General features: G+C 31.0%; 59 protein-coding genes, 1 tRNA gene and 1 pseudogene (1 of these 61 only partly in view). 34 read left to right on the forward strand and 27 right to left on the reverse strand.

What is annotated here, in order from left to right; genetic code table 11:
- The 4 genes in view from WHD54_RS06830 to WHD54_RS06845 are tightly spaced (at most 52 nt apart) and all read right to left on the reverse strand, a layout consistent with a single transcriptional unit that may run on beyond the window.
- Window positions 1-238: the beginning of a UDP-2,3-diacylglucosamine diphosphatase gene (locus WHD54_RS06830; RefSeq protein WP_088324155.1), read on the reverse strand. The gene continues 527 nt to the left of window position 1, outside the view; the window shows 238 of its 765 coding nt (coding positions 1-238); its start codon is at window positions 236-238; its stop codon lies off the left edge, out of view.
- A 15-nt stretch (window positions 239-253) separates the two neighbouring features.
- Window positions 254-1,825, reverse strand: a complete 1,572-nt coding sequence (locus WHD54_RS06835; protein WP_088324154.1) for a S41 family peptidase — start codon at window positions 1,823-1,825, stop codon at window positions 254-256.
- Window positions 1,818-2,243, reverse strand: coding sequence for a deoxycytidylate deaminase (locus tag WHD54_RS06840; protein ID WP_088324153.1), 426 nt, complete (start codon window positions 2,241-2,243; stop codon window positions 1,818-1,820). Before WHD54_RS06840 ends, WHD54_RS06835 begins: the two co-directional genes overlap by 8 nt.
- 52 nt (window positions 2,244-2,295) lie before the next feature.
- Window positions 2,296-2,880, reverse strand: coding sequence for a HupE/UreJ family protein (locus tag WHD54_RS06845; protein WP_088324152.1), 585 nt, complete (start codon window positions 2,878-2,880; stop codon window positions 2,296-2,298).
- A 176-nt stretch (window positions 2,881-3,056) separates the two neighbouring features.
- Between WHD54_RS06845 and WHD54_RS06850 the strand changes: the two genes are divergently transcribed.
- Window positions 3,057-4,361: a sugar MFS transporter gene (locus WHD54_RS06850; RefSeq protein ID WP_088324151.1), complete on the forward strand. Its 1,305-nt coding sequence runs from the start codon at window positions 3,057-3,059 to the stop codon at window positions 4,359-4,361.
- Window positions 4,362-4,535: 174 nt separating this feature from the next.
- A pseudogene (locus tag WHD54_RS06855) lies at window positions 4,536-4,988 on the forward strand (SDR family NAD(P)-dependent oxidoreductase); the annotation flags it as partial.
- A 30-nt stretch (window positions 4,989-5,018) separates the two neighbouring features.
- Here WHD54_RS06855 and WHD54_RS06860 read toward each other — a convergent pair.
- Window positions 5,019-6,056 (reverse strand): LacI family DNA-binding transcriptional regulator, encoded by a 1,038-nt coding sequence (locus WHD54_RS06860; RefSeq protein WP_088324150.1) that lies wholly within the window; start codon window positions 6,054-6,056, stop codon window positions 5,019-5,021.
- Window positions 6,057-6,212: 156 nt separating this feature from the next.
- Here WHD54_RS06860 and WHD54_RS06865 point away from each other — a divergent pair, with 156 nt between their 5' ends.
- The 3 genes from WHD54_RS06865 (at window position 6,213) to WHD54_RS06875 (ending at window position 8,886) form a co-directional block, all read left to right on the forward strand.
- On the forward strand, window positions 6,213-7,259 hold the full coding sequence (locus WHD54_RS06865; protein WP_088324149.1) for a sugar kinase: 1,047 nt from the start codon (window positions 6,213-6,215) through the stop codon (window positions 7,257-7,259).
- Window positions 7,260-7,318: 59 nt separating this feature from the next.
- Window positions 7,319-7,984, forward strand: a complete 666-nt coding sequence (locus tag WHD54_RS06870; RefSeq protein WP_088324148.1) for a bifunctional 4-hydroxy-2-oxoglutarate aldolase/2-dehydro-3-deoxy-phosphogluconate aldolase — start codon at window positions 7,319-7,321, stop codon at window positions 7,982-7,984.
- A 92-nt stretch (window positions 7,985-8,076) separates the two neighbouring features.
- A complete protein-coding gene (locus WHD54_RS06875; RefSeq protein WP_088324147.1) occupies window positions 8,077-8,886 on the forward strand; it encodes a DMT family transporter in 810 nt (269 codons plus the stop codon).
- 158 nt (window positions 8,887-9,044) lie between these two features.
- On the opposite strand, the gene WHD54_RS06880 is transcribed toward WHD54_RS06875, so the two are convergent.
- From WHD54_RS06880 to WHD54_RS06905, 6 genes are all read right to left on the reverse strand, one after another.
- Window positions 9,045-9,221, reverse strand: coding sequence for a hypothetical protein (locus WHD54_RS06880; protein WP_198943157.1), 177 nt, complete (start codon window positions 9,219-9,221; stop codon window positions 9,045-9,047).
- 24 nt (window positions 9,222-9,245) lie between these two features.
- Window positions 9,246-11,177, reverse strand: a complete 1,932-nt coding sequence (locus WHD54_RS06885; protein ID WP_088324146.1) for a T9SS type A sorting domain-containing protein — start codon at window positions 11,175-11,177, stop codon at window positions 9,246-9,248.
- Window positions 11,178-11,228: 51 nt separating this feature from the next.
- Window positions 11,229-12,077: an IS3 family transposase gene (locus WHD54_RS06890; protein ID WP_340767760.1), complete on the reverse strand. Its 849-nt coding sequence runs from the start codon at window positions 12,075-12,077 to the stop codon at window positions 11,229-11,231.
- The gene (locus WHD54_RS06895) at window positions 12,023-12,481 is read right to left on the reverse strand and encodes a helix-turn-helix domain-containing protein (RefSeq protein ID WP_340766635.1); all 459 of its coding nucleotides are present in this window, start codon (window positions 12,479-12,481) and stop codon (window positions 12,023-12,025) included. Before WHD54_RS06895 ends, WHD54_RS06890 begins: the two co-directional genes overlap by 55 nt.
- Window positions 12,482-12,522: 41 nt before the next feature.
- Window positions 12,523-13,185 carry a hypothetical protein gene (locus WHD54_RS06900; RefSeq protein ID WP_088324641.1) on the reverse strand — a complete coding sequence of 221 codons (663 nt, stop codon included), beginning with the start codon at window positions 13,183-13,185 and terminating at the stop codon, window positions 12,523-12,525.
- An 836-nt stretch (window positions 13,186-14,021) separates the two neighbouring features.
- A tRNA-Leu gene (locus WHD54_RS06905) sits at window positions 14,022-14,103 on the reverse strand.
- A gap of 128 nt (window positions 14,104-14,231) precedes the next feature.
- On the opposite strand from WHD54_RS06905, the gene WHD54_RS06910 reads away from it, so the two are divergent.
- From WHD54_RS06910 to pth, 3 genes are all read left to right on the forward strand, one after another.
- Complete coding sequence (locus WHD54_RS06910; RefSeq protein WP_088324640.1) at window positions 14,232-15,173, forward strand: ribose-phosphate pyrophosphokinase; 942 nt, start codon at window positions 14,232-14,234, stop codon at window positions 15,171-15,173.
- A gap of 63 nt (window positions 15,174-15,236) precedes the next feature.
- Window positions 15,237-15,842: a 50S ribosomal protein L25/general stress protein Ctc gene (locus WHD54_RS06915; RefSeq protein WP_088324639.1), complete on the forward strand. Its 606-nt coding sequence runs from the start codon at window positions 15,237-15,239 to the stop codon at window positions 15,840-15,842.
- A 146-nt stretch (window positions 15,843-15,988) separates the two neighbouring features.
- A complete protein-coding gene (gene pth, locus WHD54_RS06920) occupies window positions 15,989-16,555 on the forward strand; it encodes an aminoacyl-tRNA hydrolase (RefSeq protein ID WP_088324638.1) in 567 nt (188 codons plus the stop codon).
- An 82-nt stretch (window positions 16,556-16,637) separates the two neighbouring features.
- On the opposite strand, the gene WHD54_RS06925 is transcribed toward pth, so the two are convergent.
- The 7 genes from WHD54_RS06925 to WHD54_RS06955 all read right to left on the reverse strand — a co-directional run bounded on the left by WHD54_RS06925 (window position 16,638) and on the right by WHD54_RS06955 (window position 22,709).
- Entirely contained in the window at window positions 16,638-17,087 is a 450-nt protein-coding gene (locus WHD54_RS06925; protein WP_088324653.1) for a 6-pyruvoyl trahydropterin synthase family protein, read from the reverse strand.
- Between the two features lie 161 nt (window positions 17,088-17,248).
- The gene (locus WHD54_RS06930; RefSeq protein ID WP_088324637.1) at window positions 17,249-18,748 is read right to left on the reverse strand and encodes a GH3 auxin-responsive promoter family protein; all 1,500 of its coding nucleotides are present in this window, start codon (window positions 18,746-18,748) and stop codon (window positions 17,249-17,251) included.
- Complete coding sequence (locus WHD54_RS06935) at window positions 18,748-19,614, reverse strand: M23 family metallopeptidase (RefSeq protein WP_088324636.1); 867 nt, start codon at window positions 19,612-19,614, stop codon at window positions 18,748-18,750. The genes WHD54_RS06930 and WHD54_RS06935 overlap by 1 nt, the downstream gene beginning before the upstream one ends.
- Before the next feature lie 47 nt (window positions 19,615-19,661).
- Entirely contained in the window at window positions 19,662-20,246 is a 585-nt protein-coding gene (gene nadD, locus WHD54_RS06940; protein WP_088324635.1) for a nicotinate (nicotinamide) nucleotide adenylyltransferase, read from the reverse strand.
- Window positions 20,247-20,294: 48 nt separating this feature from the next.
- Entirely contained in the window at window positions 20,295-20,882 is a 588-nt protein-coding gene (gene gmk, locus WHD54_RS06945; protein WP_088324634.1) for a guanylate kinase, read from the reverse strand.
- A gap of 6 nt (window positions 20,883-20,888) precedes the next feature.
- The gene (locus WHD54_RS06950) at window positions 20,889-21,743 is read right to left on the reverse strand and encodes a YicC family protein (RefSeq protein ID WP_088324652.1); all 855 of its coding nucleotides are present in this window, start codon (window positions 21,741-21,743) and stop codon (window positions 20,889-20,891) included.
- A gap of 78 nt (window positions 21,744-21,821) precedes the next feature.
- Window positions 21,822-22,709, reverse strand: coding sequence for a DMT family transporter (locus WHD54_RS06955; protein WP_088324633.1), 888 nt, complete (start codon window positions 22,707-22,709; stop codon window positions 21,822-21,824).
- Between the two features lie 300 nt (window positions 22,710-23,009).
- Here WHD54_RS06955 and WHD54_RS06960 point away from each other — a divergent pair, with 300 nt between their 5' ends.
- From WHD54_RS06960 to upp, 4 genes are all read left to right on the forward strand, one after another.
- Window positions 23,010-24,623 carry a hypothetical protein gene (locus WHD54_RS06960; protein ID WP_143744276.1) on the forward strand — a complete coding sequence of 538 codons (1,614 nt, stop codon included), beginning with the start codon at window positions 23,010-23,012 and terminating at the stop codon, window positions 24,621-24,623.
- Between the two features lie 4 nt (window positions 24,624-24,627).
- Complete coding sequence (locus WHD54_RS06965) at window positions 24,628-25,167, forward strand: hypothetical protein (protein ID WP_088324631.1); 540 nt, start codon at window positions 24,628-24,630, stop codon at window positions 25,165-25,167.
- A 24-nt stretch (window positions 25,168-25,191) separates the two neighbouring features.
- Window positions 25,192-25,605 (forward strand): hypothetical protein, encoded by a 414-nt coding sequence (locus WHD54_RS06970; protein ID WP_088324630.1) that lies wholly within the window; start codon window positions 25,192-25,194, stop codon window positions 25,603-25,605.
- Between the two features lie 227 nt (window positions 25,606-25,832).
- On the forward strand, window positions 25,833-26,486 hold the full coding sequence (upp, locus tag WHD54_RS06975) for a uracil phosphoribosyltransferase (protein WP_088324629.1): 654 nt from the start codon (window positions 25,833-25,835) through the stop codon (window positions 26,484-26,486).
- Here upp and WHD54_RS06980 read toward each other — a convergent pair.
- The gene (locus WHD54_RS06980; protein WP_143744275.1) at window positions 26,481-27,119 is read right to left on the reverse strand and encodes a hypothetical protein; all 639 of its coding nucleotides are present in this window, start codon (window positions 27,117-27,119) and stop codon (window positions 26,481-26,483) included. The two genes, upp and WHD54_RS06980, sit on opposite strands and share 6 nt — an antisense overlap.
- 329 nt (window positions 27,120-27,448) lie before the next feature.
- Here WHD54_RS06980 and WHD54_RS06985 point away from each other — a divergent pair, with 329 nt between their 5' ends.
- The 3 genes from WHD54_RS06985 (at window position 27,449) to WHD54_RS06995 (ending at window position 28,780) form a co-directional block, all read left to right on the forward strand.
- On the forward strand, window positions 27,449-27,670 hold the full coding sequence (locus WHD54_RS06985; RefSeq protein ID WP_088324627.1) for a DUF6341 family protein: 222 nt from the start codon (window positions 27,449-27,451) through the stop codon (window positions 27,668-27,670).
- Between the two features lie 9 nt (window positions 27,671-27,679).
- The gene (gene trmB, locus WHD54_RS06990) at window positions 27,680-28,351 is read left to right on the forward strand and encodes a tRNA (guanosine(46)-N7)-methyltransferase TrmB (RefSeq protein WP_088324626.1); all 672 of its coding nucleotides are present in this window, start codon (window positions 27,680-27,682) and stop codon (window positions 28,349-28,351) included.
- A gap of 93 nt (window positions 28,352-28,444) precedes the next feature.
- On the forward strand, window positions 28,445-28,780 hold the full coding sequence (locus WHD54_RS06995; protein ID WP_088324625.1) for an MGMT family protein: 336 nt from the start codon (window positions 28,445-28,447) through the stop codon (window positions 28,778-28,780).
- A 139-nt stretch (window positions 28,781-28,919) separates the two neighbouring features.
- Here WHD54_RS06995 and WHD54_RS07000 read toward each other — a convergent pair whose 3' ends face one another.
- Window positions 28,920-29,378 (reverse strand): hypothetical protein, encoded by a 459-nt coding sequence (locus tag WHD54_RS07000; protein WP_088324624.1) that lies wholly within the window; start codon window positions 29,376-29,378, stop codon window positions 28,920-28,922.
- 288 nt (window positions 29,379-29,666) lie between these two features.
- On the opposite strand from WHD54_RS07000, the gene WHD54_RS07005 reads away from it, so the two are divergent.
- The 15 genes from WHD54_RS07005 (at window position 29,667) to WHD54_RS07075 (ending at window position 46,088) form a co-directional block, all read left to right on the forward strand.
- Complete coding sequence (locus tag WHD54_RS07005) at window positions 29,667-30,806, forward strand: Mrp/NBP35 family ATP-binding protein (protein ID WP_088324623.1); 1,140 nt, start codon at window positions 29,667-29,669, stop codon at window positions 30,804-30,806.
- A gap of 3 nt (window positions 30,807-30,809) precedes the next feature.
- Complete coding sequence (locus WHD54_RS07010) at window positions 30,810-31,046, forward strand: NifU family protein (protein WP_088324622.1); 237 nt, start codon at window positions 30,810-30,812, stop codon at window positions 31,044-31,046.
- A gap of 163 nt (window positions 31,047-31,209) precedes the next feature.
- Complete coding sequence (locus WHD54_RS07015; RefSeq protein ID WP_088324621.1) at window positions 31,210-32,265, forward strand: NAD(P)/FAD-dependent oxidoreductase; 1,056 nt, start codon at window positions 31,210-31,212, stop codon at window positions 32,263-32,265.
- 122 nt (window positions 32,266-32,387) lie between these two features.
- The gene (locus WHD54_RS07020) at window positions 32,388-32,669 is read left to right on the forward strand and encodes a hypothetical protein (protein WP_233131015.1); all 282 of its coding nucleotides are present in this window, start codon (window positions 32,388-32,390) and stop codon (window positions 32,667-32,669) included.
- A gap of 94 nt (window positions 32,670-32,763) precedes the next feature.
- Window positions 32,764-33,270 (forward strand): ferritin, encoded by a 507-nt coding sequence (locus WHD54_RS07025; protein WP_088324619.1) that lies wholly within the window; start codon window positions 32,764-32,766, stop codon window positions 33,268-33,270.
- Window positions 33,271-33,533: 263 nt separating this feature from the next.
- Window positions 33,534-34,691, forward strand: coding sequence for a homogentisate 1,2-dioxygenase (locus tag WHD54_RS07030; protein WP_088324618.1), 1,158 nt, complete (start codon window positions 33,534-33,536; stop codon window positions 34,689-34,691).
- A 166-nt stretch (window positions 34,692-34,857) separates the two neighbouring features.
- The gene (gene hppD / locus WHD54_RS07035) at window positions 34,858-36,021 is read left to right on the forward strand and encodes a 4-hydroxyphenylpyruvate dioxygenase (RefSeq protein WP_088324617.1); all 1,164 of its coding nucleotides are present in this window, start codon (window positions 34,858-34,860) and stop codon (window positions 36,019-36,021) included.
- Window positions 36,022-36,129: 108 nt separating this feature from the next.
- Entirely contained in the window at window positions 36,130-37,047 is a 918-nt protein-coding gene (locus WHD54_RS07040) for a tryptophan 2,3-dioxygenase family protein (protein WP_088324616.1), read from the forward strand.
- 133 nt (window positions 37,048-37,180) lie between these two features.
- Window positions 37,181-37,951: a DUF3108 domain-containing protein gene (locus WHD54_RS07045; protein WP_088324615.1), complete on the forward strand. Its 771-nt coding sequence runs from the start codon at window positions 37,181-37,183 to the stop codon at window positions 37,949-37,951.
- Between the two features lie 89 nt (window positions 37,952-38,040).
- Window positions 38,041-39,321 (forward strand): peptidoglycan DD-metalloendopeptidase family protein, encoded by a 1,281-nt coding sequence (locus tag WHD54_RS07050; RefSeq protein ID WP_088324614.1) that lies wholly within the window; start codon window positions 38,041-38,043, stop codon window positions 39,319-39,321.
- Window position 39,322: 1 nt separating this feature from the next.
- Window positions 39,323-40,888: a glucose-6-phosphate isomerase gene (gene pgi, locus WHD54_RS07055; protein WP_088324613.1), complete on the forward strand. Its 1,566-nt coding sequence runs from the start codon at window positions 39,323-39,325 to the stop codon at window positions 40,886-40,888.
- 221 nt (window positions 40,889-41,109) lie between these two features.
- Window positions 41,110-43,809, forward strand: coding sequence for a TonB-dependent receptor (locus tag WHD54_RS07060; RefSeq protein WP_088324612.1), 2,700 nt, complete (start codon window positions 41,110-41,112; stop codon window positions 43,807-43,809).
- A gap of 136 nt (window positions 43,810-43,945) precedes the next feature.
- Window positions 43,946-44,368: a hypothetical protein gene (locus tag WHD54_RS07065; protein ID WP_088324611.1), complete on the forward strand. Its 423-nt coding sequence runs from the start codon at window positions 43,946-43,948 to the stop codon at window positions 44,366-44,368.
- 1 nt (window position 44,369) lies between these two features.
- Window positions 44,370-45,098: a lysophospholipid acyltransferase family protein gene (locus tag WHD54_RS07070; protein ID WP_088324610.1), complete on the forward strand. Its 729-nt coding sequence runs from the start codon at window positions 44,370-44,372 to the stop codon at window positions 45,096-45,098.
- A 9-nt stretch (window positions 45,099-45,107) separates the two neighbouring features.
- The gene (locus WHD54_RS07075) at window positions 45,108-46,088 is read left to right on the forward strand and encodes an acyl-ACP desaturase (protein WP_088324609.1); all 981 of its coding nucleotides are present in this window, start codon (window positions 45,108-45,110) and stop codon (window positions 46,086-46,088) included.
- Window positions 46,089-46,332: 244 nt separating this feature from the next.
- Here the strand turns inward: WHD54_RS07075 and WHD54_RS07080 are convergent, their stop codons facing one another.
- Together WHD54_RS07080 and WHD54_RS07085 are read right to left on the reverse strand one after the other, a co-directional pair.
- Entirely contained in the window at window positions 46,333-47,862 is a 1,530-nt protein-coding gene (locus WHD54_RS07080) for an Rne/Rng family ribonuclease (protein WP_088324608.1), read from the reverse strand.
- 311 nt (window positions 47,863-48,173) lie between these two features.
- Window positions 48,174-48,467 (reverse strand): HU family DNA-binding protein, encoded by a 294-nt coding sequence (locus WHD54_RS07085; protein WP_088324607.1) that lies wholly within the window; start codon window positions 48,465-48,467, stop codon window positions 48,174-48,176.
- A gap of 141 nt (window positions 48,468-48,608) precedes the next feature.
- Here WHD54_RS07085 and mutY point away from each other — a divergent pair, with 141 nt between their 5' ends.
- Genes mutY through gldD form a run of 4 tightly spaced genes read left to right on the forward strand, consistent with a single transcriptional unit; the run spans window position 48,609 to window position 51,982 of the window.
- A complete protein-coding gene (mutY, locus tag WHD54_RS07090; protein WP_088324606.1) occupies window positions 48,609-49,655 on the forward strand; it encodes an A/G-specific adenine glycosylase in 1,047 nt (348 codons plus the stop codon).
- Window positions 49,656-49,693: 38 nt separating this feature from the next.
- On the forward strand, window positions 49,694-50,059 hold the full coding sequence (locus WHD54_RS07095; protein WP_088324651.1) for a single-stranded DNA-binding protein: 366 nt from the start codon (window positions 49,694-49,696) through the stop codon (window positions 50,057-50,059).
- 41 nt (window positions 50,060-50,100) lie between these two features.
- Entirely contained in the window at window positions 50,101-51,429 is a 1,329-nt protein-coding gene (gldE, locus tag WHD54_RS07100) for a gliding motility-associated protein GldE (RefSeq protein WP_088324605.1), read from the forward strand.
- Entirely contained in the window at window positions 51,422-51,982 is a 561-nt protein-coding gene (gene gldD, locus WHD54_RS07105) for a gliding motility lipoprotein GldD (protein ID WP_088324604.1), read from the forward strand. Before gldE ends, gldD begins: the two co-directional genes overlap by 8 nt.
- Window positions 51,983-51,999: 17 nt before the next feature.
- Here the strand turns inward: gldD and WHD54_RS07110 are convergent, their stop codons facing one another.
- Genes WHD54_RS07110 through WHD54_RS07130 form a run of 5 tightly spaced genes read right to left on the reverse strand, consistent with a single transcriptional unit; the run spans window position 52,000 to window position 57,603 of the window.
- On the reverse strand, window positions 52,000-53,769 hold the full coding sequence (locus WHD54_RS07110) for a MutS-related protein (RefSeq protein ID WP_088324603.1): 1,770 nt from the start codon (window positions 53,767-53,769) through the stop codon (window positions 52,000-52,002).
- A 4-nt stretch (window positions 53,770-53,773) separates the two neighbouring features.
- Window positions 53,774-54,859 carry a HesA/MoeB/ThiF family protein gene (locus WHD54_RS07115; protein ID WP_088324602.1) on the reverse strand — a complete coding sequence of 362 codons (1,086 nt, stop codon included), beginning with the start codon at window positions 54,857-54,859 and terminating at the stop codon, window positions 53,774-53,776.
- A gap of 29 nt (window positions 54,860-54,888) precedes the next feature.
- Window positions 54,889-55,452, reverse strand: coding sequence for an MOSC domain-containing protein (locus WHD54_RS07120; RefSeq protein WP_088324601.1), 564 nt, complete (start codon window positions 55,450-55,452; stop codon window positions 54,889-54,891).
- A gap of 18 nt (window positions 55,453-55,470) precedes the next feature.
- The gene (locus WHD54_RS07125) at window positions 55,471-56,238 is read right to left on the reverse strand and encodes an enoyl-CoA hydratase/isomerase family protein (protein ID WP_088324600.1); all 768 of its coding nucleotides are present in this window, start codon (window positions 56,236-56,238) and stop codon (window positions 55,471-55,473) included.
- A 9-nt stretch (window positions 56,239-56,247) separates the two neighbouring features.
- Window positions 56,248-57,603: an MATE family efflux transporter gene (locus tag WHD54_RS07130; protein ID WP_088324599.1), complete on the reverse strand. Its 1,356-nt coding sequence runs from the start codon at window positions 57,601-57,603 to the stop codon at window positions 56,248-56,250.
- Window positions 57,604-57,671: the final 68 nt, after the last annotated feature.

Raw genomic sequence — 57,671 nt, forward strand, 5'->3', positions numbered from 1 at the left:
TTTCTGCTAATTTACCTAGAGTTCTTACAAACCCTTTCGGAACAACTTTTTTATACTCGAACCAAAAGTCAAACAAATCTCCTAATAAAAATATGGCTTCTGCTTGGTCTTTAATTTCATCTAACCAAGCAACAAACCTTTTTTCTCTTGGCAAACTTTCTTTAGCAGAAGGAGCGCCTAAGTGTTGGTCTGAGGCAAAAAAAACTTTTTTATTTTCGGAGGTCGTTATAGAAATCATTTATACAAAGAAACGTTATTCCTTTTTAGTTTCCAACTCTAATACTTTTAATAGCATTTTATCTTCTATGTGTGTGGTTCTGTAGAAGCCAACATCTCCAAAAAGAATGTTTGCAACTGCAGTTTTTAAGTATTTCTGAATACTTTGTTTTGTTTTATTAGCAAAAGGATTTTTATTTTTTAGCGTTTTTAGGTATTTTTTATAGACTTTTTCGTCTTTATCAAAATTATCTAAAAAAGCATTGATAGTCCATTTTTCTAATTTTTTTCGGTTATTATCTACATATTCAAAAGCAAAATCATTAAGAGTGTTAAAGTAAAAACGATGCATATAGTCTGTTGTATCGATAGGTACAAAAACGTCTGGTACAATACCGCCACCGCCATAAACAATTTTTCCCTTCGGAGTTTTAAACTTCAAAGAATCTACAATTTTTATACTGTCTTTGTTTAGTAATTCTCCGTTTTCAAACCTTTCTTCGAATTCTCTAAAATAATTTTTATTAGTTTGCTTTTTGTAGGGTTTTTGTATAGATCGTCCTGTTGGGGTATAGTACCTCGCAGTAGTTAACCTTACAGCAGAGCCGTCTCCTAAATCCATTTCTACCTGTACTAGTCCTTTACCGAAAGAGCGTCTTCCTATAATAGTACCTTTGTCATTATCTTGTAGTGCTCCTGCAACAATTTCAGAGGCAGAAGCAGATTCTTCGTCAATTAAAACATATAAGCCACCGTTTTCAAAAACGCCTTTTTTTGTGGCAAAAGATTTATTTACTATTCCTTTATTATTTTTTGTAAATACAATTAGTTTTTTATCCTCTAAAAACTCATCAACAATACTATTGGCAATATCTATAAAACCACCACCGTTTCCACGAAGATCTAAAACTAAATTTGTCATACCGTTTTTTAAAAGGTCATTCAAAGAAGATTTAAATTCTGTGTACGTATTTCGTGCAAATCTATTTAATTTTATATAGCCAAGCGAGTCGTTTATCATGTATGCTACATCTACACTTTTTATATTTACATTACCACGAGTTACCGTAACATTAAAAAGAGAATCGTTACTTTTTCTGTAAATTTGTAGGTTTACTTTGGTATTCGGAGCACCTTTTAAATATTTAGGAATACTATTACTAAATAAATTTTTACCGAATAAAGTGTCTTTATTCGCCATTAAAATTCTATCTCCGGCTTTAATACCAACTTTAATACTAGGGCCATTTTTTATGGGTTGTATTACGGTAATTGTGTCTGATATTAACCTAAACTGTACTCCAATCCCTACAAACTTACCTTGCATGTTTTCTTGAATAGCTTGCAGATTTTCTTTTGGAATGTAAACAGAATGTGGGTCTAATTCGCCTAACATTTCTCTTATTGCACCATCTAAAAGGTTGTCTGTACTAACATTGTCTACATAATCATTTTCAATAAAATTGATGAGTCTTTTTATTTTTTGCTCTTGCGACGATTTTTTAGAAAAAGAAAGTAAACTTTTACTATTTCCGTTAAGAGATAAGCCAATAACAACTCCGAAAACAACAGCGATAGATAGGTAAAAAGGGGTGTTTTTTTTATTCATAAGGCAAGTAAGATATTTGTACTCCAGCTTTTTCTAAAAAAGCAATTCCCGAGGTGTCTCGGTAAGAATTGGCATAAACAACTCTTTTTATACCTGCTTGGTGAATGAGTTTGCTGCATTGTGTGCAGGGCGATAAAGTAATATAAAGAGTAGCTCCTTTTGCAGACTGTGTAGAGCTAGCTACTTTTAAAATAGCATTTGCTTCTGCATGTAAAACTTCCCATTTAGTAATACCGTTTTCATCTTCGCAACAATTATCGAAACCAGTTGGAGTACCATTAAAACCATCTGAAATTATCATTCTGTCTTTCACTATAAGCGCCCCTACTTGTTTGCGTTTACAGTGCGATAATTTTCCCCATTCGTAAGCCATTTTTAAATAGGCTTTATCATATTTTAATTGTTTTTCTGCTGTCATAAGCTCGAAAGTAGCAAGTTTTTAAATACTTAAAATTTAAAAGTTATAGATACTAAACCCAAAACACACGGTCTAGCATCATTTGAATGGCAAAACCGATTACAATAGAAGAGCAAACTAATATCCAATCTCTGCGCGTAACCTTAAAAAAGTTTTGTAATAAAGTACCAATTATTAAAATTCCTACAACAATTATTATTTGTGCGGCTTCAATACCTAGCGCAAACTCTAATAAAGGAAAAATTTTGTCTTCTTCTTTACCAACCATCATTTTAAAATAGTTAGAAAAACCAAGACCGTGAACAAGGCCAAAAAAGAGGGCAAAAATAAGGTTGGTATTTTCCTTTCCTAAAGAAGATTTTTTTGCTGTTATTACATTAATTACCCCAGTTATAAAAATAGTTAAAGGTATTAGAAACTCTATTAAGTTACTGTTTACTTTTAAGATTCCAAAAGCAGATAAAGCCAATGTAACAGAATGCCCGACTGTAAAAAGAGTAACCAACCAAAGGACTTTTTTCCATTGATTAAAACTAAAAACAACAGCCAGTACAATTAAAAATAAAATGTGGTCATAGGCGCTAAAATCTAATACGTGATTCAAGCCCATTTTAAAATATAGTATAAATTCTTCCATTTTTTTTCGTTGATTTTCAAAGATATTAAAAAGATTAAAAGTTTACTACCTTTTTCGACCATGAATTTTTAGAAAACGTTAATGGTTAATTTCTAGGCATATTTAAATTAAATTTTTTGTTAAAGAGGTCTGTGTTTTTTTTGTAATTTTAGAAATTCAACTTTAAAAAAACAAAAATGCAGTTAAGTAAAAATAGCGTTGCCATTCTAATTATAGCCGGTTTATTTTTTATTTTTGGTTTTGTAACTTGGATAAACGGAGCATTAATTCCGTTTATGAAAACGATTAACGAGTTAACAGAGTCTCAGTCTTATTTAGTAGCATCTGCTTCCTATATTTCTTTTGTTGTAATGGCTTTACCAGCTTCTGCCATTTTACAAAAAATAGGCTATAAGAAAGGGATGTCTTTAGGTTTATTTATTATGGCAATTGGCGCGTTAATTTTTATATCAGCAGCTTCTGCAAGGACTTATTGGGTATTTTTAGCTGGTATTTTTATACAAGGCTTAGGCATGACTATTTTACAAACTGCTTCTAACCCTTATATAACTATTTTAGGCCCTATAGAAAGTGGTGCAAAGCGAATTGCCATTATGGGAATAGCAAATAAAATGGCAGGCGCCTTAGGGTCTTTAATTTTTGGGGCTTTATTATTGTCTGGCATCGATGAAACCAAACAAAAATTAGCTACTGCATCAATATCAGAAAAAAATGTTCTTTTAGATACCATGGCAAATAGTGTTTACATACCTTACATTGTAATGGCAATAGTATTATTTTTATTGGCATATTTTATTCGAAAAGCTCCTTTGCCAGAGGTAGAGGCAACAACAGTCGAAGAGCAAGAAAAAGGACAAACAGTAAAAACAAGTATTTTTCAATTTTCAAATTTATGGTTGGGTGTTTTGGCACTTTTTGTTTATGTTGGTGCAGAGGTTATAGCGGGAGATACTATTATTTCTTATGGTATTTCTCTAGGATTTACAGGAGAGGAAGCAAAATATTTTACTACTTACACACTTTTGGCAATGGTGTTTACTTATGCGTTGGGTGTTTTTTTAATTCCTAAATATGTTCGTCAAAAAACAGCTTTAATTGCAAGTGCCATATTAGGCATTCTGTTAAGCGTTTGTATTATAAATACTACGGGTTTTATTTCAGTTGTTTTTGTGGCTGCCTTGGGAGTTGCAAACGCTTTGGTTTGGCCAGCAGTTTGGCCATTAACATTAGATGGATTGGGTAAATTTACCAAAAAAGCTTCTGCACTATTAGTAATGGCTATTTCTGGCGGAGCTATAATTCCTCCTTTATATGGTAGAATGGTAGATACGAATACACAAAAATTAATAGCAAATGGTGTTTCAGATACTACTGCTTTATCAACCGCAGCAAATAATAGTTATTATATTTTAATACCTTGTTATGTTATTATTTTATTTTTTGCAGTCTATGGCCATAAGATAAAAAGTTGGCGAGTGTAGGTAACTTACTATCAGTTTTTTTGTGAAATTAAATAAAAACCAATGTTAAATGTTTCACTAGGAGGTATTTTATTGTACACTTTTAGGTTAAAATAATGTAATCGGTATTATTGTAAGTTACTTTCTATTAAAATATTATTTTTTTGACTATTTTTATTAAAAACTTATAAACTTACAGCATTTTACAGAGGTGTAATGGCTTTAAATTTAGACTCTACTTTTTTTGTTTCTAGGGCAGCGATACCTTACTTAAAGAAAAGTGACTATGCTTCAATTATTAACTATACATCAAATGCGGGATGGAATGCAGGTGGCCCAGGTGCAGGAATTTATGGAACTTCTAAAGCAGGAGTTCATGCAATTACAAGAGCATTGGCAAAAGATTTAGCCGAGTATGGTATTCGAGTAAATGCTGTTTCTCCAGGAACTATAGATACGCCGTTTCATGCTCAAATTAAATCTACTAAACCAGAAGTATTTGCTTCTTGGGCAAATAATATTATGCTTGGAAGATTAGGGCAGCCTAAAGATGTTGCAGGAGTTGTTTCTTTTTTAGCAAGTGAAGATGCAGCTTTTTTAACTGCAGAAACTATACAAGTAGGTGGCGGACAAGCATTAGGAATATAAAAAGTGAATACAAATAAAGAAAGAGCCTCTCTACATAGTAAGAGAGGTTTTTTTATTGGATGAAGCTCTAATGATAAGTGTAGCCTCTAAAATTTGTTTGTTCAAATCTTGCTGAACAATTTTCTTTTTGGCATGTCTTAAAAATGTTTCGGCAGCCAATTTTCCAATAGTTTCACTATGCTGATTAATACTCGAAATTCTTGGAGTAACCATATCTGTAAAAGGTTCGTTTCCAAAGCCAACTAATGCGATATCTTCTGGTACCTTTATATTCTTTTCCTTCAATATTTGTAAAGCACCCAAAGCAGCATAATCACCAGCAACATAAACAGCGTCTGGTTTATCTTTTAATCTTAAAAGTTGTAACATTTTTTTTCTACCGTCTTCTATAGTTAAACCGCTTTCTGTAAGAAGTTCCGAATCTAAAGGTAAATTGTATTTTTTAAGAGCATCTATATATCCACGTATTCTGTTATTATAAATTCTTGTATGCTTAAACCCACCTATATGGGCAATTCTTTTACAGCCTTCACTTACAAGATGAGACACTATTAACATGCTGCTGTTGTAATCGTCTATCCCAATATAATCTACATTTAAATTATTTTCACCTCTATCAAAAAGAATTAAGGGTATGCCTTTCGATTTAATTTTTTCAAAATACGATAAATCTGTAGTTTCATTTGCCATTGAAGCTATAATACCATCAACTTGAGTAAATAAAAGAGTATCTATATTAGCACACTCTTTCTGATATGATTCGTTAGAATGAGTAATAATTATTTGGTACCCTTTTTTATTTAAAACTTCTTCAATTTTCTGAATTATAGAAGAAAAAAAATGACTATTTGTACGGGGTACAATTACGCCTACTAATTTGGATTTTCCACTTCGCAAAGCACTAGCTAGATGGTTTGGTTGGTAATTTAGGTTTTCTGCAACTTGTTTTACTGCTTTTTTTGTTTTATCGCTAATTCTAGAGTCGTTATGAAGTGCTTTAGAAACAGCAGCTGCAGAAATGTTTAAAACGTTGGCAATATCTTTTATGGTAGTTTTCTTTTTATTCATAAATAAATTTATTATGTTTGCTTAAACGTTTAAACAAATGTAGTGTGTTTGTTTTTAGAATCAAAATTTTAATCAACTATTAAGATTTTGATTTTATTTTCAAAAACTGCTTAAACGTTTAACCAAATAAAGTTTAATATTTAAAAAAAAGCAACAATGGGTAAAGTAGTAACATTCGGAGAAATCATGTTAAGATTAGCTCCTCAAGGATTTTTAAGATTTTCACAAGCAAATAATTTTGATGTAATTTATGGTGGGGGAGAGTCTAATGTGGCCGTTTCACTAGCAAATTACGGAGTATCAGTAGACTTTGTAACGCGTTTACCAAAAAATGACATTGGAGAGTGCGCCATGATGGAAATGAGAAAACGTGGCGTTAATGTAGATAAGATAGTTTGGGGTGGAGATCGATTAGGAATTTATTTCTTAGAAACCGGTGCGGTATCTCGTGGTTCTAAGGTAGTTTATGATAGAGCACATTCTGCAATTGCTGAAATAGCGTCTGGTATGATAGATTGGGACAGCGTTTTTGAGGGTGTAGAATGGTTTCATTGGACTGGTATTACCCCAGCAATTTCTCAAGGAGCAGCAGATGTTTGTTTAGAGGCTCTAAAAGTAGCTAGTAAGAAAGGAATTACTATATCTACAGATTTAAATTACAGAGCAAAATTATGGAAATATTGTGATGCAGCTCATAGAGAAAAAATAATGACAGAGCTTACATCTTACTGCGATATTGTATTAGGTAATGAAGAAGATGCAGAGATGCATTTTGGAATAAAACCAGCAGGAATATCAGTACAAACAGAGGGGCATAATGTAAAAGCAGAAGCTTTTTTATCTGTTTGTGAACAGATGATGAAAAAATTTCCTCGTGCTAAAAAAGTAATTACAACTTTAAGAGGATCTATATCTGCTTCTCATAATACATGGGCTGGTGTTTTATATGATGGTAAACAATTGCTTCAAACTCGTCAATACCAAATTACAGATATTGTAGATAGAGTCGGTGGAGGAGATTCGTTTATGGGAGGTTTAATTTATGGATTGTTAAAGTACCCAGACAATGATCAGAATGCTTTAGATTTTGCCGTAGCTGCATCTGCATTAAAGCATACTATTAAAGGAGACGCCAATTTAGTAACCGTAGCAGAGGTTGAAAAATTAATGGGTGGAGATGCTTCTGGAAGAGTTGCGAGATAGCAACTATTTTATATTGAAGTAAGCGAACTACATATAATAATTAGTAAAAAAATAAAAAAATGGCACAGTATTCAAGATTAGAAGTTGCGCAAGTAATGAAAGATTCCGGAATGGTACCTTTGTTTTACCACAGTGATTTAGAAGTGAGTAAAAAGGTACTAACATCATGTTATAAAGGAGGAGCAAGATTGCTTGAATTTACAGCAAGAGGAGATTTTGCGCACGAAGTATTTAGAGAACTCGTTAAATATGTTACTAAAGAACTACCTGGTATGATTATGGGCGTTGGTTCTGTAACAGATGCAGCGGCAGCATCTAGGTTTATGGCTTTAGGAGCTAATTTTATTGTAACTCCTGTTTTAAGAGAAGATATAGCAATTGTTTGTAATCGAAGAAAAGTATTATGGTCTCCTGGTTGTGGTACTTTAACAGAAATTGCTCGAGCAGAAGAATTGGGATGTGAAATTGTAAAATTATTTCCTGGAGATATTTACGGCCCTCAATTTGTTAAAGGTATAAAAGGACCTCAACCATGGACAAGCATTATGCCAACAGGAGGAGTTTCTCCCACAAAAGAAAATTTAGAAGGATGGTTTAAGGCAGGTGTAACTTGTGTGGGTATGGGTTCTAAATTAATGGCAAAAGACAGTCATGGAAACTTTGACTACCAAAAAATTGAAGAAGCCACTAAAAATGCATTGGCAATTATTAAATCTTTAAGATAACAAGTATCTTTATAAAAAAAATAAGCCCTTCAATTGTTTTTTGGAGGGCTTATTGTTTTAGATAATATGAAAAGTAATTCTGCAATTTTTATATGATATTAAGTGTTTTAGCATTTGCTATTATGAATGCAATTGTTAAATATCTGAGTACTTTTAATGTATATCAAATTGTTTTTTTTAGAACTATTGGTACACTATGCTTTACCATTCCTATAGTTATTAAAAATAAAATTCCTTTTTTCGGAACTCATAAAAAACTCTTGCTATTAAGAGGTTTAATAGGAGTAATTTCTTTAACTTGTTTTTTTGAATCTTTACATTATTTAGCTGTTGGTACTGCTGTTTCTTTGCGTTACACTGCTCCAATTTTTGCAGCATTTTTTGCTTTTATTTTTTTAAAAGAAAAAATTAAACCAGTGCAATGGCTCCTTTTTATATTGGCATTTATAGGGGTATTAATTATTAAGGGTTTTGGTAAAAATGTAAACTCTATAGGTTTAGTTTTAGTGTTAACTTCTGCATTTTTTATGGGTTTAATTTTTGTTGTAATTCGTAAAATCGGTTTAAAAGAACATCCGTTGGTAATTATCAATTATTTTATGATTATGGCTTTTGTTTTTGGAGGATTTATGTGTTTAGGTAATTGGAACGCACCCAATGGTATTGAGTGGTTATTATTGTTAAGTTTAGGTGTTTTTGGTTATATAGGTCAGTTGTATATGACAAAGGCATTTCAAGTTGGTAAAACTGCTACTGTAGCCCCTTTAAAGTATTTAGAAGTTATTTTTACTCTTTTAATAGGAGTATTTTGGTTTCAAGATATATACACAATCTTTACATTACTTGGTATACTTCTAATACTACTTAGTTTATTTTATAATATTTATGCAAGCAAAAAATAGTTTGAAATTATTAGTAAAAATTTGGTAACCTTATGTTACATTAACTATTTTAAAAAATCGTGAAACGATACTATTAGTAGTATAATCTAGAAAATATAAAAAAACCTCAATAAACTTGTGTTTATTGAGGTTTTTTGTGTAATATATTTATTAAAACGCTAAAAACCAACACCAGGGTCTGCCGGACTTTGTGCTTGAGCTTTCTGAGGGTTTAAAATCATATAAGTACCAAGTGCTGTTAAAGCGGCGTATTTACCGTAATTACCAATTTTTTTGATAGCGTCTTTTCTTGAAATTGTTTCTTTATGGTTTGTTTTATTTTCGTTTGATTTCATGAGTATGTTTTTAATATCTTACAATTATTCAATTATTATTTTCTTGTTCCAAGATCCATTTTCGGTGGTAATTTTTACCAAGTAAATACCCTTAGCAACTTTTGGTAGTGAAATTTCTTTAGTACCATTTGCAATGAAGTTTGTATTTACAAGTTGTTTACCAAGAATATTAAATAATTTGAAATTTGTGTTGGTTTTTTCTAAGCCAGCCACTCTTAAAGTAGTATTATCTGCTTTATAAATAGAAATAGTATTTAATAGGCTATTGTTTTTTGTACTTAAAGATTTTTGTGAGGTATGTAAAAAGAATCTTCCAGTACCATTTAATTTTTCTTTAGAACTAGTTTTATAGCTAGAGTTATTTACGTTTATTTCTGTAAACGTATTTAACAATCTATCTTCTATAAAAAGCTTAGTGCCACTTGGTAAATTTGCCGAATTTGCCGAAATAGTAATTTCTTTATTCGCGTCAGAAACGATTCCAATAGGTATTTCGTATGCGTTTATTTCATCTAAAGGTAAAGATTGAATAGATAATTTTTTATGTTTGTTTTCTTCAGCTAAATCTGTGTAAATTGCCAGTGAGTATTCTTTACCACCAAAAAGAGATGCATCATATCCATTGTCAAAACTTTTTGTTGTTCCGGCTATAAAATATAATTTAGTTTGGTGTACCATATTTTCTTGAGATACATTTATAGTAACCAATGCTTTATTATTTTCAGTTTTAAGAAAACTATCGGATTGATGACTTTGATTAGAAGTATTAAATTCAATCTTATTAGAGGCTGCTGTACCAGAACTAACAAAAAAGCCCTGGCCAGGAGCAATTTCAAAACTAGCATCTGTACCCATCATTTTTTGTACATATCCTCCCATATTTGAGCCATTTTTATTTTCATCCCAAATCCAAATTGTATTTTCAGAAAGCCTATTAGTAGCGCTATTGTCTGAGAAAAAATCTCCTAAATTAATATATGCAGTAAAAGGATTTCCAATAAAATTAAAGCTATTAGCTCCATTTACTGAAATTGGAGTTTCTACTTTTCCAGATGTATAAGTCCCGGTAAAACTTAATTCACTTCCACTAGCATTGATATCTAATTTTACAATTAGCCCAGTACCACTATCTATAGCATCTGTACTAGTTGTTGTAAAATAGGTCCAGTCTGTACCGTCATTTTTATAGATACCTACACCAATTCTTCCACTCACAGAACCGCTAGCAAAAGAGTTATTTGCTTGTAAAGTTGTTAGGTTTTCGCCAGAAACAGGTGGTGATACAGCGTACCAGGCAGATGTTAAATTATTATCTTTAGTTAATGTTCTTTTGTAGGTAATATTACCTGTAACTGTGCCTGTTGCAATTAAAGAACCACCATTTTCTATCATTAATGTTTTGCCTGTTAGAGTAATGTTTTCTGCTTTAGCACCTGTATTAGTGTTTATAATTGGATCTAATCCGTTTGATATAGTTGTAACCTCACCTTCTACAGGAACAAAACCTAAGCTCCAATTGGTGTTGGTTGCCCAATCATTGGTAATACCCAACCATTCGTTTGGTTCTGTTGGATTTGTAACGCCATAATTTATTTCTGTATTTAACTGGAAGTTTTTAAAATATTCTCTATTTATTTTAGAACTAGTACCAGTAAGTTGCCAGTTAGGAAACGATCCACTTCCTTTTGAGGCAGCAATCCAATCATTAGTGCTATGTCCTGTTTTTGTTCCTTGTCTGAAGAAAAAACTAAGATCTGAAGTACTGTCATGGTTTACAATTGTTGCACTTGTAGTGGTTTTAAATTCTGCAGAATTGTCAACAACATTATTTGCGTTATCTGTAGTACTATAAAGTTGTGCAAAGATTGTTTGCCCGTAGCCAAACTCCCCTTGGTCGGAGCTGTTGGTATGTATTATACTGATATAGGTTGACTTTTTTTTTACACGTTCAAACAATTTTTTTCAGCCTTTAAAGAGGTAAAAAAATAATTTGAACTAATTAAGTTATTAGATCTTTATTTCAGGTAAATTTACATTATTTTTTCGATATGATTTGTATTTGATATTAGGGTTGAGATGCACTTCTGCCGGATTTCTTAACGCTAGACTATAATGCAACCTTAAATTGTTGTAGATGTGTACAGCTTGTTTAGTCATTTTTTGGGCTAAATGGGTGTTTTTAATGGTTTGTTTTAACCCATATTCATATTTAAGAGTTCTATTGATACGTTCGGCAACTGCATTTTCATACGGATCGTATTGCTCAGTCATACTCATTGTGATTCCGTTACTTTCAGCAAAATCAGTGTATTTAGGATTACAGTACTGAAAACCTCTATCGGAATGATGTACAAGCTTTTTATTGGGATATTTTCTATTTTTAATAGCCATAGCAAGCGCGTCCTTACAAAGCGATGTTTTCATATGATTGTCGATTTTATAGCCCATAATTTGCTTAGAATAAGCATCTGTAACTAAGGCTAAATAGTTGTGCCCGTTTTCGGTTTTAATGTATGTGATATCGCTTACCCAAAGTTGTTCAGGACGATTAGGAACGTGGTCTTTCACTAGGTTTTTATATTTCTTATACATATGGTTAGAGTTTGTTGTGGTGATGTAATTTTTGCGTTTAGGAATCAGTAAGTTATTGCTTCTTAGAAATCGATAGAACTTGTCTCTTCCCATTTTAATATCCGCATTAATGAAGTCTTTTTTGAGGGCATGGTATAGTTTTACACCACCAGTTTTAGATCCTACAGATTTGCGATAATCCTTAACCATTTTGATTAGCTTTTGTTGGTCTATTTGTTGTTTTTGTTGTGTTTTGAGTCTTTTGTAGAAAGCTTGTTTACTAATCCCAAAACACTCATAGAACCACTTTCTTTTAAACGGTTTTTCTTTTTTTGTTCTATCTCTTTTGCTAATGTTTTGGGCAATGACTTTTTTGACATATCGACTCCTGTAATGAGTTCCATATCTGCAATAATATCTTGCTGAAAGTCCTTTACAAACTCTAGTTCTTCAATTTTTTCCTTAAGTTTTTTAATTTGATCGTTTTTGCTCATACCTATGTTTTGTTGCACTAAGGTACTATATTTTCTCAACCAATAAGTAATTGTTGTTCTAGGAATATCATATTTTTTAGAAGCAGCACTTCTAGATAATTGTCCGTTTAAGATTTGGTCAACGACTAAAAGTTTGGTTTCTAGAGTTGCTTTTTGGTAGCTTTTTTTTAGCCAGTGTTCATTTTTTGTTTTCATAAGTGACTGTAATTAATGGTTTAATTTTTAGTCAACCTATTTCAGGAAAGTACCGTATCAAAATCGTCATCATCTAAATAAGACACAGAGTCATACAAAACCCAATTTTGTGTAATATGATCTCCTGTAGCGTCTATAATACCGTCTTGCGGACTGGTATCTATATTTCTTGCATCAGGATTTGCGTCGGAAGTAATTAACATATATGTTGCACTTGGGTCTAAAAAGTTACCATCGTAACCAATATCTGGTGTTTTTGTACTAGTGTTAGACGAGCTGGATCCGGTGACATCATTACCAGTTAGTTCTATGGTAATAACAGTAGCATCTGTTGAGATAAAAGTACTGTAAGGATTGTTGGTTTTTACATTGGTATTTTCATCGGTGTAATTACAAACCACAGCAACTATACCATTTGTTCCAAAAGTTCTGTTACCATCGCCTAATTGTAGAGCTTCGTCTACTTTACCCATATTCGTTTTTCCTGACTCCCCATCTCCTTCAATAGAAATAAGGTATAAATTTGAAGGGATTATAGCACCTTTCGGACCTCTAATTTCTATATATTCATTGGTTAAATCATCACCACTTGGGTTTACTATAAGTTTGTTGATGTAGTACCCTTTCCCTGTGGGAATATTGTCGAATGTTTGTGCTAGGGTTGTGCATGAAATTAATAATAATACAAGTAAAAGTTTCTTCATAATAAAGTGTTTTTGGGGATAGATTTTTTTTTTATTTAAACTCTAAACATAAAATTTGTTGGATGTTTAAAGTTACTCGTTTTAGAGAATAAAAATGTACAGAATAGGGGTAATAAAAGTTCGTTATTTAGGGGTTAGGCCTTTTTTATCATCGAATTTTCTTTAAAGTTTGGTTAAGTACTTTTATTTTATTGAAACTTCATTTGATATATCTTTAGATATATTTTTAATGTATTTATCACATTTTCTTCGAAATTCTAATGTTTTTTAATAGTTTGTTTACCTAATTTTTTTTAATTTAAGATAAAACATTATAGGTGTACAAAAATTAAGAAGTAAACTGATTGAACAATTTAATTCATTCATAAAAAATCTTGTTGCTTTTAATAGTTTTTTTGATTTTAAGTATGTTGTAGATTCTACTTTTTTTAATTTCTAAAGAACATAGATTTGAAATAAAGGGAAAGCCTTTATTTTGAGACCTTACATAAGAATGATTTCCACATATTATTATCTACAAAAGATATTAAAGCTTAGTTATCGTATAATCTGTATCTAATATTTCTTAAGATCCTATTTGAAAAAAAGAATATTTTCAAATTACTTTAACGCATTAAGAAAGATGAGAAGCAAAAAATATTATATCGTTAAGTGTTGCATTTCTAAAAAGAGAATTATTGGGTTCGATTTTCCCTAAAAAAATTTTGAATTTGAAAAATAAAAAGTTCGAACCGCAGGTATCAATCCGATATTACTTGAAATTTCCAGTATAAATAAGGGTTTTAGAGGAAATAAAAAACGGGATACATCAAAAAATGATGATGTATCCCGTTTAGTACTCAAGGTGGGAATCGAACCCACACTCCCGAAAGAACTGGATTTTGAATCCAGCGCGTCTACCAATTCCGCCACTTGAGCAAGTCTTTTTAAGAACCCTGCAAATGTATTAAAATATTTTATTTTAAACTCATAAAATAAATTCCAAACTAAATAAATAATTTCTACTTTTGTTAGCTCACAACAACAACACAAAAATAATTTACTAAATGCCTACAAATCAATTAGCCCCAAAACTTTTTGCCTGCAGACAAAGCACTGTTTTAGCAGAAAAAATTGCCAAAGAATACAATACAACTTTAGGAAAAGTTAAGACAACTTATTTTAGCGACGGCGAGTTTCAACCTGCTTTTGAAGAGTCAGTTCGTGGAAGACGTGTTTTTATAATTGGTTCTACGTTTCCGAATGCAGACAATTTAATGGAAATGCTGTTAATGTTAGACGCTGCAAAAAGAGCTTCTGCAAGACACATAACCGCTGTTATGCCATACTTTGGTTGGGCAAGACAAGATAGAAAAGACCAACCAAGAGTAGCTATTGGAGCCAAACTTGTAGCCAACTTACTACAATCTGCTGGCGCAACAAGAATAATGACAATGGATTTGCATGCAGATCAAATACAAGGCTTTTTCGAAAAACCAGTAGATCACTTATTTGCCTCCACAATTTTTATGCCTTACATAAAAAGCCTAAACTTAAAAAATTTAACAATAGCTTCTCCAGATATGGGTGGCTCCAAAAGAGCGTATGCTTATTCTAAACACCTACATTCGGATGTAGTTATATGTTACAAACAACGAAAAAAAGCCAATGTTATTTCTCATATGGAGCTTATTGGAGATGTAAAAGGCAAGAATGTAATTTTGGTAGATGACATGATAGATACCGGAGGAACTTTAGCTCATGCTGCTAACTTAATGATGGAAAGAGGAGCAGAAAGTGTACGTGCTATTTGTACGCACCCAATTCTTTCTGGCGGAGCATATGATAAAATAGAAAACTCGGGGTTAACAGAACTAATAGTTTCAGATACAATTCCTTTAAAAAAGGAGACATCTAAAATAAAAGTTGTATCTTGCGCGCCATTATTTGCGGATGTTATGCATAAAGTACAAGATAACACCTCAATTAGTGGACAATTTTTAATGTAACCGTTCATTAAAAACGCTTTTAAAATTAGCGTTTATGAACACAATTAATTTAAACAAAAAGTAATGAAATCAATTACAATTAAAGGATCAAAAAGAGAAAGCGTGGGCAAAGTAGCTACTAAAGCCTTACGTAATGCTGGAATGGTTCCTTGCGTTATTTACGGAGGAGAACAACCAATACACTTTTCAGCACCAGAATTAGCATTTAAGAAGTTGGTATACACTCCAAACGTATATACTGCAACAATTGATGTTGATGGACAGAAAGTACACACAATTTTACAAGACATTCAGTTTCACCCAGTATCTGATAAAATTTTACACGTAGATTTTTACCAGTTATTCGAAGACAAAGAAATTACAATGAACATTCCTGTAAAATTAACAGGTACTTCACCAGGGGTATTAAATGGAGGTTCTTTACGTTTTACAAACCGTAAATTAAGAGTAAAAGCATTACCAGCTAACTTACCAGATTATATTTCTGCAGATATTTCTAAATTAAAAATAGGAAGCAAATTAGTAGTAACCTCTTTATTTAATGAGTCTTACACAATTATGCACCCAGATAACACTGTAGTTGTTCAAGTTAGAACTTCTCGTAACGCAACAGTTACAGAAGATGAAGATGATGAAGAAGAAACTACAGAAGCTGCTGCAGCGGAATAGATAGTGCATACTTCAAAATAAATAAAAACGCGTTACACTACTGTAACGCGTTTTTCTATTTAAAAATTATTTCTTCTTACTTTTGATGATGAAATATATAAAGAATTTTATTCAGTTGAACTCTTTTGAGCTCTAAATAAAAAGAAATGAAAAAATTACTAATTGTTGGTTTAGGAAATATCGGTGCAGAATACACCAATACACGTCATAATATTGGGTTTAAAATTTTAGATGAATTGGCTAATGAGCATTCTACTACATTTACTACAGATAAATTAGGAGACGTGGCTACTTTTAGAAATAAAGGAAAAATGTTTGTGTTATTAAAGCCGAGTACTTACATGAATTTAAGTGGTAAGGCAGTAAAATATTGGATGGATAAAGAAAAAATTGCCCTAGAAAATATTTTAATAGTTACCGATGATGTAAATATCGATTTTGGAGTTATCAGAATTAAGGCAAAAGGTTCTGCTGGCGGTCATAATGGGTTAAAAGACATTCAAGAAAAGTTACACACGCAACAATATGCCCGTTTTAGATTTGGTGTTGGCGGAAATTATTCTAGAGGAAAACAAGTAGACTATGTTCTGGGAGAATGGAACAAAGAAGAAAATAGTGCATTTATAGAGCGTTTGCCTACTGCTGCTAAAGCCATTGTTTCTTTTGGAGTTGCAGGTTTGGCAAATACTATGAACACTTTTAATGGTAAGTAAAAGGTGATAAATAATTAATACAAAAAGGCAAAATATACACGTATATTTTGCCTTTTTTTAAACTCTTTTAGATACCATAAACCTAATTTTCACTAGCATACCACTCTGCAAAGCTAGAGTCTGTTTCTTGAAGTTTTATGCTATGAAGTTTTATGTTTTCTGGAAGCCTGTTTTTTATTTTATTAGCAAAATCAATAACCATCATTTCACTTGTAGGTTGGTAATCTACTAATAAAACATGATGCTCTCTAGCCATCAATTCTTTGGCTAACTCTATATGAGGTGTATTTTTATTAAACACAGTAGCATGATCAAAAACATCTACAATTTCTTCATTAACAATTTTTTTTAAATCGCCAAAATCTATTACCATACCGTATTTTACATGGTTGGTATCTGCAATAGGTTTACCAGAAACGGTTACAGAAAGTTTGTAAGAGTGCCCGTGTACATTTTTACATTTTCCGTCGTACCCATATAAAGCATGGCCTGTTTCGAAGTTGAATTTTTTTGTAATTCTAATTGTGCTCATATTTTTTTTATTCATGCGATAAAATAGTGCTTTTTAGTACATTAAAAAACACTGATTAATTTTTAACGACGCTTGTTTCTAAATTTGTTATAATAATATACAATTACCAAAGCTATTGCTAGTAGTATAAATAAATAATCTCCTCCCATACTATATTTCTTTTATTCTTTAACTATAAAGTTTTCTAATACTGACGCTATCTTTCTATTGTCCGACAATTGCGGAATTTTATTTTGTCCGCCAAATTTACCAATAGATTTCATATATTCATGAAATCCACCTTTTTTTACCTTACGAATTATTAGAGGTCTTAATATTTTTCCTTCTATTAAGTCGAAATAATAAATATTTTGTGCTTGCATGGCAGCGTCTACTTTTGTGGCAAATTCTGTTAAGTTTTCGGGTGCTGTTTCAAACTCTATAAACCACTCATGATAAGGAAGTCCTGTTTTGGGGTTTACTTCGGGAGCCACTGTAAATTCGCTAATATTTATTGAGGTTCCTTTTATAGCGTCGTTTAATGCTTTTTCTACTTCTTTACCAATTACATGTTCGCCAAAGGCAGATATAAAGTGTTTTATTCTACCAGTAACTTTAATTCGGTATGGTTTTGTAGACGTAAACTCTACGGTATCGCCAATATTATATCCCCAAAGACCAGCAGTTGTATTTAAAATAATTACGTAGTTAACGCCAATTTTTACGTCTTTTAGTGATATTCTTGTTGGGTTTTCTTCAAAAAATTCATCAGCAGGAATAAATTCATAAAAAATACCAGAATTTAACTGTAGCAACATTCCCTTTTCTTTTTGTGAATCTTGGTATGCAATAAAGCCCTCTGATGCCGGATATAATTCTATGTAATCTATTTTTTTACCAATTAAACTTTCAAATTTATTTTTATAAGGCTCAAAGTTTACGCCCCCATAAATAAAGAAGTTAAAGTTCGGAAATAGTTCGGCGATAGGTTTTCCTGTTTTTTCAATTAACTTTTCGAAGTACATTTGTACCCAAGAAGGAATACCGCTTATTACAGACATGTTTTCATTTACTGTTTCCTCGACAATAGCATTTACCTTGGTGTCCCAATCTTCTATACAGTTTGTTTCCCAGCTAGGTAAGCGGTTTTTCATTAGGTAGTTAGGTACATAATGTGCTGCAATTCCGCTTAATCTACCTAATTTTACTCCGTTTTTATCTTCTAGAACTGGGCTTCCTTGTAAAAATATCATTTTTCCGTTTACAAAGCTAGCGTCGTTTTTTTCTACAATATAAAAAAGCAAGGCATCTTTGGCAGCTTTTATATGCGTTGGCATAGATTCTTTAGTAATAGGAATGTATTTAGCCCCTGAAGTTGTGCCAGATGTTTTTGCAAAATAAAGCGGTTTTCCTGGCCACAAAACATCTTTTTCTCCTGCAACCACTCTGTCTACATAATTGCGTAAACCCTCGTAATCAGAAATATTTACTTGTTTTTTAAAATCTTCATAATTTTTGATTGTATTAAAATTATGGTCTTTTCCAAAAGCAGTTTTACTTCCTTTAGCAATTAAATTTTTAAATACTTTTTCTTGTGTTGCATGGGGTTTTTTTGCCCATTTGTACACTTTTTTTGTTACAAATTTGGCAAAAGGAATGGCAAAAAAAGATTTGATACTCATTATTTAAAATCTATAAAGTTTGTAGGGTTTACAGCATAACCGCCGTTCCATAGTTCGAAATGTAAGTGAGGGCCAGTAGTAAGCTCTCCAGTAGAGCCTACACTAGCAATTACTTCGCCAGACTTTACTAAGTCTCCTTGTTGTTTTAATAGGTTTCCGTTATGCTTGTAAACAGAAATAAAGTTATTGGTATGTTTTAGTAGGATAGTGTAGCCAGTTTCTGCACTCCAACCAGCAAAAATTACGGTACCATCGGCAACTGCTTTTATTGGGGTACCAGTTTTGGCTACTATATCTACTGCAAAATGTTTGGCACTAGAGTCGAAATCTTGAGAAATAGTTCCCGATAATGGCGAAAAAAACACCACTTTTAGATTGTTTAAATTACTATTTGTAATGGCAAATCTGTTTTCTCTTTCTACCTTTTCTCTAAAAATAGAATCTTCTCTAGAAGCATCTAATTCGCTTTCATCTATAGTAAGTTGTTGTGCCTCGAGCTGTAACGAGTCTATGTTTTCTGAGGTAATTTCTCCCGTTAAAACAGGTTTTAGTGCTTTGGTGTAGTTTTCGAGTATTGCCAATTTTATTTTTAAAGAATCGGCTTCGAAAGTAAGCTTTACCGCGTCTGCTTTTAGTTTTGATGAGGCATAGCCAGGTATGTATTCTTTAATGGGTGTAAATGCAATTAAAATAGTGGTTGCGATGATTAAAATAATTGAAAAAGCACCCCCAAAAACCACCACATTTAAGCGAGAAAGCTTTAAAGAAAAGCGTTCTTCAAAAGTGTTTTCGTTTAAAACAACTAACCGATATTTATCGGTTAATTTTTGTTTTAAGTTACTTTTTTTTGGATTTTTAGTCGCCACAAAATTTTAATTTAAGATTACAAATATACAACGAAATAATACGCTTTCTATTTTCTATAAAAGTTCATTTCATCAATATAATTCCAAACTTCTTTGGTTACTAAGGGCTTTATATTTTTACCACTTTGTATGCTTTTTCTTATTAGCGTAGATGAAATTTCTATGATTGGTGCCTCTATTTTGTGAATTTTTTTATGGTTGTTAAAGCGTGAAGCTGTTTTACCATCTGCAATTCTTGGGTATACATAAATTTCGTGATTTTCTAAAATTACTTCATAGTTTTTCCATTTATGAAAACTCTTAAGGTTATCTTCTCCCATGATTAAACAAAACTCATGATTTTTGTAAACATCACTTATATGAGCCAATGTATGCACTGTGTAATTTGGTTGTGGCAGCTTAAACTCTATGTCTGATGGTTGTAACTTTTCGTATCCTTCTGTTGCTAGGTAAACAAGTTCTAGTCTGTGATGATTTTCTAGTAGAGAGCTCTTTTTTTTAAACGGATTGTGTGGTGTTACAAGCATCCATATTTCGTCTAAATCTGAGTTTTCTACCATATGGTTAGCAATAATTAAGTGCCCAATATGAATGGGATTGAAAGTGCCAAAAAACAACCCTATTTTACTCATTTTTTATACTTTAGTAATTATATAATACAACACGTATTATTTTTGTGTTTATTTTTCTTTTAATCCTATAAAATTACCCACCAATTCTTCTGCTTCTTGTAAAGCATCTTCTAAAATATAGTTTTTTATAATTTTGTCGAACTGAGGTGCCGTTGCTAGCTCTACCGAAGCTTTTGCAATACGCATATTTATTTTTTCTTCACTTTCTGTTTTTCGCTTTTTCAAACGTATTTTTAGCTCATCTACACTTGGTGGTTTCACAAAAACAGACAATGTTTCTTCCGGAAATTTCTTTTTTATTCTGAGTCCGCCAGCTACATCAATATCAAAAATTACATGTTTTTTTTGAGCCCAAATACGTGCTACTTCACTTTTTAAAGTACCGTAGAAATTATCTCTGTATACTTCTTCCCACTCTAAAAATTCATCACTTTTAATTTTGTTTTTAAAGGTTTTTAAATCTATAAAATAGTAGTCGACACCGTCTTTTTCTTCGCCTCTTGGAGCTCTAGAAGTGGCTGAAATAGAAAATTCTAAATTAAATTTTTTGTTGTTTAGTAAGTGTCTAACAATAGTGGTTTTTCCGGAGCCAGAGGGCGCAGAAAACACAAATAATTTTCCTTTAAAGTCTGACATAAATATCTATAAAACGTTAAGAATTTGCTCTTTTATTTGTTCAAGTTCATTTTTCATTTGAATAACGGCCTTTTGCATTGGTGCAAAATTTGCTTTAGAACCTGTGGTGTTAATTTCTCTACCTATTTCTTGTACTATAAAACCTAGCTTTTTACCATTAGAATCTTTAGAGGCTAAAGTTTCTAGAAAATAGTCTAAATGGTTAGCCAATCGCACTTTTTCTTCATTTATATCTAGCTTTTCTAGGTAATAAATTAATTCTTGTTCAAACCTATTTTGATCTGTTTCTACCTTTAAATCGTCAATAGCTTTTTTTAAACGAATTTTTACATTTTCTATCCTATCTCCGTCCAATGCTTTTACCTCTTCTAAATACGTTTTTATATTTGCTATTCTTTCTTTAAAATCAATTTCTAAAGAAGCGGCTTCATCTATTCTATATTGCACTATTTCTTCAATAGCAATATCTATGTTTTTATTGATGATGTTCCACTCATTTTCATCCAATTCTTCACGAACAGTTTTAAGTGCATCTGGCATTCTTACTGCCATTTTTAGTAATTCAACGTCATCTGAACTACCTGTTTGAACCACATTTCTAAGTTGCTGCATATATTCTTTTACAGCTAAATGATTGATGCTTGCCGAAGTTTCATCGGCAGTCATTTCTACAAAAATTGAAAAATCTACTTTGCCACGCACCAAAGCACTAGCTAACTTTTTACGAACTGCTAATTCTTTTTCTTTATAATAAGAGGGTATGCGAACGTTTAAATCGAGATTTTTACTATTTAAAGATTTAATTTCTATGGTAACTTTTTTGGTTGGTAATTGTAAAATTGCTTTACCATAACCAGTCATAGATTGAATCATAAAAAATGCGTGTTTGTTTTATTGAGTAGCAAAGATAGTTTTTATTTGTAATAGTTGTAAACTACATTATTTTTTTACTTGTTTGGTAACTAAATATACACCAAAAAAAATGAGAATTGTTGCGCTAATTTTTACTAAGTTTAATGAGTCGCTACCAACAATTAATGCATAAATAGAGGCTATAACAGGCTGTAAATATATAAAAACACTTACGGTTGTTGGTTTTAGTTTAGACAAACCGTACAAATTAAAAAGATAGGTTATACAAGTAGTAAAAACCACCACAAAACCTATATTCCAGTAAATGCTTACAGGTATTGTTTGCCAGTTTATTTCTGTAAATTCCTGGTAGCCAACTGGTAATACAAAAAGCAAACCAAACAAGTAAAACCATTTAATAAAAACTATTGGATGGTATTTATGAATTAAATTTTTTGCCAATACTAAATATAGTGCATAGGATGCAGCATTTACAAAAACTAAAAAATTGCCCAATGTACTATTTGTACCGGTTTCTGTAGAGTTGCTGCCATAAGTTATGAGTAAAAGGGTACCTAAAAGACCAATAAAAACTCCTGAAATTCTTTGTTTTCCGATAGATTTACGAATTAATATGCTCGAAAAAATAAGCACTAAAATTGGCGACGTAACCATCATTACAGAGGCGCTGATTGGTGTGGTATAACTTAATCCTTTAAAAAAAGTGAGCATATTTAATCCTACTCCGAAAAAAGCAGCAAGTAAAATTCTTTTATAATCTTCTTTGGCTACTTTTTTTGCTTTTATAAACATTCCTAAGCACCAAAATATTGCAGTAGCTCCAAGCACTCTAATAAGTATAAACCCATAAGGTTTTACGTAGTTTGGCATTACATCTTTTGCAATGGTATAGGTAACACCGTAAATGAGTGTGGCAATTGATACGGCAATGATTGCCAACGTTCTTTGGTTCATATTTTAAGTGTAAATAAGAAATTGCAAAGTTGCTAATAATTATGGGTATAGCCATAAAAAAAGAGCTCCAATATATTATTATTGAAACTCGTTGTTTTTTGGTTGATTAATTTATGGTAGCAATATATGCATTTTTTTATTTTTTAAAAAAAAGAAAAAAAGATTGTGAGTTTTCAAAATTTAAATACTTTTGTAAAAAAAATCTTAAAAAATTGAAAATATGAGAAAAATTTGTAAAATTGTTTATTGTTTATTGTACTAGTTTCATGTAATCTCCAAGAATATGAAACTAGCATTAATTTGGAAAATAATTTACAAAATAAAATTAGCTATGATATTGAAAATAATAATTTAATTATTAATAGTTCAAAGAGTTTAAAAAACCTTTATGACAACTTAAAATCAGGAGAAAAATTTGAATTAGAGTTAATAAAAAGTTTTTATAATAAAGGTTTCTTTCCAATGGAATTAGTAAGTATTGCAACTAAAGAAGAAATTGAGTACTATAAGAAAAAGAAAATCGAAAACTTTTTATTGTACAAAAGCAAAAAAAATAGTAATTTAAATGAAAATATTATAAATAACGATAATTTTGCTACTATTTTAAGTGAAGATGGAGAGGTACAAGTTGGCGATTCTATTTATAAATACACAAGTAAAGGCTTATTAATTGCACATATTAAAAAGAGAGCTTTATTTGAAACTTATACTAAAAAGAGTTCAAATAATCTATTTAAATCTAATTCTGATGTTTTTTTATATACACCAGATAGAAATAATTTATTAGATTTTAATGTAGAACAAGCAGATGAATGCGATCTAAATGCAACTATCTCAAGTGAGTTAATATTGCCTTCAGAATTCTATGGATGTGGTGGAGGTGGTTCAGTTTCTGGTGGAACAAGTACAGTGGGTGGTGGTATAAGAATACCAGACACATCAAATTATAGTGAATGTGTAAATAGTAAATCTGGTTGGATAGATAATATATTTGGAAGATCTTATGTTTGTGAATATTTTTTTAATGATGATAAAAAATTAAGAACTATTTTTGAGGCAGCAGATTATTATTTCTTCCAAGATGTATATGCACAAGCTAAATTTAAAAACAATACATGGTTTGGCTGGTTTTCTGATAGAAGTGCTGATGAAGTTTATTTATTGAATAAAAAAGTTATATTAAATACTAAAACTGAAAAAAGAGGTTTTGATTTTGCTATAGATTGGGAAGATACTGTTAAAGTTTTTAATAAAATTTATACGTTCTTTTTGTCAAAACCAGACAATACTATAACTTATGTTTCTAACGAGTATGATTTTAATACCAATACTGTAACTACGCATTTGCCAAATCCAGATAATTTATTAAATTTAGCTTCAAACAGCTTAAACTTAATAACACCTCAAATAGTCCAAAAGACACCTTTAATTGATATAGATTTTAATTTAAAAAATTTTTTTGGCACAAAGGTTAATAAGGCTGTTACAATAAATGTACTCTCTTTAAAATACAATCTAAGCAACACTGATATAATAAAGCTAGCTCATGAAACTTTAGCAGGTAAAAAGATTAAGTTAGATAAAGGTGAGACAGGTGCAATTATTATAGTATATGTAAATCCTAAAACTATGGAAGCTAAACCAGTTGCTTTTAGTTTATTTGGTGAAAAAACTACTGTAAGTAAACTTGCAGTTGCTGCAAGAGATTTTGACGTACCTCAAAATTTTAAAATAGATGACTTTTCAGTTGTATTTAAGTCAAAACACTACAGTGTTACAAACTCTACAAAAAATAGTATAGGTGTTAAGTTTAAATTTAGAATAGATGTTGTAAACTCTGTAGATATAGAAATAGAATCAGGTGCATATTATAAAGGTGTTTGGGGTGGTTCAAAATTTAAAGTTCAATATTAAGATTATGAAAAAAATAACATATTTACTTATATTTACTACTATAAATATATTTAGTCAACAAGAAGAATTACAAAATCAATTTAAATTAGAATATAATTTATTAGGTGTAGGTGCCTCTTATGAATTGCCAATAAGCGAAAATTGGTTATTAGATGTAGGAGTTGGTGTTGGTGGTGGTGTTGATGCTGATAATGGTTATGTTTGGCAATTCAATTCTAATTTAGCTTTTTATTTTAAAGGCGAAATGAAATATTATTACAACAGGGAAAAAAGAGTTAAAAAAAATAAAAATAATATAAATAATGCTGGTAACTATTTTGCTTTACAAACAAAATATTTTACAAGAAGATTTTCTCCAAGCGAAGATTTTATTCCCTTACAGAATTCCTTATTAACAGAAGTGCACTGGGGTTTACAGCGTTCGTTGGGTGGTTATTGGTTGTTTAATTTTCATGTTGGTTTGGGTGTCCTTAGAAATTTAGAGAATAATACAGGTATTATGTCACCTTCAATTGGTTTGAAATTTTCTTACAAACTATTTTAAAAAATAAATTATGAAACAAATAGCATGTACACTCTTCGCAACAATTTTATTTTATTTTTTTCTTTTTCGCAAGAACCAAAAAAGCATAGTGTAGAAAACTCTATGTATGGTGTACAAACTGGTTTATTAGGTGTTTGGGGGTATAACGAAACAAAACCAAATAATGAGTTTGCTTTAAGAACAGAAATTGGTTTAGATGGTGAATACTCTTACAGCGATTTTGATTCCCCAAAATCTCAATATTATTTTATACCATCAATATCTTTAGAGCCACGTTGGTATTATAATTTTAAGAAAAGAGCAAAAAAAGGGAAATCTATAAAAAGAAATAGTGCTAATTTTTTAAGTTTAAAAACTACTTACAATCCTGATTGGTTTATAATTTCAAATACAGACAATGCAGATTTTGCAAACGTTTTTAGAACTATATCTTCTTGAGTTATTCGTAGAGATTTAGGTACTAATTTTTATTTTGATTTAAGAATAGGTTTTGGGTATGGTTTTGCTTCTAATGATTCAAATTTTTCAGGTGGTTTTTTATCCGATTTATCTGTTAGATTTGGGTACAATTTTTAAAGAATACTTTTTAATAATTTCTAAAGCTTAGTTTTATTTTTTAAAACTAAGCTTTCTTTTTTTGTAAGTTTGAAAAAATTCTTAACAAAATGACAATTCATCACCTTTCAGAAAATAATTCTATTTTACACAAATTTATAGCAGAAATTAGAGATGTACATATTCAAAAAGATGCGTTAAGATTTCGAAGAAATATAGAAAGAATTGGAGAAGTTTTAGGCTATGAATTAAGTAAGAGTTTGCACTATTCTAATACAACAATTGCCACACCTTTAGGCGTAAAAAACAGTCAAAAACTTAGTAATAATGTTGTTTTGTGTGCTGTTTTAAGAGCGGGTTTACCTTTACATCAAGGATTGCTAAATTATTTTGATGATGCAGAAAATGCTTTTATTTCTGCATACAGACATTACCCAAATAATACCAAAGATTTTGAAATTAAAGTAGATTATTTTGCAGCTCCTTCTATAGAGAATAAAACACTTTTATTAGCAGACCCTATGTTGGCAACAGGCCAAAGTTTAGTAGCTGTTTATGAGGCTATAAAAAAACAAGGCAACCCAAAAGAATTGCATATAGTTGCAGTAATTGGGTCTAGTGAAGGAATTAATTTTATAAAACAACATTTTCCAGAAAACACTCATTTATGGATAGCTGCTATAGATAAAAAGTTAGACGACAATGGCTATATAGTGCCAGGTTTAGGAGACGCTGGCGATTTAGCCTTTGGAGGTAAATTATAACAAAGTAAAAAATACAGCTCCCAATAGTAGCAATAATAAAAATATATTTTTAACAATTTTATATTTAATTACTGCTATGCCATTCGCAATTATAATACTTATAGGAAACAATAAAAACAATAATTCCGAACCATTTTTTACAGGAATAAGTAAAGCGTAGATAAAAGCGATGCAAAAGTTTGTAAGCAGTAAAATCCAGTTTTTTCGAAAAGAATTATTTACTAAAAATACCTTAGGAGATTTTAAAAAAAGAGAAATTATAGTCGTTGTTAAAAGAAATGATAATATCCCAAAAAGTCCGTTTTCAGAAAATAAATAGAAATTTTCAAAAGAGTTAAAGTAAAAAAGGTTGTTAAAAATATAAGGTTTGTCAATAAATAAAGTGTAAGTAAATAAAAGGAACAAAGGAACAATAAAGCCAATAATAGGAGTTAAAATAGTATTAAGTATAATTTGATGATTTAAAAATACTGCCATATATATAAGCGCTCCTAAAATGGCTGTAAAAGGTTCAATAACAAATAAAATTCCAAGCCAAAAACCACTATCAAAAAGCTTTTGAAGTATATTTTTTGTCGATTTTAAACTATATATTCTCCTGCAAAATAATAGATATATTATAAAAATTGCCATTGCTTTAAAGGTTAAAATCACCATTAAAAAGCAACTTATAATAAGAGTAAAAATGTAGTATCCATAAAAGTTATCTGCTGTTAACTTATTTTTAGATACTATAAAATTAAATAAGAAAAAAATGACTAAAAAAAGACACAGATACGTTGCAAATTTAAAAAAAGCTGTAAACTCGAAACCGTTAGAAAACAATAATGTGTAGGAAACCGTTGTAAATAGAACGAAAAATAAGCTTAAAAGAATAATGAAATTGATTGGTTTAGATTTGCTTAAAAAATTGGCTAGCATTGTTTCTTTTATTATTTTTGCACTGTAAAGATAAATAAGTTATGATATTAAGCAATATTTTTGAGTGGATTGGTCGTTTATTTACAGACCTTTTATTTCTTCCTTTTAATTGGTTACGTCTTACCGTTGCTACTGCAGATTTAGGCTGGTGGATTTCTAACGCACCAAATTGGGGTTTTTTAGCTATTCTATTAGTTTTATTTGCTTATTGGATGAAGGAGTCTTTCAAGTTTAAAAATGAAGGAACAGAAGACAGAGCATAAACAGACACTTTGGGAAGTAAAAATAAATTAAAACGTTTTCATGAAAATGAAACGTTCAAAAATGTCATTCAGCCGACTAGAGAAGAGGTAGTTACTAACTTTTCTTACAAAGGCAAATGGCATTCTTTTTTTAAGAACAACAATCCTATTGTTGTAGAGTTAGGCTGTGGTAAGGGTGAATATACAATTGCTCTAGCAAGAAAAAATCCTACTATAAATTATATAGGCATCGATATTAAAGGTGCTCGTTTTTGGCGTGGTGCAAAAACTGCTTTAGAAGAAAATTTACCAAATGTAGCTTTTGTTAGAACTCAAATTGAGCTTGTAGATTTTATTTTTGCAGAAAATGAGGTTTCTGAAATCTGGATTACTTTTCCCGATCCTCAAATAAAATACAAGCGCACAAAGCATAGAATGACTAATAGTTCTTTTTTAAAGAAATATCATCAAATTTTATCTGAAACAGGAGTGGTAAATTTAAAAACTGATAGCGAATTTATGCATGGTTATACTCTCGGTTTATTACACGGAGAAGGGCACGAAGTTATAAATGCCAACCACAATGTGTATAAGAACGAAGGTTCGCCTAAAGAGGTTACCGAAACACAAACTTTTTACGAAAATCAGTATTTAGCTGTAGATAAACCTATTACTTATATTCAATTTCGATTGAAGTATTAATCTTTTCCATTTACTGTCATTATATAAAGAAGTCATTTTTTAAGATTATTAAGAAATCTTTGATTTAAAATTAAAACGTACTATCTTTAAACAGTGAAAGAAACCGACAATTTTTTCGAAAAAGTATATGATGTAGCTCGTTTAATACCTTTTGGTAGAGTTACTAGTTATGGCGCAATTGCAACCTATTTAGGAGCCGCTAGGTCTGCGCGAATGGTTGGTTGGGCTATGAATAATTCACATCATCAAAAGAAACCCGTACCTGCTCATAGAGTTGTAAACAGAAAAGGGTTACTTACTGGGAAGCATCATTTTGAGGGAACAAATTTAATGCAACAATTGTTGGAGAATGAGGGAGTAGTTGTGGTTGATAATCAAATTCAAAATTTTGAGGCATTATTTTGGAATCCTTTAAATGAATTATATTAATTTGAGTAGTTATTTTTTACTTACTTTCAAAATCAACCTATTTAAGTAAAGTATTCTTCACAAATTTAAAAGCAACGTATTCGCATAAAAAAAAGTCCAATAAATTAATATTGGACTTTTTAGATACTTATTCCTAACTTTATTTTACGATATGATCGTCATCAATTTTCTCGAACTTTCCAGTCCAAGATTTACCGTCTAATATAGACTTGTAATAAAACCTGTTTCCTTTAATTCTTGTGATTTTAGTATTTAACTTTAAACCACGTTCAAAAGGTAGGTTTCTTTTTTTAATTTCTAAAATAGTAAGGGAGTACTCATGCTCTGAGTTCCACTCTATCTTAGCTTTTATAAACTCATTGTTCGGATGATACTCTGTGTAAATACCGTCTTTAATAGAGACAGTTATTTCATCTGAACCTAACTTATAGCTATAAGTACCCTCTTCTAAACAAGTTTTAAAACTTGGCTTGGGTGTTGCTTTTCTGTAAGTTCTTTTTGAGTTTGCATCTACGTTTGCCAATCTTTGACTGTAGAAATTTACGGATGTTGCTAAAAATAGCACGGTAGCGAAAATCGCTGTGTTAAAATTTTTCATAATTGGGGAATTAGTTATTTGATACAAAAGTATACACTATCGACAAATCATTTTTGTAAAAAATCGTAATTTATTATAAAAAAAATTAATTTTAACATAAATTTTTATTCTTTTTTGTTTGAAGAGCCCTTTATGGCATATTATTTATAATTATAGTGAAATAGATAAACAAAATCTATACTCTTTATTTTATAAATTCTAAGCCTTATCTTTGTAGTTAATTATTAACTAGTTATTATTTATAAAAAGTGTATTAAAAATATACTTTTAAAAGACACTTTATAGAGCATGAGTTTTACAAAAAAAGATATATATACTGCATTAGAAACTATTACTGCTCCGGGCGAAGGAAAGAGTTTAATAGAAAATAAGAATGTAACTAATGTAGTAGTTTTTGGAGACGAGGTAGAGGTAGATGTTGCTATTCAAAATCCTACTTTGCAAGCAAAGAAAAAAATTGAGTCAGAAATTTCTAAAGCTATAAAAGCTCAAATAAACACCGCTTTAACCGTAAAAGTAAACGTAACAGTTGTTAAGCCAGCGCAAAAAGAGAATCCGAACCAAATTCGAGGTAAAGAAATTCCGAATATTAAAAATATTATTGCCATTGCTTCTGGTAAAGGTGGAGTTGGAAAATCTACAATAACAGCAAACACTGCTATTACATTAGCAAAAATGGGCTTTCGAGTAGGTGTTTTAGATGCAGATATTTACGGACCTTCACAGCATATTATGTTTGATGTAGAAAAAGCAAAACCTTTGTCTGTAAATGTTGAGGGTCGTTCTAAGATGAAGCCTGTAGAAAATTACGGAGTAAAATTATTGTCTTTAGGTTTTTTTACCAATCCAGATCAAGCCGTAATTTGGAGAGGCCCAATGGCTTCAAAAGCATTAAATCAGCTTATTTTTGATGCAGATTGGGGCGAGTTAGACTTTTTACTGTTAGATTTACCACCAGGTACAGGAGATGTTCATTTGTCTATAGTACAAGCATTGCCAATAAGTGGTGCAGTAGTAATTAGTACACCACAAAATATTGCTTTAGCAGATGCTAAAAAAGGAGTAGCAATGTTTCAACAAGAAAATATTAAGGTACCTGTTTTAGGCATTGTAGAAAATATGGCATTTTTTACTCCAGAAGAATTGCCTAACAATAAATATTATATATTTGGAAAAGATGGTGCTAAGAATTTAGCATCAGATATTCATACCAAATTTTTAGGTGAAGTACCATTGGTACAAAGTATTAGAGAGTCTGGTGATGTTGGTCATCCAGTAGCTTTGCAAAACGGAACAGTTTTAGAAGCTGCTTTTCAAGATATAACAAAAGAAATGCTTTCTGAATTGTTAAAGCGAAATGAAAATTTACCACCCACAGAAGTAGTTAGAATTACAACTATGAGCGGTTGTAGTGCAGTTAAAAAATAAATTATGACAGCAGAAGAAACAATAAATAATGTAGAAAAAGCACTAGAAGAAATTCGTCCATTTTTAATGAGTGATGGCGGAAACATCAGGCTTTTATCCGTAGAAAATTCTGTAGTAAAAGTGCAACTAGAGGGAGCTTGTACAGGATGTTCTGTAAACCAAATGACTTTAAAGAATGGTGTAGAAGCAACAATAAAAAAGTATGCACCACAAATTACAGAAGTAATAAATGTAGCATAAACTGATAAAAATCAGCTTTATATGCATGTAAACACACTATTTTTGATGGTATTCTAGAAAGAAAATATGCTTTGTAGAGCCACGAATAACAAATCTTAAGACCTCACAATTTTATCTCTAATCGAAAGAAATAATTTTGTGAGGTCTACATAAATAAGTAAAAATGATTACCACAGATATTTTAATTATTGGTGCTGGACCCACAGGATTATTTACCGTTTTTGAAGCTGGTTTATTAAAACTTCGCTGTCATTTAATAGATGCTCTACCACAGCCGGGTGGTCAGTGTTCGGAAATTTATCCTAAAAAACCAATTTATGATATACCCGCATATCCAGAAATTTTAGCAGGCGATTTAACCGATAAATTAATGGAGCAAATAAAACAGTTCGAGCCTGGTTTTACGCTAGGCGAGCGTGCAGAAACTATAGAAAAACAAGCTGATGAAACATTTATTGTAACTACCAATAAAGGTACAAAACATCATGCAAAAATAGTTGCTATAGCTGGCGGATTGGGTTCTTTTGAGCCAAGAAAGCCACCCATACCAAATATTGCCAATTTCGAAGATAACGGCGTCGAGTACATTATTAGAGACCCAGAATTTTATCGAAATAAAAAAGTAGTTATTTCTGGTGGTGGAGATTCGGCATTAGATTGGTCTATATTTCTTACAGACGTTGCTTCTTCTGTTACTTTAATACACAGAAGAAACGAATTTAGAGGTGCTTTAGACTCTGTTGAAAAAGTACAAGAATTAAAAAATGAAGGCAAAATTAATTTAATTACTCCTGCAGAAGTTAAAGGAATTATAGGTATAGATAAAGTTACTGGGGTTTCGGTTGTGCACAACGGAAGTGAAGAATTTACTATAGAAACCGATCATTTTATCCCTTTATTCGGCCTTTCTCCAAAACTCGGCCCCATAGCAAATTGGGGTTTAGAAATAGAAAAAAATGCTATAAAAGTAAATAATGCACTAGACTATCAAACCAATATTCCAGGTATTTACGCCATTGGTGATGTAAATACGTATCCTGGGAAATTAAAATTAATTTTATGTGGTTTTCATGAAGCAACTTTAATGTGTCAAAGTGCATATCAACGTATTTTTCCTGATAAAAAATATGTAATGAAGTACACTACTGTTGGAGGTGTAGATGGTTTTGATGGCACTAGAAAAGAGGCCCCAAAAGCAGTTGTTAAAAAAATTGAATAATTTAAAACCCCTTTTTTAAAAGGGGTTTTTTGTTTATTTGAGTGCTTAAAAAAAACTATTTATCAGTTTTATACATATTATTTTTATTTATTCTTAATAATCATTATTTTTGTGGCATGGAAATGATGTCAACTATTACTTTTAATATTCAAATTACAAAACATACGTTTTGTAATTATCAATTAAAAATAGGAGAAAAACTAATAACACTCTCTTTTCCTCAATTATTGCAACTTAGAAACAAGGTACATACACTTACAGTTCCCCAAAATTTAGAAGCAATAATAGCTCAAGATAATTTTGTACTATTATTTATTGCAGATAAAAAACATTTGGTTTTTTTAGACATTCCTACATTAATAGATTTAAAAGAAGAATTACTATTTTGTTTTTCAGACTTTTAAACAGCGTTTGTTTTATTTAGACTACTTTTAAATTTTTTTATCCCTTCAAATTCCTCCTTTTTTTCGAGTATCTTTGTTAAAAATACCTACAATCATGAAAACAGCCATTAGAAGACAAATGACAATTCATACAGAAGTTATGGATTTGTTAAATGAACAAATAGCATTAGAAATGCATGCATCTGCAGCTTATTTAGCAATGGCATCTTGGTGCGACCAAAGAGAGTTGGTAAATAGCAAAGCATTTTTTTACAAACAAGCAGAGGAAGAAAGAGGGCACGCAATGAAAATTTTCGAGTTTATAAATGAAGCTGGTGGTGCAGCAATATCACCTGCAGTACCTGTTGTAAATAATGAATTTGAGAGCTTAAGAGCTATTTTTGAAACCTCTTTAGACCAAGAAATACACGTAACACAATCTATTTATAAGTGCTTTAAGAAAGCAAGAAGTGTAGATGATTTTGCTTCAGAAGTATTTTTACAATGGTTTGTATCGGAGCAAGTAGAAGAAGAAGATACTGTAAGAAGCATTTTAGATATTTTCGATTTAATGGGAGACATGCCATTAAAAATGATAGACGAACGTTTACCAACAGCGTAAAAAATAATTTAAAATATTAAAACCCGAAACTAAAAAGTTTCGGGTTTTTGTTTATTTGCAATATTCTAAAACTCTTTTAGTATATTTGTGTAAATAGCGAAATCGATTGAAATGTATTTAGAACTTCTTATTTTTTTAAAATTCTTAATTAAAAGAAATCCTGAGTGATTTTTTAGTCCAAATACACATTTTTATAAAACGATAATTAGCTTTTTTTAGCAAGGTTTCTTATCAATTGTCAATCTAAAAAATTACTATTACTTATGCCTTTTTATCATAAACTCGGAGAAATTCCTCCTAAAAGACACACCCAATTTCGTAAAAAAGATGGTAGCTTGTACTACGAGCAACTCTTTGGTACTATTGGTTTTGATGGGATGTCTACCAATTCATATCACGAATACAGGCCAACTATGGTTAAAAATATTGGAAAGCAGTATTCTGTAAAACCAAAAATTGCAAAGGCAAATAATATTCAATCTTACCGCTTTCGCGGATTTCAAGTACCACCAGAAAATGACTATTTAAACAGTAGAAAAATTGTACTAACAAATACAGACTGTAATATTATTTTAGCGGCACCTAAAAATGCTACAAAAGATTATTTTTATAAAAATACCGATGCCGATGAAGTAATTTTCATTCACAAAGGATCTGGAAAGTTAAGAACTCATCTTGGAAATATAGATTTTAAATATGGAGATTATTTGGTAATTCCTAGAGGAATTATTTATAAATTAGATTTTGATGATGAAAACAATCGTCTGTTTATTATAGAATCATACTCTCCGGTATACACACCAAAAAGATATCGAAATTATTTTGGCCAACTTTTAGAGCATGCTCCTTTTTGTGAAAGAGATATTCGAAGACCTTACGAACTAGAAACTTACAAAGAGCTCGGAGATTTTTTAATAAAAGTTAAAAAACAAGGCGAAATTATAGAAATGACGTATGCTTCTCATCCTTTTGATGTAGTTGGTTATGATGGTTATAATTATCCGTATGCATTTTCTATACACGATTTTGAGCCAATAACTGGTCGTATACATCAACCACCACCAGTACATCAAACATTTGAAACCAACGCTTTTGTAATTTGTAGTTTTGTACCAAGACTTTACGATTATCACCCGAACTCTATACCAGCACCATATAATCATAGTAATATAGATTCTGATGAGGTTTTGTATTATGTAGATGGAGATTTTATGAGTAGAAATGATATCGACCAAGGTCATATTTCTTTGCATCCGGCAGGCATACCTCACGGCCCTCATCCTGGCGCTACAGAACGCAGTATTGGTCATACAGCAACCGAAGAGCTAGCAGTAATGGTAGATACTTTTAAGCCTTTGCAAGTTACGGAGGAAGCAATGAAAATTGCCGACCAAGAATATTACAAATCTTGGTTAGAATAATATAATTACCATCCACAGAAAAAAAATCCTACTATTGTAGGAAGGTACATTATACAATAATAAATTATACAGATACAATGAGGAAACCATTTTTTAATAGAGCGATTCGAGTTTACTAACAATAATCTCTTTATTAGATGTTTCTCTTTTTAAAATACAAATACTCATGAGTAAAAAAGAAATAAAATCAGTAAACTACGGTTTAGAAAAAATATTTGAAGGAGCACAAGACTTTTTACCTCTTTTAGGTACCGATTATGTAGAGTTTTATGTTGGGAATGCAAAGCAAGCTGCACATTTTTACAAAACAGCCTTTGGCTTTCAATCTCATGCCTATAAAGGTTTAGAAACAGGCTCAAAAGACTCGGTAAGTTATGTGTTAACACAAGACAAAATTAAGCTGATGTTAACTACGCCACTAAATAGCAAGTCTCCAATAAACAACCATATAGTAAAACATGGCGATGGCGTAAAAATTATAGCATTATGGGTAGAAGATGCAAAAAAAGCATATGAAGAAACCACTTCTAGAGGTGCAAAACCTTACATGAAACCTACTGTAGAAAAAGATGAGTTTGGAGAAGTTGTAAGAGCTGGAATTTATACATACGGCGAAACGGTTCATTTATTTGTGGAACGTAAAAATTATAATGGTACATTTTTACCTGGTTTTAGAAAATGGGAGTCAGACTATAATCCGCCATCAGCAGGGCTAAAATATATAGATCATATGGTAGGTAATGTGGGTTGGAATCAAATGAATGTTTGGGTAAAATGGTACGAAGATGTAATGGGTTTTGAGAACTTTTTATCTTTTGATGACAAACAAATTCATACAGAATATTCTGCTTTAATGAGTAAGGTAATGTCTAATGGAAATGGTAGAATTAAGTTTCCTATTAACGAACCTGCAAAGGCAGCAAAACGTTCTCAAATAGAAGAGTATCTAGATTTTTACGAGGGTGCTGGTGTGCAACATATAGCTGTAGCTACAGACGATATTTTAAAAACAGTAACACAATTAAAGGCAAATGGAGTAGAATTTTTATCGACTCCACCCGACGAATATTACAAGGCCGTTCCCGGAAGGCTAGAAGAATTTAGCCACGAATTAAAAGAAGATATTGAAAAATTAAAAAGACTAGGCATAATGATAGATGCCGATGAAGAGGGCTATTTGTTACAAATTTTTACCAAACCCGTAGAAGATAGACCCACACTGTTTTTTGAAATTATTCAAAGAATGGGAGCAAGAGGTTTTGGCGCAGGTAACTTTAAAGCCTTGTTTGAATCTATAGAAAGAGAACAAGAAAAAAGAGGAACCCTTTAAAAAGATAGCCACAAAAAAACTAAAATCAGGAATTAAAAGAACATTTTTTAAATCCTGATTTTAGTTTTTTGTAATTTAGTTTTTTGCTTTACATCAACCATTATTAAAATGAATAGAGAAGAAATATTAAGAGCGATAGAAAAAAAGTACGAAACTTTAGGGGTTCCGGTAGATGCCATGTTGGAAGGATTGTTGTGGAGTACGCCAATTACCTATTGGGATTATATACAAACTGATGCACTACTTGGTTTGCAAACTCCCAGAACTACACAGCCAGATGAAATGGTTTTTATCATGTATCATCAAGTAAATGAGTTGTTGTTTAAAATGGTATTATGGGAAATAGACCAAGTGGCAAAATCTACGGCTATTTCTGCAGATAAATTTGCAATGCATTTGCACAGAATTAGCAATTATTTTGATATGCTTTGTAACTCTTTTTCTGTAATGGCAGATGGTATGGAAAAAGAACAATACTTAAAATTTAGAAACACCTTAACACCAGCAAGTGGTTTTCAAAGTGCTCAATATCGTAAAATTGAGTTTGCCTCTACCGAGTTAATAAATCTAATAGACGCTCGTTTTAGAGAAAATATCGACCAGAACTCGTCTTTTAGAAATGCTTATAATCATTTGTATTGGCAGGCTGCAGGTAAAAATTATACTACCGGACAAAAATCGACATTATTACATCTTTTTGAGAAAAAATATCTTGGAGAGTTTATCGATTTTATGGAAGATTATAATGATATTAATCTCTCAAAAAAGTTTAAAGAACTTCCTTTAGAAGTTCAACAAAACGAGAGTTTAGTAAAAGCTATGCGTCATTATGATTATACTGTAAACGTAAAATGGGTAATGGCTCACTACAATGCCGCAGGTAAATATTTAGGAGGCAAAGAGAAAGATTTAGAGGCAACAGGTGGCAGTAGTTGGAGAAAGTATATGCATCCAAAATATCAAAGAAGAATTTTTTATCCGTATTTATGGAGTCAAGAGGAGCTAAAAAACTGGGGTACTTTTTAGTAAATCTATTTTATTAAACAGCTAGTTTAAACTCTAAAAAAATCGTTAAATGTTATTTATAAGCATCTTATAAATAACATTTTTCTTTTTTGGAATGGTAATTGTCAATCCTTTTTTATAAGTTTGATATTCTATGAAAAGTCTACAACTATTATTATTGTTTTTATCGATATCTTTTTCTCTTTTTAGTCAGAGCGATAAGAAAGCGTTTAAAAGCGGAGAATATTTACGCTATAAGATGAGCTATAGTGGTTTTTTAAGAGCAGGTACCGCAACTTTAGAGGTTAAAGAAAAGCAGTTAAACGGTAAAAAAGTACTTTATTCTAAAGGATCTGGTTGGACTTCTGGAATGATAAAATGGTTTTTTAAAGTAGACGATGTATATGAGAGTTTTTTTGATAAAGATAGTGTAAAACCCTATTTATTTAAAAGGAAAATAGACGAAGGTGGCTATAAAAAACATAGAATAACTACCTTTAATTACAACTCTAACAAAGCATATGTTCAAGATTTTTTAAAACAAAAAGATACAGCAGTTCCTTTTTTTAAAGTTCAAGACATGCTCTCTTCTTTTTACTATCTAAGAAATAAAAATGTAAAAGAAATGCAGCAAGGAGATGAAATAGCCATAGACATGTTTTTAGATTCTCAAATTTATCCCTTTAAACTACGTTTTTTAGGCAAAGAAACTTTAAAAACAAAATTTGGTTATGTTAAAACCCTTGTTTTTAGACCGTTAGTTCAGTCTGGTAGGGTTTTTAAAGCACAAGAAAGTGTAACAATCTGGATAACTGATGATGCCAATAAAATACCAATTAAATTAAGTGCATCTTTAGCTGTTGGTTCTTTAAGAGCAGAGTTAGAAACCTACAGAGGATTGGCAAATACATTTGCTAAATTTTAACGAAACCGATTTAGGAACTTCTTAAGACTAAGCTAGATTAAATAAAATTTATTCGTATTTTTGGGCGTTAGACTAAAAAGCCCTCATTTTTGAAAAAAACAATCTACTTACTTTCACTTTTATTTACGTTTTTTGCTTGTTCAAAAGACGATAAAACACCAAAATCTACTAAAAAAATAATACCAAAACCTATTTATAAATATGGGTATAAAGTAGCAGACTATAAAGTTATTGTAGATACTATAAAAAGTGGAGAAAGTTTTGGAGAAATTATGGATAGGCACCACGTAGCATATCCTACCATAAATAAAATTGCTACAGAAGTAAAAGATATTTTTGATGTTAGAAGAATTAGAGCCGGAAAGCCTTACGTTATATTGGCCAGTAAAGACTCTCTAGAGCAGGCAAAAGTTTTTATTTATAAGAATGATAAAATAAATGCTACGGTATTAGATTTTAAAGATTCTATAGTTAAGGCACACGTGTATGTTCAGCCAATTAAAAAGCAAGAAAGAGTAGTACAGGGTAAAATATATTCGAATCTTTCAAATACTATGGATAGCTTGGGTCTGTCGCCTAATTTAACATGGGCAGTTGCAGATATTTATGCTTGGACTTTAGATTTTGGTAAACTTCAAAAAGGTGATTCTTTTAAGGTAGTTTTTGAAGAAAAGTTTATTAAAGATTCTTTGTTTGCAGGTTATGGCGATATTAAATCTGCAGTGTTTAACCATAATGGTCAAAATTTATATGCCTTTCGTTTTGTGGCAGATTCTATAAATAATATTCCCGAATATTATGATGAAAAGGGAAATATGCTTCGAAGTCAGTTTTTAAAATCACCTATAAAGTTTCAATATAGAATATCTTCAAGATACAATTTAAAAAGAAAAATTGCGTATTATGGAAATCGTGTAAAGCCACATAAAGGGACCGATTTTGCAGCAAATATAGGTACTCCAATTATTGCCACAGCAAGCGGTACGGTTACGGAATCTCGACGAAGAGGAGGAAATGGTAATTATGTAAAAATTAGACATAACGGCACTTACGAAACGCAGTATTTACACATGCGAAAGCGAAAGGTAAAAAAAGGAGATTATGTAAAGCAAGGAGATGTTATTGGAACCGTTGGAATGACTGGTAACACTGGCGGGCCTCATGTATGTTACCGTTTTTGGAAAAACGGCAGACAAGTAGATCCTTTAAGTCCGAAAACAAAATTACCCGAAGCAGAGCCTTTAAAAGCAAGCCTAAAACCTACATTTTTAGCGTTTATTAAACCGTTAAAACTTCAATTAGACCATGCCAAAATTCAGGTAGAAAAACCAGCAACTATTAAAAAAGCAACCGAAAAAATTAAACTATAAAATGGCTTTAAAAAATACGAACCCTACACAAACAAAAGCTTGGGAAAAGCTTTCGAACCATTTTCAAGAGCAAAAAAATATTCAAATAAAAGAACTGTGTAAACAAGAAAATAGAAAGGAAGATTTTTCTATTGAGTTTGATGATTTATTGGTAGATTTTTCTAAAAACAGAATTACCAAAGAAACACTTTCTTTATTAGTAGAATTAGCAAATGAAGTAGATTTAAAAGACGCTATAGAGAAACAATTCACAGGAGAAATTATTAATGTAACCGAAGGGAGAGAAGTACTTCATACTGCGTTAAGAAGCACAAGTGAAACACCTGTTTTAGTAGCTGGTAAAAATGTAAAACCACAAATACAAACAGCTTTAAGAAAAATAAGAAGCTTTAGTAACAAAGTAATATCTGGTAAATGGAAAGGGTACACAGGAAAACCAATTACAGATATTGTTAATATTGGTATTGGAGGTTCTGACCTAGGACCAGATATGATTGTAGAGTCTTTACAATTTTATAAAAATCATTTAACTACACATTTTGTTTCGAATGTAGATGGAGACCATGTATCTGAAGTGATAAAAAAACTGAATCCAGAAACTACATTATTTGTTATTGTATCTAAAACATTTACAACACAAGAAACCATAAGCAATGCAGAAACCATAAAAAATTGGTTTTTAAAATCCGCGACCATTTTTGATATTCCTAAGCACTTTGTTGCCGTTTCTACAAATTTAGAGGCAATAGATAATTTCGGAATCGATAAAGCAAATGTTTTTCCAATGTGGAACTGGGTTGGTGGTCGTTTCTCACTTTGGTCTGCTGTTGGGTTGTCTATTAGTTTATCTGTAGGGTTCGACAATTACAGAGCTTTATTAGACGGTGCCGAAGAAATGGATTTACATTATAGAAATACCGATTTCGATAAAAACATTCCAGTAATTTTAGCTTTATTAAGCATTTGGTATAATAATTTTTATGGAGCAGAAACAGAAGCTGTTTTACCATACACGCAATATTTAAAAAAATTACCAGATTATTTACAACAAGCCATTATGGAAAGTAATGGAAAAGGAGTAGATAGAAACGGAAACCCAGTAAACTACCAAACAGGAACCATAGTTTGGGGAAGCACTGGAACAAATATGCAACATGCATTTATGCAGCTGGTACACCAAGGAACCAAGTTAATTCCTGCAGATTTTATTGGTTATGAAGAATCTTTGTACGGATTAACAGATCATCATAAAAAATTAATGGCCAATTATTACGCACAAATGGATGCTTTAGCTTTTGGTAAAACAAAAGAAGAAGTGCATTTAGAGTTAAAATTTTCTGGTGATGAAGCTAAAATTGCTACCCTTTTACCTTTCAAAGTATTTGAAGGAAATAGACCAAGTAATGCAATTTTATTTAAAAAATTAACACCAAAATCTCTAGGGAAGTTAGTAGCTATGTACGAGCATAAAATTTTTACACAAGGTATTTTATGGAATATTTATAGTTACGATCAATTTGGAGTAGAATTAGGTAAGGAACTGGCAAAAAAATTATTAAACAAGTAGTTGGCTCGACTACCAATCTATTTTTTTTTGTTAATTTAACACAAGTAACTATTTTTAAGAATAGTGTTTTTATTCATTAAAATGCTATAAAACAGTTTATTGTACCATTTGTTGTTTATAATTAGACTCATAATTTATTGTTAAAGCTTAATATTAACTTAACATTAGAGTTCTGTAAAAACGAGAATTTTGCAGAACATTTAATAATCTAAAATTAAACAATGAAAAATTTTAAAAACTTATTATTTGTAGCTTTATTTTTTATATCAGCTACAATTTTAGGACAAACTAAAATTACTGGTACAGTGGTAGACCAATCTGGAGAGCCATTACCAGGAGCAAGTGTTCTTGTTAAAGGGACTAAAAATGGAACATCAACAGATTTTGATGGTAAATTTAGCCTTACTGCAAGTAAAAGCTCAGGAAAATTAGTAGTTTCTTTTATTGGTTACACCACTAGAGAAGTTTCTTTTACTGCAGCAAATGCTAACCTTAAACCAATTCAATTAAAAGAAGATGCAAATTCTTTAGATGAAATTGTAGTGGTAGGTAAAGGTGTAATTGACTTAGCGGGTGGTAGAAAAACTCCAGTTGCTGTGTCTACAATTAAGGCTGAAGAAATTCAGAAAAAAATTGGTACACAAGATGTTACCATGACATTAGTAAACACTCCATCTGTATATGTTGCAGGTCAAGCAGGAGGTTTTGGAGATTCTAGAATTTCTGTTAGAGGTTTTGCACAAGACAACACTGCATACTTATTAAATGGTCAGCCAATTAACGGTATGGAAGATGGTAAAATGTACTGGTCTAACTGGTCTGGTATTAACGACATTGCATCTGCAGTTCAAATCCAGAGAGGTTTAGGAGCATCTAAATTAGCAATTTCTTCTGTGGGTGGTACTACTAACTTTGTAACTAAAACAACAGCTAAAAAAGAAGGTGGTTACTTTTCATCTGCTGTAGCTAACAACTCTTATTTTAAATCTACCTTATTTTACAATACGGGTCAGAATGAAAAAGGTTTTGCTACTTCTGTAATGTTTTCTCACTGGCAAGGTGATGGTTATATGGATGGTAACAAAGGACAAGGACAAACTTATTTTATCTCTTTTGGTTACACGCCAAACGAAACACATAACTTTAATTTCTTGTTAACGGGTGCGCCACAATGGCACGACCAAGCATTTAACGAAAACATATCTGAGTATTTACAATACGGAAGAAGATACAATAGTAACTGGGGTACTTACAACGGTAACTATCAAACGGAAAGAAGAAACTTTTACCACAAACCAGTTATCAACTTAAACTGGGATTACAAAATTAACGAAACTACAAACTTATCTACAGTATTGTATGCATCATTTGGTAGAGGTGGAGGAACTGGTCCTAGAGGAGCTAGAGTAAATACAAACAGTGATGGACAAGTAGATTATGACGCTATTTATGCTTTAAACGGAAGTATACCAAACGGTGCAGCTTCTAACTTTGGATCTAACCAAGGGTACATTACAAGAGCTTCTATGAACAACCACAGTTGGTACGGAATGGTATCTAACTACGAGAAAGAGTTTAACGAAAACCTTACTTTTAACGTTGGTTTAGATTTAAGAACGTACTATGGTGAACACTTTAGAATTGTAGAAAACTTTAGAGGTTTAACTTCTTGGAACGAAGGTATACGTATGCGTGACCAAAATGACAACCACCAAACTTACGGAGGTTTCGGAACGTATAAATTTGTACAAACAAACAAAAACTTTAATGCAAACCCATGGAGTGCATTAACAAATAGTTATAAAGAGGAAGATAAAATTAATTATAGCAACGACGAAAGAATTTCTTACGGAGGTGTATTTACTCAATTAGAGTATGCTACAGATAATTTTTCTACATTTTTTCAAGGATCTTTATCTCAACAAACTCACCAAAGATTTGACCACTATCAATATGCAGATAGCTCTTTAATAAATGGTACATCTGTTCAATCTTCAGGAACACCATTACCATCTAATATCGAAGAAGGTGTTAACTCAGAGAAAGTATCTAATGTTGGTTACAACCTAAAAACTGGTGCTAGTTATACTATAAATGATAGCAACAAAGTATATGCTAATATTGGTGTATACTCTCGTCAGCCTTACCATGATGCAATTTTTCCATCTTTTAACAATCAAATTAGTCCATTTACACAAAATGAAGACATCTTTGGTTTAGAGCTTGGTTATTCTTTTGCAGTAGAAAACTTTACAGCAAATGTGAATACATATAGAACTTCATGGAAAAATAGAGTAGTAAGTAGCTCTGCTGTAGATAGCTCTACTGGTTTAGTTCAAAATACGTTAAACTTTGGTGCAGAACAATTACACCAAGGTATAGAAATTGATTTTAGAGCTAAATTATTAAATGATAGATTAGACTTTAAAGGATTTACTTCTATTGGAGATTGGGAATATGTTGGTAGTACAGTAAGACAAGTAAGAGACGAAGACCAAAATATTATTTCTACTTCAAACAATGATGTAGATGGTGGTAAAGTTGGAGATGCAGCGCAATTTACTTTAGGCTTTGGTTTAGATTACAGAATTACTGATGATTTTTCTGTAGATTTTGACTGGAGATTCTATGACGGTTTATATGCTAACGTAGGTGCTGTAAAGAACAACTTAGAGTTGCCTTCTTATGACATTGCAGACTTAGGTTTCTCTTACAGAATTAAGTTTGGTGAAGAAAAAGACCAATCTTTAAACTTTAGAGTAAATGTAAACAACTTGTTTTATGAAGTATATTTATCAGATATGAGAACTGCTGTAGAGGCTGCTCCTGGAGATACTACATGGAATGGTATAAATGTAAACAACCAAGGTATTTTTGGTTGGGGTAGAACATGGAATGCTTCTATTAGATACAACTTCTAACTAGCAAACCTATTTATGTTTTAGAATTCTAAAACAAAACACCATATTATAAATAAACCAGTGAATTTGCGTTCGCTGGTTTTTTTTTGGTGTAAAAATTAGTAACTTTACATTTGTTAATATCGAACACAAAATTATGAAAGAAGTACATTCTTATTGGGCCTATTTAGTACTAGCAATTCTAGTATTTGCAGTAATCAACGCTATTATTGGATTAACACAAAAAAAGCAATTTACAGACAAAGATTTACGTATTGGGTTATTTACTTTAATAGTAACGCATATTCAATTATTAATTGGTTTGGCTTGGTACTTTATGTCACCGTGGTTCGAATTACTTAAAACAGATGCTGCTGCAGTTATGAAAGATAAAGCAGCAAGACTTTTAGCAGTAGAACACCCAATTACCATGATTTTAGCTATTGTATTTATTACGATAGGCTGGTCTAAACACAAGAAAAAAACTACATCTGAAGCAAAATTTAAAACATTTGTAATTTTCTACGGAATAGGCTTATTACTTATTCTCTCTAGAATTCCATGGAGTAACTGGTTCTAGGATGAAAATAATTAGCCATATTTTATCGCCAATTTTTATTGCTGTTTTTTTCTTATTATTAGTGTTATTTCATCCATTGCAATGGATAAGTTTAAATATTTTTGGTGCAAAAGCCCAAGCTCAAGTAGTGGCAATTTTAAACTTTTTTTTGGTAAAATCGATGTTAATCATCGGAGTACCAATACGTGTAATAAATAAGTATAAGTTGCCAGAAAACACCACAGTTGTTTTCGTTTCTAACCATCAATCTACATTTGATATTCCACCGATAGCATGGTTTTTTAGAAAACAGTTTCCGAAGTTTGTTGCAAAAATAGAGCTCGGAAAAGGCATACCAAGCGTTTCATACAATTTAAGAAATGGTGGGGCAGCACTTATTAACAGAAAAGACTCTAAACAAGCAATTTCTGAATTGGTAAGTTTTTCTAAAAGGATAAAAGAGAAAAAATGGGGTGCTATTATTTTTCCCGAAGGAACAAGAAGTAGAAATGGTAAACCAAAATCTTTTGCCTCAAACGGATTAAAAGTAATTACAAAGTTTAACAAAGAAGGCTATGTTGTTCCGTTAACTATAAATAACTCTTGGAAAGTTTTTAAGTATGGTAAATATCCTTTAGGCATAGGAAGCCCAATAACAATTACAGTTCACGAACCAATTAAAATAGATACAATGCCGTTTGAAGAACTTCTAGAAAAAACCGAAACAGTAATAAAAGAACATATAAATTAAAAAAACTTTATGTCTATAAAAAATATAAGAAAAGAAGTAATGATGACGCTCGAAAAGAGCATGGGAGACTTTGTGGATAAATTTTTAATTCCTGCCGAAAAAATATGGCAACCAACAGATTTTTTACCAAATTCTCAAAAAGATTCATTTATTTCTGAAGTGGAAGAAATAAGAGAAATTTCTAAAGAATTACACGACGATTTTTGGGTTGTTTTGGTAGGAGATACCATTACCGAAGAAGCTTTGCCTACGTATGAGTCTTGGTTGTTAGATTTAGATGGTGTTACACAAGACCCAGACAATGGTTGGGCAAAATGGGTACGAACATGGACGGCTGAAGAAAACAGACATGGAGATGTTTTAAACAAGTACTTATACCTGTCTGGTCGAGTAAATATGCGTGAAGTAGAAATATCTACACAACATTTAATAGCAGATGGTTTTGATATTGGTACTTCTACAGATCCTTACAAAAACTTTGTGTATACAACTTTTCAAGAATTAGCAACCTATGTTTCACATAATAATGTTGCTAAAATAGCTCGTAAAAAAGGGCATAAAGCCTTGGCTAAAATGTCTAAAATTATTGCAGGAGACGAAATGCGTCATCATCAGGCATATGCACATTTTGTAAAAGAAATTTTTAAAATTGATGCAAGTGAAATGATGTTGGCTTTTCAACACATGATGAAACATAAAATTGTGATGCCTGCTATGCATTTAAGAGAATCTTTTGGTGGTAAAGGAAGTTTGTTTGATGATTTTTCTTCAGTTGCGCAAAGAATCGGTGTGTATACAGGTTTTGATTATGTAGATATTTTAAAGAAGCTAAATACTATGTGGGAAATTGACAAGATTACAAATCTTACCCCAGAGGCAGAAAAAGCAAGAGACTACCTAATGAAATTACCAGACAGAATGTATCGCATTACAGAACGTATTGTAATACCAGATACCAAGTTTGAGTTTAAATGGATGTTACCAGCTTAGTTTAAATAGCAAAATAAAAATTTTCTAAGAGCCTTTATTTTTAAGATTTAGGCTCTTTTTTTGCTTTTAAAGAGCTTTTACAGTGTACTTATTTATTACTGAATTTAGATGGAAAAATAACCTTTATTAGATGTTTTTTAGAGGTATAATGGTATGTAATAACATTATGTATAGAAAAAAACCCGAAACTTATAAAGTTTCGGGTTTTATTGATAATAAATTATTGCCTTTTACAAAATAGAAGTTAATCTCTAACAGATTTAAATCTAAAATGTAAGTATGTGTAAGCATCTCTAGGTATAATAGTAATCCACTTTTTGTGTTTTAAATACCATTTAAAACGAATAGAATTAACGCCTTTTGTTAAATAGGCAGCAATAAAAGGATGCACGTGTAATTGTATCTTTTTATTTTTAGGATTAGAAATAAATTTTTCTAACTCTGCTTCAATTTTGTCTAATAAGACAATTGGCGCTTCTACTTCTCCATTTTTATTTGGGTTGGCTTCGGTAGTTTTTATACTTAACTCTGGTCTTACCCTTTGTCTTGTAATTTGTACCAAACCAAATTTACTTGGAGGTAATATTTTGTGTTTTGTTCTGTCTAAAGCCATTTGCTCTTTCAGATGCTGATACAGTTTATTTCTGTTTTCAGCTTTGTGCATATCAATAAAATCTACTACTATAATTCCGCCCATATCACGTAATTGTAATTGTCGTGCAATTTCTGTAGCTGAGATTAAATTAACTTCTAATGCGGTGTCTTCTTGCGAACCAGCTTTGTTAGATCGATTTCCACTATTTACATCTATAACATGTAACGCTTCTGTGTGCTCTATTACTAAATAGGCACCTTTACTCATAGAAACTGTTTTGCCAAATGATGTTTTTATTTGTCTTTCGATACCATATTTTTCAAAAATTGGCATTTCCGACTTGTGTAACTTTACAATTTTTTCCTTTTCAGGATAAATTTCTTGCAGATATTCTTTAATTTCTACGTTTAAAGTTTCGTCATTTGTAACAATGTTGGTAAAAGAATCATTCATTACATCTCTTAAAATTGACGATGCTCTGTTTAATTCGCTCAAAATTTTAGTTGGAGTATTTGTGTTTGCTATGCGCTTACACATAGTTTTCCAACGCTCTAATGAGTTTTGCAAATCTTTGTCTAATTCTGCTACTTTTTTACCTTCTGCAACTGTTCTAAGAATAACACCAAAACCTTTCGGCTTAATACTTTTTGCTAGTCTTTTTAAACGTTCTTTTTCTTTGGGATCTTCTATTTTTTGAGAAACTGAAACTCTGTTAGAAAAAGGAACTAAAACTAAAAACCTACCGGCTATAGACAGTTCAGAACTTAGTCTTGGGCCTTTTGTAGATATGGGTTCTTTTACTATTTGTACTAGCAGGTTTTGCCCTGTTTTTAGTACATCGTTTATACTACCGTCTTTGTTAATATCTTCCTGATATTGGAAGTTTTTGAATGTGAATTCTTTATACTTACCTGTGCTTACTTTCTTAATGAACGCGTTTAATGAGTTTACTTGCGCACCTAAATCATGATAATGTAAAAACCCATCTTTTGGGTATCCTACATTTACAAAGGCTGCATTTAAACCAGTTAACACTTTTCCTATTTTGGCTAAAAAAATATCGCCAACAGAAAACTTGTTACCCGTTGTTTCATTATTTAATTCAATAAGTTTTCCATCTCTTAATAAGGCAAAATCAATATCAGATGAATTTGAACGAATAATTAATTCTGTTTTCATACTGAACTTGGTTTTAACACTGCACTTAATTGTGCAGATGGATTAATATTGTCAGGTATATACATACCGTAAGAAAATTTGATGCTTTACACAGCATGCAAAAATTCTAATGTCAATGAACTATTTCTTTTTTCTTTTTCGTTAAACAATAAATGAAAAAGTAAGCATTTGCTTACTTTTTCTTCTTGTGTCTATTTGCTCTAGCTCTTTTCTTTCTTTTGTGTGTAGAGATTTTTGCTCTCTTTCTTTTTTTACCACTTGGCATAATGTTTCTGTTTTAAAAACCAATTAAGGTTTAGATTAGTACTGTGTTATTTTTTTACAGCAACTTTACTTTTTACTCCTTCAGTAAAAGTTTTTGCTGGCTTAAAAGCTGGAATGTTGTGAGCTGGAATTTTAATAGTGGTATTTTTAGAAATATTTCTACCAGTTTTTTCTGCTCTAGTTTTGATAATAAAACTACCAAAACCTCTTAAATAAACGTTGTCACCATTTTCTAATGCATCCTTTACTTCAGTCATAAATGCCTCTACGGTTGCTAAAACATCTGTTTTTTCAATGCCCGATTTATCTGAAATTTTCGATACGATATCTGCTTTCGTCATGTCTCTATTTTTGCTATATTTTTATTAATTTACTCTCAAAAATGCGGATGCAAATATATGATAATTAATCAATTCCAAAAAGATAAAGACTTAAATTTATATGAATTTTAAAATGTAATATTGCAAATCTATTTTTATACAATGATTTTTTCTAAAACATTAATATACTGGTATTTAAAAAACAACAGAGATTTGCCTTGGCGTAAAACTAAGAATCCATACTTTATTTGGCTTAGTGAAATTATGCTCCAGCAGACTCGAGTAGCCCAAGGTTTGTCTTATTATTTAAAATTTACAACTCATTATCCCACTGTTTTCGACTTGGCTAACGCTAGTGAAAGTGAGGTTTTAAAAATGTGGCAAGGTCTTGGTTATTATTCTAGAGCTAGAAATTTGCATTTTAGTGCTAAATATATTGCCAATGAGCTTAATGGCAAGTTTCCAGAAACATATTCAGAAATTTTAAAATTAAAAGGTGTTGGAGATTATACAGCATCTGCAATTGCCTCTATCTGTTTTAACGAACCTACTGCAGTTGTAGACGGTAATGTGTATAGGGTTCTTTCGAGATATTACGGTATACATACACCGATTAACTCATCTGCAGGTATTAAAGAGTTTAAACTATTAGCACAATCGCTTTTAGACGAGGCACAACCTGGTAATTATAATCAGGCAATTATGGATTTTGGCGCTATTTTATGTAAACCCCAAAACCCACTTTGTTCCACTTGTTCGTTTGCAAATAGTTGCGTAGCTTACGAAAAAAAAATACAGAAAGAATTACCAATAAAGGAGAAAAAAATAAAAGTTAAAAAAAGATACTTTAATTATTTAGTGGTAAAAACAGCTTCTAATAATACTATTTTACAAGAACGAAAAGGCAAAGGAATTTGGCAAGGTTTGTTCGAGTTTCCATTAATTGAAAGCCCAAAAAGTATCAACAAAAAAGAATTAATTTCTTCCGATATTTTCGAAAATTTATTTTCGGAGTCAACTACATTATCATTATTTAATGAACAGGAAATAGTGCACAAACTTTCTCATCAGCATTTGTACACAAAGTTTTGGATAGTCGAAACAAACTCATTAATAAAAGCAAATGTATCTTGGTCTAGTATATTAGAGTTTCCAGTACCCATATTAATAGCAAACTTTTTAGAAGATTTTTCAGTAAAAAGTAATTGATATTTTTAGTACATTTGATAGATATAAAAAATAAAAAAATGGCAGCTGGAACAATAAATAAAGTTATACTAATAGGTAATTTAGGAGATGAAGTTAAAATGCATTATTTTGATGATAAAAATAGTGTAGGCCGTTTTCCAATAGCAACTTCAGAGAGTTATACCAATAAAACTACTGGCGAAAAGGTAACAAATACCGATTGGCATAATATTGTTGTAAAGAATAAATTGGCAGAAATTTGCGAAAAATATTTATCTAAAGGAGATAAAGTGTACATCGAAGGAAAACTGAAAAATAAACAATGGGAACAAGACGGTGTAAAAAGGTATGCTACAGAAGTTCACGTTACCGAAATGACAATGTTGTCTACCAAGAAAAATGCAGACACTAATACTGCTTCCTAAAAATTGATATTAAAACAGTAAAACCATTATAAAATAATAACTTGGACCCAGATCCCGAACATATATTTCTTATTGCAAGTTCTTTAGACCTAGTTTCTATTGTAAATATTTTACTTCTAATAGCCTTACTAATTAGTTCTGCACTAGTTTCTGGAGCAGAAGTTGCATTTTTTTCGCTTTCTCAAACAGACCTTAACGAACTTTCTAACAACGGAAAGCAAGAAAATAGTGTTGTAACTTTGCTAGAAAGACCAAGAAAATTATTAGCAACAATTCTTATAACTAACAACTTTATTAATATTTTAATTGTATTACTTTTTGCCTCTTTAGCAGATATGCTTTTTGGTAATTTTGATACCGAAATTGATGCTTATTTTGTAACAGTAAACATCCGTTTTTTTATAGAAATTATATTAGTTACCTTTCTTATTTTGTTGTTTGGAGAGGTTTTACCAAAAGTTTATGCTTCGCGAAATGCCTTAAAGTTTTCAAGAAAAATGTCAAAATTTATTCAAGGCATTAATGTAGTACTTACCCCGTTTAGTATGCCTTTAATTTCTTTAACAAAGTTTATAGAAAAAAAACTTGGTAATAAAGCCAGTAACTTTTCGGTAGAAACTTTATCTCAGGCTTTAGAACTTACGTCTCAGGGAGCAACAAGCAAAGACGAGCAAAAAATTTTACAAGGAATAGTAAATTTTGGGAACACAGAAACGGTGCAAATAATGAAACCAAGAATAGATATTTTTGCACTTTCCGACGACGAGTCTTACGAAACAGTTCTTCAAAAAATACTTGATAACGGATACTCCAGAAATCCAGTGTATAAAGAAAATATAGACCAAATTGTAGGAGTTTTGTATGCCAAAGATTTATTAGCACATTTAAATAAAACTAATTTTAAATGGCAAAACTTATTGCGCGAACCCTTTTTTGTTCCAGAAAATAAAAAATTAGACGATTTACTTAGCGATTTTAGAGCCAAAAAAAATCATTTAGCGATTGTTGTAGACGAGTACGGAGGAACAAGTGGTTTGGTTACTTTAGAAGATGTAATCGAAGAAATTGTAGGAGATATTAATGATGAGTTTGATGATGATGATGTTTCATATTCAAAAATTGATAGTAATAATTATATTTTTGAAGGCAAAACAACAATTAAAGATTTTTGTAAGGTTTTAGATGATGAAGACGAAGATATTTTTGAGGATGAAAAAGGAGAAAGTGAAACATTAGCAGGTTTTATTTTAGAGATATCTGGTAAATTTCCCAAAAAAGCTGATAAAATAAACTTTAAAAACTATACGTTTACAATTCAAGCGTTGGATAAAAAAAGAATTAAACAAATTAAAGTTACTAAAAATGCGTAGGTTGTTGTTTTTAATAAGTTTCTCTCTTTTTATTGGGTGTAAAGAAGATACGCTGCCAAAACCAAAGGCATTTTTAGGTTTGTCTTATCCAGAAAAACACTACAAAGAATTACCATTGCAAAGGCCTTACACGTTTAAAATTTTAAATAATACCACTGTTGTAGATGCTCCAGATAATTGGGTAACTATTAAATATCCTAAATTAAAAGCAACATTAGATATTACTTACAGACCTGTAAATAACAATTTAACAGAACTACTAACAGAGGCCGAAAAGTTAGTTTTTAAACATACCTTAAAAGCAGCTCAAATAATACCCAAAGACTTTATAAATGAACAAAAAAATGTTTTTGGAAGCTTATATGAAATCACTGGAAACGCTGCCTCTCACTTACAGTTTCATGTAACTGATAGTACAAAACACTTTTTAAAAGGAGCATTATATTTTTACGCAAAACCAAATTACGATTCTATTTTGCCTGCAGTAAGTTATATTAAAGAAGACGTGTTACACCTTATAGAATCTCTAGAGTGGAAAGATATACAGCCTTAAAAAAGCTTCTTTGGAAACTAAATTATCTCCATTTTTTCTAGTAAGAAAGAAGCATTCATATTTTTACAAATTCCGTCTTTTAAAATATAGTCAAAGTGGAGTTCATTATTGTTAATTTCGGCATCAAAATAGTAGTTTTTTATAGTAGAAAAATCTTTTTCTAAATCGCATAAACTTACATCATGTGTAGCAATAATTCCAGTCGATTTAGATGTGTTGAGTTTTTCTACAAATTTTTTAGAGCCAATTGCTTTGTCTTTACTATTGGTTCCTTTTAATATTTCATCTAAAATTATAAAGAAGTCTTCATTTTTAATAGTATTTACAATAAATTTTAATCGTTTTAACTCAGAATAAAAGTAAGAAGTATCTTCAGACAAAGAGTCTGAAGTTCTCATGCTTGTTATCAGTTTTGTTGGGTGGTAGTAAAAGCTTTTTGCGCAAACGGGTAACCCACAATTTGCCATTACAATTGCCAACGAAACAGTTCTTAAAAAAGTACTTTTTCCAGCCATATTTGCTCCGGTAATTATAAAAAAGTGCCCTTTTTGAATGGTAAAATTATTATCAATTCTTTTTGAATTATTTAATAATGGATGCCCCAATTTTTCTGCAGAAACACTATTTTTTTCTGAACTAATTATTGGAAAAGTATAAGATGGTTTGTTAAAATAAAGATTGGCTAAGGAATTTTGAGCATCAAAAAAAGCAACTACTTCAAACCATTCTTTTACGGTATTTTTATGACTTAAAAGCCATTTTTCTACTTTATGAGAATGGTAAATATCGGTGAGAAATAATCCGTTTCCTGTTATTGCAATAATAATATTATTACGCTGATCGAAATTGTCTAAAATTCTCGAAAATTTTTTAAAAATAGCTGATGCTTTTTGTGTATTTGAATTAATAGTTTGCTGTTTTTCTTTTAAAATTTTAGACCTAAAAAAAGCGGTTTCAATTTCGTGTAATAAAGGGTGATATTGTTTAAATGTAGCTTTTGCCAAATTTGTTTCAGTATAAATGGTATTGGTTTTTTTAACAAACTTTGCCGTTGTAAAAAGGCCTAAAAAAAACCAAATGACTAGCCAGTTAAATGCCATTAGTTTTAAAGAAACACTTACTATTAAAATAATAGAAATAGTAGAAAATAATAGTTGAATTTTAGAGATGTATTTGGGCAATGTAAGCGTGTAGTTCTGTATCCAGTCTGAAATATTATAATCATCTGTTGCTCCTTTTTCGATTCCAGCCAACGCTGCAAAATGTTGCCTAAAAGCTACTTTTTTAGATAGTTCTTTTACAACCTCTTGTTTTTCTATAATTAGTTCGGTTGTATTTTCTGTTATTATATTTGCTAGTACTTGTTTTCCTTTAATTGTTGATGTTCTATTGATGTATTGAAAAAATGAACCTTTGCCAAACAAATCAATATCGTTACTATAAAAATGAAGTGAATCTGAAAACTCTTTTCCAGTTGGTAACTGATAAAAATTTCCATTTAAAACCTCAATTTCAAGCTTATTTATCCGTAACTTTTCTATGGTAATTTTATGTAACCTTTTTACCTTTAACTGTTTAATAACTATAAAAATAAAAAATAAGATACCTAAAAAGGCGCAAATTATAATAGTTGGAAATTCCCCAAAATAATAATACACACTAAAGCAGGTAACCAAAAAAATAAAAAATCTTAAAATACTGAAAAAGACAGATGTTCTTTGATGTTTGTCTGCCTCTTTTTCTAATACATTTATTTGATTTTTATAAAATTCTAATGGTGTTTTCATAGATTTATTTATAATTTAGAATTCCTCCTTTTAGGCTAAAAACCCTTAAAGAAGGATGCTCTTTCTTTAAAAGTTCAGTTGCCTTATAACTATTTATACCTTTTTGACAAACCATTACATAGGTTTTAGAAAAATTGATGTTTATTTTAGAGGCTTCAAAACTTTCTATTGAAATTGTTTGTTGAACTTTAAAGGGAAGTTTCAGGTTTCTTAAAACGGCAATTATTTCTAAATTACCATCTTTAAAGGACAATTTTTCTTTTAGTTGATCTGCACTTATCAGTAAGTTTTTATCTTGAATTTTACAGGTTGATATAGTATAGTTTTCGTTCTCAAAAATTTTTGCAATACGATGTTTAGAAAAAATCGATTTTATGCTCATTTTTAACTGCGAGTTTTGCAAAGTATTGTATATCAAAATTTGATTTGTTAGTAACTTACCAATTCCTGTAACCAACTTTAATACCTCATTTACTTGCTGTAAGGCAATAATACCAACAATGGTATTTAATGTTCCTGCTTCCTCGCAATTCGGTATATCTGTTGCAATTTCTGGAAAAGCATCTCTTAAATTAGCAGAGTAATTACCATTTTTTTCAGCAATATTAAAAGTAGCTACATAACCATCAAACTTATATAAAGAACCATATACAAGAGGTTTACCAAGTAAAACACAGGCATCATTTAGTAAATATTTTGTAGGAAGTGAATCTGTACCATCTACAACAATCGATGCTTTTTTAAGAATTGTTAGTACATTATCTTTATGAATCGCTTTGTTAGTGGTGGTTATTTTTGTGTAAGGGGCTCTTTTTTTTATTGCTTTAGCCAATACATTTACCTTGTATTTACCAACATCTTTTAAGGTATAAAAAACTTGTCTGTGTAGGTTAGAGGTAGTTACAATGTCAAAATCAATTAAATGAATTTTTCCAATTCCGCTAGTTGCCAAATGTACTGCAATTGCCCCACCTAAACCACCGCAACCTACTACTAATATCTCTGAATTTTGAAGTTTTTCTTGACCAGCTTCTCCAATTTCAGAGAGTGTAATTTGCCTATTAAAAAGTACTTTTTTAGTTGGTTTCATTGCTTAATTAGCGAGGTGTTTTTACAAACTTATTTTGTTGTTTTAAGTTGTTCTTTTTTTTGTAGATATAAGTTAGCAATCGTCGGGTTATTTAAACAGGATGTTAGTTGAATTAGTTCGTCACCTTTTTTTACAGTTCCTGGTTTAATTACCTTAAAATACACTCCACAAAAAGTAGTATTCCAGAATTGTTTTACAATTTTCATATCGTTAAAACGAGCGCCTAATTTATAACAAGGATCTCTTTGAATGGTTGCTTCTATAATGGCTTCTCCAACTTTAAAGGTATCTCCCGAATGAATAGTTGTTTCTTCGAGGTTTGAAATGGTTAAGTTTTCGCCAAACATTCCGTAGTTAAATTCTGTAGATGGATATTTCTCTTTCCAAAATTTGTAATGTTCTAAAGAATATGCATATACGGCTTGTAATATACCGCCGTGATATTTTTTATCTGAAATTTCATCATTGTTTACGCCTTCTTTATTTAAAAAAATAGGTGTATTAACTGGGTATTTATAAATACCTGTGGTAAACTTTTTTCCTTTCCAGTTTACTTCTTTTCGTTCGCCAATATTCGTTGAAACTACCTTCATAATTTTTGTTGGGAAAACTTATTTTTTAAATTTTTCTATGGCTTTTTTTGTAAATGCAGAGAGTACTAGTTTACCAGAAATTTCTGCTCTTTCGCTAAGTAGTTCATTCCAGTTTTCTGTACCATACCACAATACATTTTTCATTTCTGAAAGCGCCTCTTTATTGTAAGAAGCCAATTTTTCGGCAAATAATATAACTTCTTCATCTAATGCTTTTTTTGTTTCAAAAACTCTAGAATAAAGTCCTTTTTCTTTAGCCCAATATGCATTTTGCCATTGAGTAGCATCTAAAGTTAATGTTGCAGTTGCTGCCACACCAATTTTTCTTGTAACGATAGGTTCTATAACAAAAGGACCAATTCCAATGGTAAGTTCAGAGAGTTTTATGGAAGCGTTTTCAGTAGCCATGGCATAATCACAAGCAGCTATTAAGCCAACACCACCGCCAACTGCCTTACCCTGTACACTACCAATTATTAGCTTACCACAGGTTCTCATAGCATTTATTACATTGGCAAAGCCGTTAAAAAATAGTTTGCCTTCATCTTTATTTGTAATGGCAATTAGTTCGTCAAAAGAAGCTCCAGCACAAAAGGTTTTTTTACCTTCTGATTTTAAAATAATGACAGCTACATCAGGATTTTTACCCACTGTTATTAGCTCCTTTTGGAGTCTTTCTAGTAATTTAATAGGAAAAGAGTTACTTGCCGGATGACCAAATTCTATAGTTGCTATTTTTGCATGAATATGAGTATATAAGCTTCCGTTTTGTCTTGTAGTAGTCATAAATTTATTTTAAAGTTTTCGAGTATTTAATTCTTGGGTTGAAGCTAGAGGTATAAATTTAGTTCTAAATTTAATAATTAATGGCAATCCTCTGGCAATTATCCAAAAAGTAAAAGCAATCCAAATAGCTATTAGTTTGTAGTTAAGATAATCAAAAATTAGTAAAGTTGGTATAAAGACAACTCCAGTTGCAAGTATTAGTAAATTTCTTAAGTATTTCATTTCTCCCATTCCTTTAAACATTCCATCAAAAATAAAGGTTATGGCATTTATAGGCTGTGTTATTAATACTATCCAAAAAATAGTATAAAACTGCTCTAAAACCAAGGGTTCTTTTGTAAAAATTTGTCCTATAAAGTTATACAAACAAAAACCAATACTAGCCATAATAGTTCCTACAAAAATGGCGTACTTAAATAACTTATTACTCAGTTTTAAAAGTGTTTTATATGCTTTGGCACCTAAAAGTTTACCCGATAAAATATTACCAGCACTCGAATATCCATCAATCATAAAGGCCCCTAAAAGCCAAATATTTAGACTAATTGTATAAGCTGCAATGTATTCTTTACCATAGTATGTAGCGTAAGAAGTAGCAAAATACAATGCAACATTTAAAGCAATAGTTCTCACAAACAGATTGCCAATCATACCCAATAACCTAGGTACTTCTTTATGAAAGGGAAGTACTATTTTTAATGATATATTTGTTTTTTTTATTAATAAAATTAGTGAGAGTATTGCCATAACAATTTGTGCAATTACACTTGCATAAGCAGCTCCTTTTATATGCATTGCAGGTATAAAATTATCGATTCCATATACAAGAATTACATCTAAAATAATGTTTGTTAAAGCGCCAATAATTGCAATAATCATTGGATAAAAAGTATTTTGCAATCCTCTAAAAACACCAAATATAGAAAATACAAAAAGGGCAAAAGGAAAGCCAAATATTCGAATATTAAAATATACAATACAATATTCTAAAATTTTATCTGTTGCATTATAAAATTGAAAAATTTGTTTCGAAAAAGGGTAACAACAAACTAAAACAAATACACTTCCTAAAATTACAATGGCAATTGCTTGTGCAGGTAGTTCTTTAATTTCTGATAATTTGTTGGCTCCTACATACTGAGAAATAATAGACGAAATTGCACTTCTAATTTGTCCGAAAACCCAAATAAGCATAGATATAAATGCACCAACAATACCTACTGCAGCCAAGCTTTCTGTTGCGTTAACACTTATATTGCCAATTATTGCCGTATCTGTAATAGATAATAAGGGTTCTGCAATACCTGCAATAAGAGCAGGAATAGCCAGTTTATTAATGTTTTTAAATGAAATACTATTTGTCAAAAAATATTTTTTTACAAAGGTAATCAACTCTAAAAACAGTCCCTATTTAATTCGCTAAAAAATAGTAA

Source organism: Polaribacter tangerinus, from assembly GCF_038024095.1.
In the GTDB taxonomy this organism is placed as follows: Bacteria; Bacteroidota; Bacteroidia; order Flavobacteriales; family Flavobacteriaceae; genus Polaribacter; species Polaribacter tangerinus.

Bases quoted from the DNA above. Each gene is read 5' to 3' on its own strand.
- WHD54_RS06835 (WP_088324154.1), bottom strand. From the start codon at position 1,825: ATGAATAAAAAAAACACCCCTTTTTACCTATCTATCGCTGTTGTTTTC.
- WHD54_RS06840 (WP_088324153.1), bottom strand. From the start codon at position 2,243: ATGACAGCAGAAAAACAATTAAAATATGATAAAGCCTATTTAAAAATG.
- WHD54_RS06845 (WP_088324152.1), bottom strand. From the start codon at position 2,880: ATGGAAGAATTTATACTATATTTTAAAATGGGCTTGAATCACGTATTA.
- WHD54_RS06850 (WP_088324151.1), top strand. From the start codon at position 3,057: ATGCAGTTAAGTAAAAATAGCGTTGCCATTCTAATTATAGCCGGTTTA.
- WHD54_RS06860 (WP_088324150.1), bottom strand. From the start codon at position 6,056: ATGAATAAAAAGAAAACTACCATAAAAGATATTGCCAACGTTTTAAAC.
- WHD54_RS06865 (WP_088324149.1), top strand. From the start codon at position 6,213: ATGGGTAAAGTAGTAACATTCGGAGAAATCATGTTAAGATTAGCTCCT.
- WHD54_RS06870 (WP_088324148.1), top strand. From the start codon at position 7,319: ATGGCACAGTATTCAAGATTAGAAGTTGCGCAAGTAATGAAAGATTCC.
- WHD54_RS06875 (WP_088324147.1), top strand. From the start codon at position 8,077: ATGATATTAAGTGTTTTAGCATTTGCTATTATGAATGCAATTGTTAAA.
- WHD54_RS06880 (WP_198943157.1), bottom strand. From the start codon at position 9,221: ATGAAATCAAACGAAAATAAAACAAACCATAAAGAAACAATTTCAAGA.
- WHD54_RS06895 (WP_340766635.1), bottom strand. From the start codon at position 12,481: ATGAAAACAAAAAATGAACACTGGCTAAAAAAAAGCTACCAAAAAGCA.
- WHD54_RS06900 (WP_088324641.1), bottom strand. From the start codon at position 13,185: ATGAAGAAACTTTTACTTGTATTATTATTAATTTCATGCACAACCCTA.
- WHD54_RS06910 (WP_088324640.1), top strand. From the start codon at position 14,232: ATGCCTACAAATCAATTAGCCCCAAAACTTTTTGCCTGCAGACAAAGC.
- WHD54_RS06915 (WP_088324639.1), top strand. From the start codon at position 15,237: ATGAAATCAATTACAATTAAAGGATCAAAAAGAGAAAGCGTGGGCAAA.
- pth (WP_088324638.1), top strand. From the start codon at position 15,989: ATGAAAAAATTACTAATTGTTGGTTTAGGAAATATCGGTGCAGAATAC.
- WHD54_RS06925 (WP_088324653.1), bottom strand. From the start codon at position 17,087: ATGAGCACAATTAGAATTACAAAAAAATTCAACTTCGAAACAGGCCAT.
- WHD54_RS06930 (WP_088324637.1), bottom strand. From the start codon at position 18,748: ATGAGTATCAAATCTTTTTTTGCCATTCCTTTTGCCAAATTTGTAACA.
- nadD (WP_088324635.1), bottom strand. From the start codon at position 20,246: ATGAGTAAAATAGGGTTGTTTTTTGGCACTTTCAATCCCATTCATATT.
- gmk (WP_088324634.1), bottom strand. From the start codon at position 20,882: ATGTCAGACTTTAAAGGAAAATTATTTGTGTTTTCTGCGCCCTCTGGC.
- WHD54_RS06950 (WP_088324652.1), bottom strand. From the start codon at position 21,743: ATGACTGGTTATGGTAAAGCAATTTTACAATTACCAACCAAAAAAGTT.
- WHD54_RS06955 (WP_088324633.1), bottom strand. From the start codon at position 22,709: ATGAACCAAAGAACGTTGGCAATCATTGCCGTATCAATTGCCACACTC.
- WHD54_RS06965 (WP_088324631.1), top strand. From the start codon at position 24,628: ATGAAAAAAATAACATATTTACTTATATTTACTACTATAAATATATTT.
- WHD54_RS06970 (WP_088324630.1), top strand. From the start codon at position 25,192: ATGTACACTCTTCGCAACAATTTTATTTTATTTTTTTCTTTTTCGCAA.
- upp (WP_088324629.1), top strand. From the start codon at position 25,833: ATGACAATTCATCACCTTTCAGAAAATAATTCTATTTTACACAAATTT.
- WHD54_RS06980 (WP_143744275.1), bottom strand. From the start codon at position 27,119: ATGGCAATTTTTATAATATATCTATTATTTTGCAGGAGAATATATAGT.
- WHD54_RS06985 (WP_088324627.1), top strand. From the start codon at position 27,449: ATGATATTAAGCAATATTTTTGAGTGGATTGGTCGTTTATTTACAGAC.
- WHD54_RS07000 (WP_088324624.1), bottom strand. From the start codon at position 29,378: ATGAAAAATTTTAACACAGCGATTTTCGCTACCGTGCTATTTTTAGCA.
- WHD54_RS07005 (WP_088324623.1), top strand. From the start codon at position 29,667: ATGAGTTTTACAAAAAAAGATATATATACTGCATTAGAAACTATTACT.
- WHD54_RS07010 (WP_088324622.1), top strand. From the start codon at position 30,810: ATGACAGCAGAAGAAACAATAAATAATGTAGAAAAAGCACTAGAAGAA.
- WHD54_RS07015 (WP_088324621.1), top strand. From the start codon at position 31,210: ATGATTACCACAGATATTTTAATTATTGGTGCTGGACCCACAGGATTA.
- WHD54_RS07020 (WP_233131015.1), top strand. From the start codon at position 32,388: ATGATGTCAACTATTACTTTTAATATTCAAATTACAAAACATACGTTT.
- WHD54_RS07025 (WP_088324619.1), top strand. From the start codon at position 32,764: ATGAAAACAGCCATTAGAAGACAAATGACAATTCATACAGAAGTTATG.
- WHD54_RS07030 (WP_088324618.1), top strand. From the start codon at position 33,534: ATGCCTTTTTATCATAAACTCGGAGAAATTCCTCCTAAAAGACACACC.
- hppD (WP_088324617.1), top strand. From the start codon at position 34,858: ATGAGTAAAAAAGAAATAAAATCAGTAAACTACGGTTTAGAAAAAATA.
- WHD54_RS07040 (WP_088324616.1), top strand. From the start codon at position 36,130: ATGAATAGAGAAGAAATATTAAGAGCGATAGAAAAAAAGTACGAAACT.
- WHD54_RS07045 (WP_088324615.1), top strand. From the start codon at position 37,181: ATGAAAAGTCTACAACTATTATTATTGTTTTTATCGATATCTTTTTCT.
- pgi (WP_088324613.1), top strand. From the start codon at position 39,323: ATGGCTTTAAAAAATACGAACCCTACACAAACAAAAGCTTGGGAAAAG.
- WHD54_RS07060 (WP_088324612.1), top strand. From the start codon at position 41,110: ATGAAAAATTTTAAAAACTTATTATTTGTAGCTTTATTTTTTATATCA.
- WHD54_RS07065 (WP_088324611.1), top strand. From the start codon at position 43,946: ATGAAAGAAGTACATTCTTATTGGGCCTATTTAGTACTAGCAATTCTA.
- WHD54_RS07070 (WP_088324610.1), top strand. From the start codon at position 44,370: ATGAAAATAATTAGCCATATTTTATCGCCAATTTTTATTGCTGTTTTT.
- WHD54_RS07075 (WP_088324609.1), top strand. From the start codon at position 45,108: ATGTCTATAAAAAATATAAGAAAAGAAGTAATGATGACGCTCGAAAAG.
- WHD54_RS07080 (WP_088324608.1), bottom strand. From the start codon at position 47,862: ATGAAAACAGAATTAATTATTCGTTCAAATTCATCTGATATTGATTTT.
- WHD54_RS07085 (WP_088324607.1), bottom strand. From the start codon at position 48,467: ATGACGAAAGCAGATATCGTATCGAAAATTTCAGATAAATCGGGCATT.
- mutY (WP_088324606.1), top strand. From the start codon at position 48,609: ATGATTTTTTCTAAAACATTAATATACTGGTATTTAAAAAACAACAGA.
- WHD54_RS07095 (WP_088324651.1), top strand. From the start codon at position 49,694: ATGGCAGCTGGAACAATAAATAAAGTTATACTAATAGGTAATTTAGGA.
- gldD (WP_088324604.1), top strand. From the start codon at position 51,422: ATGCGTAGGTTGTTGTTTTTAATAAGTTTCTCTCTTTTTATTGGGTGT.
- WHD54_RS07110 (WP_088324603.1), bottom strand. From the start codon at position 53,769: ATGAAAACACCATTAGAATTTTATAAAAATCAAATAAATGTATTAGAA.
- WHD54_RS07115 (WP_088324602.1), bottom strand. From the start codon at position 54,859: ATGAAACCAACTAAAAAAGTACTTTTTAATAGGCAAATTACACTCTCT.
- WHD54_RS07120 (WP_088324601.1), bottom strand. From the start codon at position 55,452: ATGAAGGTAGTTTCAACGAATATTGGCGAACGAAAAGAAGTAAACTGG.
- WHD54_RS07125 (WP_088324600.1), bottom strand. From the start codon at position 56,238: ATGACTACTACAAGACAAAACGGAAGCTTATATACTCATATTCATGCA.